The following is a 54,255-nucleotide window of genomic DNA, read 5'->3' as shown; positions in this document are numbered from 1 at the left end:
CGGCCGGCCGCACGACGGGCGTCCCCGAGGCGACGACGGTGCCCGCGCGGCCGTGGTAGCCGACGGGCAGATGCTTCCAGTTCGGCAGCAGCGCAGCGGAATCCGGTCGGAACAGGCGGCCCAGGTTGGTGGCGTGGTGCTCGCTGGCGTAGAAGTCCACGTAGTCGGCCACCTCGAAGGGTAGCTGCAGCGTGACCTCCGCGACGGGGTGCAGGGCGGCGGTGCCCTCGGCCGCGCGGGACGGATCGGTGAGCAGCGCGACGATCTCGGCGCGCACCCGGCGCCAGTCCGCTCGGCCGCGGGCCAGGAAGCCGTTCAGCGACGGTGCCGCGAAGACCGGATCGCGGAGCGCCGCGGCGAGGTCGAGCACGTGATCGCCGATGCGCACGCCCACGCGGGGTGCGTCGTCGGCGGGACGGAAGACGCCGTAGGGCAGGTTCTCGACGCCGAAGCCGGAGCCGGCGGGCACGGGCGCCCAGGTGGTGGTCACGTTCGCTGTCCTTCGGTCAGGGGTGCGGGGGCGAGGCCGAGTGCGGCGGCCTCGGCGGTCGGGGTCGCGGTGCTGCAGGAGCCGTAGGCGCGCAGGAGCCGCCGGGTCGCCGCGGCACCGTCGGGCGGGAGGTTCAGGGCCTCGGCGGCGAGGGCGGGGCCGTCGGTGCTCGCCATCGCGGCGGCCACGGCTCCGGGCGCGGCGCCGGCCGCGGTACGCGCGGCGGCCAGCACCAGGTTGAGGAAGCCGTGGTGGGTGAACCCGGTGATCGGATCCCGGTGCCGCACGGCGTGATGCAGTCCGGCCGTCGCCTTGACCGGGACGCCCGCCGCGGCGGCCGCGACGAGCGCGCCCGCGACTTCGTCGGGACGGGGGAACAGGGCGGCGCGGACGCCGCCGCACCGGATCTTCAGTCCCGCACCGCGTCCGGCGAGCGCGGCGGCGAGGCGCGGCGTGTCCGCCCGGTCGGGCGCCTCGACGAAGACCGGCGCCGCGAGCGCGGTCGCGGCAGGGAGTGCCGCGTCCAGATCGTCGGGAGCGCAGGCGAACTCCACGACCGCGAGCCGCAGGCGGGGGTCGGCGTCCACGGTCGCCGCAGCGGACGTGAGCGCACCGCCGGGTGTGCCCGCGGGTGCGACGAGGACCAGCGCGATCCGGTCGGTGTCGGCGAGCCCGGCGCGCAGCTCGTCGATCCGCCCGACCGGGCAGAGGAACCGGTGCGTGAGCATCGGATCGCCTCCGGCGAGGTCGCGCCGGTGCCGCGCGAGCGCCTCGCCCATCGGCAGCGCCGTCGGTGGGAACAGGCCGGCGTCGTCGACGAATGCCGCGAGGAGCCGGCTCATCGGGACCAACTGCGGTAGTAGACACCGTCGTCCACGGCCCGGGCGCCTTCGCCCAGCTGCAGGGGGGCGAAGGTGTCGACCATGACGGCGAGCTCGTCGAACCGCTCCATGCCGATGCTGCCCTCCATCGCGCCCGGCTGCGGGCCGTGCGCGTGGCCGCCCGGATGCAGCGAGATCGAACCCGGACCGATCCCGGTGCCCTTGCGCGCCTCGTAGTCACCGGCGACGTAGAACATGACCTCGTCGGAGTCGACGTTCGAGTGGTAGTACGGCACCGGGATGGACAGCGGGTGGTAGTCGACCTTGCGCGGCACGAAGTTGCAGACCACGAAGCCCGACCCCTCGAAGACCTGGTGCACCGGCGGCGGCTGGTGCACCCGCCCCGTGATCGGCTCGAAGTCCGCGACGTTGAACGTGTAGGGGTACAGGCACCCGTCCCACCCGACGACGTCGAACGGGTGCGTGGGCAGCACGTAGCGCGTGCCCGTCGCGCCCGCGGCGCCGCGATGTTTGACCAGCAGCTCCACGTCGGTGGCCTCGCGCAGCAAAGGCTCCGACGGGCCGTGCAGGTCCCGCTCGCAGTACGGCGCCTGCTCGAGCAGCTGGCCGTACCGCGACAGGTACCGCTTCGGCGGCGCGATGTGCCCGCCGCCCCCGCCGCACGCCTCGATCACATAGGCGCGCACCGTGGTTCCCGCCGTGGGAACCCAGCGGTGGGTGGTGGCGCGGGGCAGGAGGACGTAGTCGCCGGCGCGGAAGTCGAGGGCGCCGAACACCGTCTCGACGACGCCGGAACCGTCCTCGACGAACACGCACTCGTCGCCGATCGCGTTGCGGTACAGCGGCGACGGATTCGAGGCCACCACGTAGGAGATCCGCACGTCCGCGTTGCCCAGCACCAGGCGCCGCCCGGTGACCGGGTCCGTGGCGGGGGCGTCGTCGTCGAACAGCTCGTGCAGGCGCAGGTGCCGGGGCAGGAGCGGCGCGTTGGGCGTCAGGCTCAGGTCGCCCGGCTCCCACGGCTCGGCGGAGGTGATCGCCGACGGGATGCCGCGGTGGTAGAGCAGGGACGAGTCGGACGAGAAGCCCTCCTCGCCGACCAGCTCCTCGTAGTGGAGCTCCCCACTGTCGCGCCGGAACTGGGTGTGGCGCTTTGGCGGGATCGCTCCGACGCTGCGGTAGTAGGCCATGGGATTCCTCCTCGTTCCGGTGGCGCGTCAGAGGTTGCCGCGGCGGTCCTGCTCGCGCTCGGTGGCCTCGAACAGGGCCTTGAAGTTCCCCTTGCCGAAGCCGAGCGAGCCGTGGCGCTCGATGATCTCGAAGAACACGGTGGGCCGGTCGCCCAGCGGCTTGGTGAAGATCTGCAGCAGGTAGCCGTCCTCGTCGCGGTCGACCAGGATCCCGCGCGAGCGCAGCTCCTCGACGGGGACGCGGACCTGCCCGATCCGCGCCCGCAGCTCCGGATCGTCGTAGTAGGCGTCGGGGGTGTTCAGGAACTCCACGCCCTCGGCGCGCAGGGCGTCGACCGCGGCGAGGATGTCGTTCGTGGCGACGGCGAGGTGCTGCGCGCCGGGGCCGCCGTAGAACTCGAGGTACTCGTCGATCTGCGAGCGCTTCGCGGCGATCGCCGGCTCGTTGAGCGGGAACTTCACCCGGTGGTTGCCGTTCGCGACCACCTTCGACATGAGCGCGGAGTAGTCGGTGGCGATGTCGTCGCCGATGAACTCGGCCATGTTCGTGAAGCCCATGACGCGGTTGTAGAAGCCGACCCACTCGTCCATCCGGCCGAGCTCGACGTTGCCGACGATGTGGTCGAGGGCCTGGAAGATGCGCTTCGGTGCGCCGTCCCGCTTGCGGAAGGTGCTGGTGGCGGGCACGTAGCCGGGCAGGTAGGGCCCGTCGTACCGCTCCCCGCCGACCACCCGCTGCACCAGGGTGTGGCGCGTCTCGCCGTACGTCGCGATCGCGCCGATGCGCACGGTGCCGTGCTCGTCGGTCACGTCGTGGGGCTCCTCGAGCACCGTCGCGCCGGAGGCCCGGGCGTGCGCGATGCACCGGTCGACGTCGGGGACCTCGAGCGCGATGTCGACGACGCCGTCGCCGTGCCGGGCGTGGTGCTGGACGAGGGGGCTGTCGGGGCTGACGGCGCCCTGGACGACGAACCGGATGGAGCCGGACCGCAGGACGTACGCCTTGTGGTCGCGCGCGCCCTGCTCCGGGCCGCGGTACGCCACGAGCTCCATGCCCCACACGGACTGGTAGTAGTGCGCGGTCTGCGTGGCGTTGCCCACGACGAAGACGATCGCGTCCCAGCCGTTGACCGGGAAAGCGTCGCGCGTGGCGTCGTAGGAGACGAGCCCGACGAGCTGCTGCAGCTGGTCGGCGCCGAGGCCGGCGAGCTTCTCCTCGTCGGTCAGGGTCTGCTCGAGGGAGGTCTGCTCGGGCGCGGTCTTCGTCGTCATGGTCGTTCACCTTCCGGGCCGGATGTAACGTGCATCACGAATATGGCTCCGGGGTGGGTCGGTGACAACAGAGACAGGTCCGGCTGCCCACACTGTCCCGAACGACCGCCTGTACGGCGGATGATGTAGTCAGATCGACTAGAAAGACCGCGCATGCTGGATCCCGTGACACTGGACGACGTCGACTTCGCGCTCCTCGACTCGCTCCATCGCGACCCGCAGATCGGGGTGCTCGAGACGTCTCGCCGCGTCGGGGTCGCGCGCGCGACGGTGCAGGCCCGGCTGAAGAAGCTGGAAGGGGCGGGCGTCATCGCGGGCTATCAGCCGCACCTCGACGTCGCGGCCGCCGGCTTCGGGGTGCAGTGCTTCGTCCAACTCGAGACGGCGCAGGGCGAGCTCAGCGCCGTCGCCGAGGAACTGGCCGCCATCCCGAACGTCCTGGAGGCCTTCGCCACCACCGGCGGGAGCGACGTGCTGTGCCGCGTGGCTGCCGCTTCGCACCAGGGCCTGCAGGAGACCCTGCTCCGCATCGGGCGGTCCCCGCTGGTCGCGCGGTCGATCAGCATCGTCGTGCTCTCCGAGATCGTGCCCTTCCGGGCGATGCCGCTGCTGCGGACGCTGGACGCGCGGCCCGTGTCCCGCTCGCCGCGTTACCGCGGCTGAGCAGATTGCACAGGTCCCCGCCCCGGGGCTGTGCAACCGGTGGGCATTCTGTGCGATCGCCCGGCGGATCGTTGCCCGCGACGGGCGACGGGTTCCACAGTGATGCCGTTCACATCGGCACCCCGCAGTCCTCAGGAGCGACATGAAGCAGCTGCTCACCCGGTTCGAAGCGAAGGCGCCCGAGGTGGTCTTCGAATGGCACGACCCCGAGACCTCCGCGCGCGGCTGGACCGTCATCAACTCCCTGCGCGGCGGCGCTGCCGGCGGCGGCACGCGCATGCGCCGGGGCCTGGACCGCCGCGAGGTCGAATCGCTCGCCAAGACCATGGAGGTCAAGTTCACCGTCGCCGGGCCGGCGATCGGCGGCGCGAAGTCGGGTATCGACTTCGATCCGACCGACCCGCGCAAGGACGAGGTGCTGCGGCGCTGGTTCAAGGCGGTCACGCCGCTGCTCAAGGCCTACTACGGCACCGGCGGCGATCTCAACGTCGACGAGAAGTCGGAGGTCGTGCCGATCACCGAGAGCTACGGCCTGTGGCATCCGCAGGAGGGCGTCGTGAACGGCCACTTCGCCGCCGGCGGGCGCGATCACGTGCAGCGCGTCGGGCAGCTGCGGCTCGGCGTCGCGAAGATCGTCGAGGACCCGCGGTTCACGCCCGATCACGGGCGTCGCTACAGCGTCTCCGATCTCATCACGGGCTGGGGCGTCGCGGAATCGGTGCGGCACTTCTACCGCGTCTACGGGGGATCGCTCGCGGGCAAGCGGGTGATCGTGCAGGGCTGGGGCAACGTCGGTGCGGCCGCGGCCTTCTACGCGGCGCACGCGGGGGCGCGCATCGTCGGGATCCTGGACCGCGACGGCGGCCTGATCCGGCCGGAGGGGATCAGCGCCGACGAGGTGACCGACCTGTTCCTCGCGAAGCGCGGCAACCAGCTGTGCGCGGATGATCTGCTGCCCTTCGACGAGGCCGCGGAACGGATCTGGTCGGTCGGCGCGGAGGTCTTCCTGCCCTGCGCCGCCTCGCGTCTCGTCACGCGCGAGCAGGTCGACGCGATGATCGGCGCCGGCCTCGAGGTGGTCGCGTCGGGCGCCAACGTGCCCTTCGCCGACCCCGAGATCTTCTACGGGCCGGTGTACGAGCACGCCGACCTGCGGGTCGCCGTGATCCCCGACTTCATCGCGAACTGCGGCATGGCCCGCGCCTTCGCGATGCTCATGGAGGGCGAGGTCGAGGTCTCCGACGAGGCGATCTTCGGTGACGTCTCGCGGACGATCGGCGCCGCGCTCGAGCGTTGCCACGGGCGGTCTGCGAGCTCGACGTCGGTGGCGGCCACCGCATTCGAGATCGCGCTGGACCAGCTCGTCTGACGGTGCCGGGCGGGCCGACTGGGCCGACCCGCCCGCCGGCTCACATGCGCCGTAGCTCCGGCCACAGTGACGACCACGGCGCCCGCGGGTGGCAGAGCCGGATGTCCACGCCGGTCGACGCGGTGGGGAAGCCGATCGGGTAGTCGAACCGCCGTAGCGTGCGGGCGCGGTCGCACATGTCGTCCTGCAGCTCGGCGTCGGAGTTGATGACGCGGAGTACCGTCGTCGCCGAATCCGCGGGTTCGCCGAAGAAGCCGTAGCCGCGGCTCGGGCTGAACACCGGGGGCAGGCCGTGTCCGTAGTACTCCAGGGCGGAGGCCTGCCAGTAGGAACTGGCGACGATCGCCTGCGGCCGCTCGCCCTCCGGTAGATCCGCGATCGACTGCTCGACGGCGCGGGTCAGCTCGGGCCAGCCGAACTGGCCGTAGACGGAGATCTGCATACCGGCGTCCATCACGGACTTCGCCGGCTCGATCTCGGATTCCGGGGTGAGCGGCAGGCTCACGACGATGGACCCGGCCGCCAGGATCGACAGCGGCGCGGTGAAGGCCATCTTCAGCGTCGGCCTGGGGAGCGCCTCGAACGCGACGGCTCCGGCCGCGATGATCACGGGCAGCATGCCGCCGGGGTAGTACGGCCGGCCGGCGGTGACGATGAAGACGATCACCAGGAGCACGAACGCGGGCGCCAGGAACCGGTACGGCCGGAGGCGATCCGACCGCATGAGGGCGTAGAGGCCGAAGAGGAGCAGGAGCGCGCCGAGTACGCCCGCGGTGAGCAGCATGATCGGGACGAAGCCGATGCGCCCGCCCGCGTACTGGCTCTCCTCGGCGACCTGATCGGTGAGCTGGAGGTACGGCCAGCCGCGGTCCGCCTGCCACAGCAGCGCGGGGATCATGGTGACCACGGTGAACGCCCCGCCCAGCCACAGCGCGGGTCGGCGCACGAGATCCCTTGGGCCCCAGACCAGCGAGGCGGCGATCGCGCACACCCAGAACACGGGGATCAGCCACTTGACCTGCATGTCGATCGCGGTCACCACGCCCGCCGCGAACAACAGCCAGTCCTGCCGCGTGCGGACCCAGCGCACCACCAGCCACGTGATCGCCACCCACAGCGGGGTGTCGATGGCGTTGGTGGCGAGCAGCGAGGACTGCAGCAGCAGGAAGGTGGACGTCGCGTACGCGCCCGCGGTCAGGGCCTGCGCGAAGCGGCCGCCGCCGAGCTCGCGGGCGATCAAGGCCGACAGGAGGATCCCCGCGAGCGTGATGAGGATCGAGGGGAGCCGGAACAGCACGAGCGAGTCGCCCGGTAGGGCGTCGCCGAGGAGCGCCAGCAGCGGCAGGATCGGTCCCTGGTCGGCGTAGCTGACCGACAGGTGGTGGCCGGCGGCGATGAAGTACAGCTCGTCGCCGAACAGGTGGTACCTGCTCGCGCCGAAGGCGGCGGCGATCCCGCTCAGCAGCAGGATCGGTACGAGGGCGACCCACGCGACGGGCGCGGGCTCGGCGGTGTCGAGGCGGTCGGCGGGGGCGGACGTGGTCTCAGTCATCGGTGTCCTCCGACGGTGCGAGGGGAGAGGACTCGTACGGCGAGGGCTGCACCGCAGCGAGGAAGACGCGGACCATCTGCTCCGCGTGGGTATCGAGGTCGAGGTCGGGATCGCGGGCGGCGCGGCCGGCGGCCCCGTCGATCGCGTCGCGGATCAGGCGGGCCATGATCGTCGCGTCGAAATCGGAGGAGAACTCGCCGGATTCCTGGCCACCGCGCAGGATCTCGGCGAGCGGAGCGAGCATCTCCTTCTCGCCGTCACTCGGGCTGAAGGCGGGGGTGCCGTCCGGATCACGCAGGTTGAGGACCACTTCGACCATGGCGCCGAGGAATCGGCGCTCCGCCTTGATGTACTCGAGGTTGGTGGCGATGTAGGTGCGCAGGATGTCGGTGGCCGTGTGCTGCTCGGCGAGCCGGGGCCCCATGAATTCCGCCCCGGCCACGAACAGGTGGATCACGACCTGGCGCATCAGGTCGTCCTTGCCGTCGAAGTGGTAGGAGATCACGCCTTTCGAGATGCCGGCCTGCCGCGCGATGCGGGCCAGGGTGGCGCGGCCGTACCCCTCGTCGGCGAGGACCTCCGCCGCCGCCGCGATGATCTGCCGGCGCCGGGCCTCCTCGATGAACGACCTCTGGCCGCTCGGTTCGTTTTCTGGCCGCATGGTCAAAAATTAGCACGAGCGGCCACGGAAAGAAAGGGGTGCGAACGAAAAACGGGGCCCTCCGTGATGGAGGGCCCCGTTTCCCGGGCTGCAATAGGTGGCTTGATCAGGCCTCGGTGGTGCGCGTCGGGCGCGAACCCAGCTCCTCGTCGAGGCGCAGGAGGCCGGGGCCGTCACCGTCGATGAGCTTGAGGCGACCGACGATCTCGCTGACGGTGGCCTCCTCCTCGACCTGCTCGTTGACGAACCACTGGATGAGGCTCTTGGAGTCGATGTCGTCGTTCGCGGCCCGGTACAGGTCGCGGATCGAGTCCGACACGCGGCGCTCGTGCTCCAGCGCGACGTTGAAGACGTCGAGGACGGTCTTCACGTCCACCTTCGGGGCGGCGGAGGCGCCGATCTTCGGGTGGTTGTCGCGGTCCGAGAGGTGATCGATCCACTTGTTGGCGTGGACGATCTCCTCGTCGGCCTGATGGCGCAGCCACGCAGCGATGCCCGGCAGGTCCCGGATCTCCATCTCGATGGCCAACTGGCGGTAGACCAGCGAGGCCTCGAACTCGAGCGTGATCTGATCGTTGAACTTCTCTTCGAGTGCATCCGTGAGCTTCATGGACCCGACTCTAGAACCGTTCCAGCGATCGCGCAACGCAGGCAAGGCGACCCTTTGCGCAGGTCAGGGGCTATTTCTTAGGTTAGCCCTACCCCTCTTAGCCACGCCTATCGCAAGATCGAGAACCACGAACGCCAGCAGGGACACGCCGAACACCGGCAGGAACCAGCCGAGGAAGGCGATGCCCAGAATCGCCGGAATCGCGTGCGACGGTTCGACCTTCCGGATCGCTCCCCGCGCCGGCGGCGTCGGGAGCCCGCCGCGTTTCGGTCGCCGCTGCCACCACATCAGGTAGCCGCGCACGATCACCGTCGCGAGAAGCGCTGCGAACGCAACCAATACGATCTGGTTGAGCAGACCGAACTGCCAGCCCATGTGGGTGTTGATGAGCAGCTCCGTCGCCTTCGCCAGCAGCGGCCACGACGCGAAGGCGAGCACCGTGATGACCTGACCGGTGGCCGGATCGACGGTGGCGGAATCGATCCCCATCCGCCACGGCTGCCGGGTCTGCGCCACGGTGATCGCGACGTTCGGATCCGTCGGGATCGAGACCTGGACGGCACCGTCGACGCCGCGGGACGCGGCCTCCGTGACGGCCCGGTCCAGCACCGCGATGTTCCGCGCCCGGGTCTGCTCCGCGACCTCGGGCGCGATCGCCGGTGCGGCGGCGGGCATCTGGTGATCGGCGTGCTCGCCGCCCCCGCCGTGCTCGCCGCCCGGTGTGAGCGACGTCGAGAGCGCGGGCTTGGTCCACCCCAGCTCCGTGCGCAGCTGGCCGATGTTCTCGCCCGCGTACTTCGACCAGGTCAGGCCGGTGGCGGAGAAGAACAGCAGGCCGAGCAGCAGCCACGTGCCGATGGCGGCGTGCCGGCTCATCCGGCCGCCCCGGCCCTTGGCCCTGCGGTCGTAGGCCAGCATGCGCCGCGGATTCCCGCGGCGGTGCCGCCACCACAGGTAGAAGCCGCCGAGCGCGACGACCCAGAGCCACGACGCGGCGAGCTCGCTGTAGAAGCGGCCCACGTCGCCGAGGTGCAGGTCGACGTGCAGCCGGTCGATCCAGAACCGGATCGGCAGAGCTTCGACGGAGCCGTACACCGGCAGCGCGCCCTGCACCTGCGCCGACGCGGGGTCGACGTAGACGGCGAGCTGGCGGCCGTCGGCGGCGAGCGACGGGTCGTCGAACAGCACGCGGGTGGTGAGCCCGGGGCCGTCGCCGGTCCGCACCGCCGTCACCGGGAGGCCGGGCCGGGCCGCCTGCGCCGCGGCGACCTGCTCGGCCAGCGGCCGGGCGGGACCGTCGGTGCGTGCCTCGATCTGATCGGCGTAGACGAACTTCTCGACGGTCGGTGCGGCGGCGTAGAGGCCGCCGCTGATCGCCGCGATGAGCAGGAACGGGCCCACGAGCAGGCCCGCGTAGAAGTGCAGCCGCAGGATCGCGGCGCGCCACCCGGCCCGCGCCCGGACGGGCGCGGCGGGCGGAGAGGGTTCGGTCGGCGGCGCGTTCTCGGCCGCCGAATCGGTCACTGACATGAGGACACCTCACGAGGTTGTGCGCGTACGCGCGGGGAGCCCGGGCGGCGACGGCCGATCCGGGCGGATGACGAAGGGGGTGTGGGGTGTCAGGCGGGCGGTGCGCGCAGCGCTCCGTGCCGCGCGAGCACGGGGAGCGGGACGGCGCGGAAGGTCCAGACCGGGGCGACGACGGTGCGTGCACGGTCCCGCCAGGTCGGGGTCAGGGGAGTGAGCGTCGCCAGCGCGACGCGCAGCGCGTGCTCCGCCCCGGCGATGACGGCGCCCGCGAGGACCGCGGCCACGAGGTGCGCGGCGGCCATCGTCGGGCTCAGGGCGAGGTGCCCCATCGTCAGGCCGAGGGCGAGGTGGCCCGCGCCCTGGCCGAGCAGTAGCAGCGCGGCGACCGCCCGCGGCCCGGCCGTCCGGGGGCGCGCCGCGACCACGCCCAGGGCGACACAGGCGGCGGCGAGCAGCAGCACCGCGGTCACCGGGATCGACGGTGCCGGAGCGGCTGCCGACATGTCCATCGCCGACATGTCCATCCCGGGCATCGAATGCATCGCGTGCCCGCCCATGGCGTGCGCGGGCGCGGCGTGCCCCGTCATGGCGGACATGTCGTGCCCGGGCATCGAATGGCCGGGCGTCGTGGAACCGCTGCCGCGCATGGCGAACGCATGCGCGGTCAGGCTCGCCGCGAAGGAGACCGCGCCCACCGCCGCGCCACGGACCGTGGCTTCGGGGCTGGCGGGGCGGCGGAACACACGCGGAATACTACTCCCCGTAGGGGAGGCCTTCGGCGCGGGAACCGCAGGTCAGGCCCGGGCGGCGGCGAGGAACGCGCGGATCAGCGCGGGGTCCTTCACGCCGGGCGCCGACTCGACGCCGCTGGAGACGTCCACGCCCGACGGCCCGAAGGCGGCGATCAGCCCGGCCACGTTGTCCGGGCGCAGGCCGCCGGCGAGCAGCCAGTCGACGGTGGGCGGAACCGGCAGGTCCGCGGGGGAGAACGTCGTGCCGGAACCGGGCACCGTCGCGTCGATGAGCAGGCGCTCGTCGCCCGCGTGGCCCGCGGCGGTGAAGCGGGCGGCGGAGATCGCGCGGATGGTGCGGAAGCCGGCCTCGGCGGCGCGCGCGAAGTGGTCCTCGGGCTCGTCGCCGTGCAACTGGATCGTGCCGACGCCGGCCTCGCGGGCCAGCAGCAGAACCTCGTCGATCGGCTGGCGGCGGAAGACCCCGACGGTCTCGACGCCGTCCGGCACGCGCGCGACGAGGGGAGCGGCACCGTCGGCGGAGATCAGCCGGACGCTGCCGGGGGCGAAGACGAAGCCCACAGCGTCGGCGCCCGCCTCCACCGCGGCGTCCACGGTCTCGGGCGTCCGCAGCCCACACACCTTGACGAACACGGGCCGATACTAGGTCACGGCATGCCGGGGATGGCTCCCGGAGCCGCGGGCGCCGTCGGCACGGCCGCGGGGGGAGCGGTCGGGATCGGCATGGTGCACGGCGGGAACGTCGGGTTGTAGGGCGGCGTGCACAGCTGCATGGCGCAGTTCTTGCCGTTCCAGAACGGTGTCTGCCCCTGGGGGCACGGCTCGAGCGCGTTCGCGGTGCCGACCGAGATCGGGGCGACGAAGGTCGCCGAGACCAGGCCGAACGCGGCGAGGCCGGTGGCCAGCGCGCGGCTGCCGCGCGTGCGTCGGTGTGCCATGAGAAACCCCTTCTTCGCGAATATGAGTTTCAGACTAGCAATGCGGGCTGCGATCGCACAGCCGGATCAGGGGAGATCGCCGCCCGCGCCGCGGAGGAAGGCGCCGCTCACGGCCACGGCGGGGGCGGAGCTTTCGCCGGAGACCACGAGGGTCGCGAAGGCGAGGTCGCCGACGATGCCGGCGAACCAGCCGTGCGCGTGGGTGTTGTCGCCGAACTCCGCGGTACCGGTCTTGCCGCCGAGGCCCTCGATGTCGCGCAGGGCGGTCGCCGTCCCGGAGGTCACGGTCTCCCGCATCGCGGCGCGCAGCGCGTCCGCGACGCCCGGGTCGATCGGCTGGGGCTGCGTGTTCGCGGGGGCGGGCTCACCGTCGAACAGCGAGGGCCGGACCGTGTTGCGGGCGGCGAGGGAGGCCTCGACGACCGCGAGCCCGAAGGGTGAGGCGGTGACCCGGCCCTGGCCGATGGACTCCTCCACGCGCTCCGCGGGCGTGCGGGCGGCGGGGACGGAGCCGGTCACCGTCGTGATCCCGGGGAGCGTGAAGTCGACGCCCAGCCCGAACCGCTTCGCCGTATCCGTGAGGGCGGTGTCGCCGAGCTTGGTGCCGAGCCCCGCCATCGTGGTGTTGCAGGACTTCGCGAACGCGGTGTGCAGCGGCACGGTCCCGAGCGCGAACTCGTTCTCGTTGGGGATCGTGCGGTCGCCGAAGGTCGCGCGGCCGGGGCAGGCGAGCTGTGCGTCGGGCGTGGTGATCTTCGCGTCCAGCGCGGCGGCGGTGGTGATGGTCTTGAAGGTCGAGCCCGGCGCGTAGAGGCCCGTCAGCGCGACGGGGCCCTGCTTGTCGGCCGCGGCGTTCTGCGCCACCGCGAGGATCCCGCCGGTGGACGGGCGGATCGCGACGAGCATCGTCGCGCGCTTCTCCCCGGCGACGGCGGCGTTGGCTGCGCGCTGCAGCCCGGCGTCGAGCGTCGTGCGGACCGGCTGCACCGGCGCGGCGGGGAACGAGTCGACGAGCCGCAGTGGCTTCCCCTCTCCGTCGACGACGGTGACCGAGGCGCCGGCCGCGGCGTCGACGGCGCTGCGCCACCGCTCTTCGAGCCCGGAGACGACGGGCGCGCGCAGCACCGGCGCCGCGGTCAGCAGGCGGCCCTCCTCCCGGACGGTCACCCCGTCGATCCCGGTGAGCCTCCCGACCTTCTTCGCGTCCGCGGCGCGCAGCGAGATCACCGCGGTGGGGGAGTCCTTGCCCTCCACGGCCTTCCGTAGACCGGCGGCGGTCACCGACGGGTCGGCGGCGGCGAGCCGGGTGGCGAGGGCGTCGGCCGCGGAGGCGGCCTTCGCCGGGTCCAGGTTCACGACGGTGACCGTCTGCCAGGTCATGAACGGCGCGTTCTTCCGGTCCACGACCGGTGTGGTGTAGGGCTTCTCGTCGGCGTAGAGCAGGCGCGCGCCCTCGGCCGTCGCGTCGGGATGCACGACGGTCGGCGCCCAGGTCACCTTCCCGCCGCCCGCCGCGACCTTGGTGGTGAACCGCACGCCGTGCTTGCGCGGGAGTGCCCACGACCAGGTGAGCGTCCGGTCCTCACCGTCCTTGCCGGCGGAGACGGTCGGCGTGGCGTCGCCCATGCCGTCGAAGGTGGCCTGCAGCGCCGTCGAGGCGGACTCGGGATCGGAGGTGAGGTTGGCGGCGTGGGCGGCGTCGCGGCCCGAGAGTGCGGTCGCGAACTTGGTCACCACGTCGTCCTCCGAGCAGGCGACGAGGGACCCCGCGAGGGCGGCGGTCGCGAGGAGCGCCGCGCCGCTGCGGGCGGGCCGGGTCAGGACGGAACGCATGGACCCAGTCAACCCGCGCGCCGCGATACCCGCCAAAGAGCGAAACCGGCGTCGACGATAGCGATCCGCTATCACTGCTGGTCGAGAGGCACGCGAAGCGCGTCGACCGCGATCGCCGCGACCGTTCCGATGGCGGCGTCGACCCGCGGCAGGCTGGGATCGTTCCGCGCCGCGTGGGTGAACACCGCCACCGCGACGGGGTACTCGCCGGGGTAGGCGACCACCGCCACCTCGTTGCGGAGTGCGCCCAGCGTCCCCGTCTTCCCGGCGATCGACGGGGCGGAGCCGAAGCCCGAGGCGACGCGGTGCCGGAAGACCTGGCCCGCGAGCGCCGAGCGGGCGAACGCGCACTGCTCGGCCGACGCCGCCGCGTCGGACCAGACCGCGGCGAGCAGGGCGGTCATGTCCGCCGCCGTGGTCGCGCTGCCGAAGGTGGGGTCGTAGGCGCGGACGGGGCGCGCGAGGTCGTCGTCGGCGAGCGCCGCGAAGGCCTCGGCGACGGTGTGCGTATCGGTCTCCGCCATCATCGCCGCGTGGATCTCCGCGTCGCCGCCCACGATCCGGGTGCCGCGCAGGCCCAGATCGCGGGCGGTCGCCTGCACGGCCTCCAGGCCCACGAGACGCATCAGCACACCCGCCGCCGCGTTGTCGGAGACCGCGACCATCGAGCGCAGCAGGTCGCGCACGCTCATCGCGACGGGGTCGGACAGCGTCGCGATACCCGTCGGGCCGGGCGTCGCGGTCGCGGGGTCGACGAGCACTCGCGCGCGGGGATCGAGCCGTCCGTCGTCGACGGCGCGCGCCGCCGCGACCAGGAGCACCACCTTGTAGACCGACGCGGGCACGACGGGCTGCTCGCCGCCGACGGACAGCGCGGCGACGGGGTTCGACGGGTGCCCCACGACGCGCGCGTGCAGCCAGCCGTTGCACCCGGCATCGGCGAAGACGGCGTCGATCCGGTCGGCGGCGCTCACCGGCCCAGCCGCCACAGCACCGACTCGAGCCGCGCGGCGTCCGGGTGGTCGCGGCGGCCGAGGACTTTGACCCGCAGCGGGAAGTCCGTCGCCGGGCGCCGTGCGGTCCCGGCGGGGGCGTCCTCGCCGGCGGCGACGGGCGTGAACGCCAGGCCCGCGGCCACGGCGGCGTGCGCGGCGGCCTCGGTCTCGGTGATGAGCACCGTGGACGTGATGCCCCGCGCCGTGAGCCGGTCCAGCAGCAGGTCGGCCGCGGGCGGGTTCGCCGCGCGGGGCGGCAGCGCCACCGCCAGCGCGGACAGGTCGCGCAGGCGCGGCGACCGGAATCCCTCGGGCACCAGGAAGTCCCGCGGCAGCGCGATCACGGGACCCGACGGTGCGCCGTCCCCCAGGACGGGGTGCTCGACCACCGCGACGTCGAGCAGGTCCTCGGCGACCGCGCGGGCCAGCTGCGGCGAGGCGCCGGCCGAGAGGGTGAGCGGCGCACCGTCGATCCCGGGGGACAACGCGGCCGCGCACGCGGCGGCCACCTCGGAACCGAGCGCGTCGCAGAGCGCGACCCGGCGCTCCCCGGTCCCCGCGCCGAGCCGCGCCGCCTCCGCCACGAACCGGTCCGCGTCGCGGACCATGACGCGGGCCCGGGGGAGCAGCTCGCGCCCGGCGGGGGTGAGGTCGGCGCCCCGTCGGCTGCGGTCGATGAGCGTGACGCCCAGGGTCTCCTCGAGCCGGCGCAGGCCCGCCGAGACCGGCGGCTGGGTGATGCCGAGCCGGTCGGCGGCGCGGCCGAAGTGCTGCTCCTCGGCGACCGCGACGAAGAAGCGCAGGTGCCGGATGAGATCCATGCGCCGGAGTCTAGCCAGCCGAAACGCGCACGCGCGGCGGCGGGAAGCAGCACAATCGACAGGCGTGAGTGATGCCGTGGACGCCGAGATCGCGCTGATCCGCGACGCCCTGACCGCGCGGATGGGCGAGATCACCCGGTCGGTCGTCGCGTCGATCCGGCAGCAGATCCCCTTCTACGCGGACGCCGGCGCGGTCTCCGAGGAGATGGTGACCGCCGCGGTGCACGACAACCTCAGCTACATGGTGCGGGCGTTGACGGACACCACCTTCGACACCGCGCCCGCCGCCGCCACGGGCCGCACGCGCGCCGAGATCGGGGTGCCGCTCGCCGCGGTGATGCACGCCTACCGGATCGGCGTGCACCGCGTCTGGCAGGAGGTGCACGCCATCGCCGAGGCGCGGCCCGAGCTGAGCCGGCAGGCGCTGCTCTCGGCGACGCAGCACATGTGGGAGGCGCAGGACCAGTTCGTCGACGCGATGGCTGGCGCGCACCGCGACCGCACCACCGAGCAGGCGCTCGACGACGCCGCCGAACGCGCGGCGCTCGCGGAATACCTTCTGCAGGGGCGTATTCCGAGCGATCAGAGCCTGTGGGAGATCGCGACGATCCTGCGCATCCCCACGACCGGCCCGTACCTCGCGGTCGCGGCGGCCACCGTCGAGGTCGGGCGGGCCCCGCTGCCGGGCATCGCCGACCGGCTCCGCGCGATCGACGCCTACTCCGCCTGGCGGCTGCTGCCGGACCAGCAGATCGGCATCGTCCACGCGCCGACGCCGGCGGTGCGCACCGCCGTCATCGACCTGCTGCGCCGCGTCGCCGTGGCGCGGGTCGGCGTGAGCGCGCCGTTCGGCGACCTGCGCGACACCCCGCAGGGGCTCACCTTCGCGCGACGCGAGCTGGTCGGGCCGGGCACCGGCGTCTCGGTGTTCGACGGTTCCGTGCTCCGCACGGCCGCGATCGCCGCGCCCGAGACCACCGTCGACCTGGCGCGGGGCGTGCTGCACGGCCTGTACGAGCTGCCCGACGACGACCGCGAGCCGCTGTTCGCGACCTTCCGCGCGTGGGTCGCGCACGACGGCAACGTCAAGGACGCCGCGGCCGAACTGTTCGTGCACCCCAACACCGTCCGGCACCGCCTGCGCCGCGTCGAACAATTGACGGGCCGCTCGGTGGGCTCGCCGCGCGAGGTCGCGGAGCTGTGCCTGGCCTTCGAGGTCGACGCCCGCGTCCGGTTCCAGGTGGGCGCCTCGCGCGACGCGACGGCCTGAGGCGTCACCGGCGTCCACCTGCGCGGTCGCCGCTCGGCGGCACTGTCGCCGCGGGATGAAGGCTGGCAAAGCCCCGGAGTTGTGGAGCTGCAATTTCAAGCTGTGGTGATTGTGTTTCGTGACACCTCAGCGGGCGGAACAGTGTTTGCGTCACCATCGACGCCACAGGGTGTGCAGGGTCACTCTGTAAAGGACGAATCCGACACCCGCCCACGAAGGACCTCCGATGACGAACCTCGCCGAGAACCTCACCGACGCCGCCGCCTCGCACGCGGACACCATCGCCCTGAAGTGCGACGATCTCCAGTTCACCTACGCGGAGTTCGACGACGCCGCCGCGCGGTTCGCGACCTACCTCGCGGAGCAGGGCATCGCGCCGGGCGACCGGGTCGGCATCATGCTCCCCAACACCCCGGCCTTCGCCATCGTCTTCTACGGCATCATGCGGCGCGGCGCGGTCGCGGTGCCGATGAACCCGCTCCTCAAGGCGGCCGAGGTCGAGTACTACCTGGCGAACACCTCCGCCAAGGCGCTGTTCGCCACCCCGGTCTTCGCGGACGACGCCGAGGCCGGGGCGAAGGCAGCCGGCGCCGCCTGCCACTTCGGCGACGACGCGGCCCTCGCCACGCTCCTCGCGAAGTACGAGCCGACCGCGGCGGTCGAGCCCCGGGAACCGTCGGACACGGCGGTCATCCTGCACACCTCCGGCACCACCGGAAAGCCCAAGGGCGCCGAGCTGACGCACCAGGGGCTCGGCATGAACTGCGAGATCTCCGGCCGCACGCTGCTGCACCTGGGAACCGAGGACGTGGTGATGGGCTGCCTGCCGCTGTTCCACGTCTTCGGCCTCACGTGCGGCCTCAACGCCGCGGTGCGGTTCGCCTCGACGCTCACCCTGATCCCGCGGTTCGACCCGCGCAAGGCCATCGAGGTCATCCAGCGCGACCGCGTGACCGTCTTCCTGGGCGTGCCCACCATGTACGCCGCGCTGGTCGCCGCGCTGCAGCCCGGCGACGACGTCTCCTCGCTGCGGGCCTGCGGTTCGGGCGGCGCCGCCCTGCCGCTGCAGGTGATCGCCGACTTCGAGAAGGCCTTCAACGCGATCATCATGGAGGGCTACGGCCTCTCCGAGACCTCGCCCGTCGCCTGCTTCAACCACCCCGACAAGCCGCGCAAGCCCGGCACCATCGGCACCCCGATCGAGGGCGTCTTCATGCGCGTCGTCGACGACGCCGGCAAGGAGGTCCCGCAGGGCGAGCGCGGCGAGGTGCAGGTCCGCGGCCACAACATCATGAAGGGCTACTGGAATCTGCCCGAGGCCACCGCCGCCGCGATCGACGCCGACGGCTGGTTCTCGACCGGCGACATCGGCATCGTCGACGAGGAGGGCTACTTCTCGATCGTCGACCGCAAGAAGGAGATGATCATCCGCGGCGGCCTCAACGTGTACCCGCGCGAGCTCGAAGAGGTGCTGTACAGCCACCCCGAGATCGCCGAGGCCGCCGTCGTGGGCATCCCGCATGCCTCGCTCGGCGAGGAGGTCGGCGCCGCCGTCGCGCTCAAGGCCGGCAGCACGCTGACCGCCGAGGCGGTCCGCGACTTCGTGAAGGAGCGCGTCGCCTCCTACAAGTACCCGCGCCACGTCTGGCTGCTGGCCGAGCTGCCCAAGGGCGCCACCGGCAAGGTCCAGAAGCGCGACATCAGCATCCCGTCCGAGTACTCCGCCTGAAACCCGAACCTCCAGAGAGTCGAGGCACCGCCATGACCACCACGAACACCGACAACACTCCTGAGGACGAGTTCGGCGCCCCGCTCGACATGCTGCTCGTCAACTCGACGAAGTCCTTCGCCTCCCGCATGATGCCCAACGCCGCGTGGGCCCGGATGGCGCAGTCGCTCGCCGGCAAGCCCGTCACCGTCGCCGAGCGCGGCGCGGGACTGGTCAAGGAGCTCGGCCTCATCGCCGCCGGCAAGAGCCAGCGCGCCCCGAAGAAGGGCGACTTCCGCTTCTCCGACCCGGCGTGGAAGGAGAACCCGCTGCTGCGCCGCGTCGAGCAGGCCTACCTCGCCGCGTCGGACACCGCCGACCAGCTCTACGAGGACGCGGACCTCGACTGGAAGGACGCCGAGAAGATGCGGTTCGTCCTCGACAACGCGATCGAGGGCCTTTCGCCGACCAACAGCCCGCTGCTCAACCCGCTGGGCTGGAAGGCGCTCATCGACACGGGCGGCCTCTCCGCGCTCCGCGGCGCGAAGAACTTCGCGCGCGACATGTCCAGCACGCCCCGCATCCCGTCGATGATCGACCCCGACGCGTACACGGTGGGCGAGACGCTGGCGACGACGAAGGGCACCGTCGTCCTGCGGACCCGCATGTTCGAGCTGATCCACTACGCCCCGCAGACCAAGCAGGTGCGCGAGGTGCCGATCCTGCTGGTGCCGCCGGTGATCAACAAGTTCTACATCATGGACATCGCGCCGGGCCGCAGTCTCATCGAGTACTACGTCAAGGGCGGCCAGCAGGTCTTCGCGATCTCGTGGCGCAATCCGTCGGCGCGGCATCGGGACTGGGGCTTCGACGAGTACGGCGAGTCGATCGTCAAGGCCCTCGACGCCCTCGAGGTGATCACCGGCGCCGACAAGGCGAACATCTTCGCCACCTGCTCGGGCGGCATTCTCACCTCGATGATGATCTCCCACCTGTTCGCGACCGGCCACGGCGACCGGGTCGCCGGCCTCACCCTGGGCGTCACCGTCCTCGACCAGAGCCACGCCGGCCTCGGCTCGGCCCTGGCCAGCGAGCGTGGCGCCGAGGCCGCGATCCGCAGCTCGGCGAGCAAGGGCTACCTCGACGGTGCCGCCATGGCCGAGATGTTCGCCTGGCTCCGCCCGACGGACCTCGTCTGGCGGTACTGGGTGAACAACTACATCCAGGGCAAGTCGCCCGCGCCCTTCGACGTGCTGTTCTGGAACGCCGACACCACCCGGATGGCGGCGAACCTGCACAAGGACATGGTCACGATGGGCCTGAACAACACCCTGGTGACGCCGGGGGAGCAGATGATGATGGGCACCCCCGTCGACCTGTCGAAGGTCGAGTGCGACGCCTACGTGCTGGGCGGCATCTCCGACCACATCTGCCCGTGGCAGGCCACCGAGCGCAGCGCCGCGCTGCTGGGCAGCAAGGACAACACCTACGTGCTGTCGACGGCGGGCCACATCGCCGCGCTGGTCAACCCGCCCGGCAACCCGAAGTCGTCGTTCCGCACCGGCCCGGTGCTGCAGGACCAGACCCCCGAGGAGTGGTTCGAGGCCGCGGAGAAGCAGGCCGGCTCGTGGTGGCCGCACCACCTGGCCTGGCTGAACGAGCGCAGCGGCGCCGAGGTCGACGCGCCCGCCCAGCTCGGCGCCCCCGGTTACGAGCCGCTGGCCCCCGCGCCCGGCACCTTCGTGCACGAGAAGTGAGGACGTCCATGACCACCACGATCTCCACCCCCCAGGACCTGCTCGGCCTCGTCGGGCAGCCGCTCGGCACCACCGAGTGGATGACGATCGACCAGGAGCGCGTCAACCTCTTCGCCGACGCCACCGGTGACCACCAGTGGATCCACGTCGACCCGGAGAAGGCCGCCGCCGGGCCGTACGGGCGCACCATCGCCCACGGCTACCTCACGCTCTCGCTGGCCCCGCTGTTCATCGCCGAGGCGCTGGTGATCGAGAAGGTCCAGGCCGGCGTCAACTACGGCCTCAACAAGGTGCGCTTCCCGGCGCCCGTCCCCGTCGGAGCGCGGGTGCGTGCCGCCGTGGAACTCGCCGGGGCACAGGAGAAGCCGGCCGGGATCGAGGCCGTCATCCGCCTGACCTACGAGGTCGACGGTGCCGACCGTCCGGCGTGCATCGCCGAGACGGTGGTGTTGTACCGATGAGCGACGAGACGACGACGGGCGAGACGACGACCGAGGTCGAGCTGCCCGACGAGCTGATCGCCACCGGTGGGCAGCGGATCCGAGTGCGGTACCGGCCCGGCGTCGGCGTGCCCCTGGTGCTGTGCAACGGGATCGGCGCGAGCCTCGAGGTGCTGGACCCGTTCGTGGACGCCCTCGACCCGCAGCGCCCCGTGCTCCGGTTCGACGTGCCGGGCGTGGGCGAGTCGCCGACGTCGATCCTGCCGTACGGGTTCCCCTATCTCGCGTGGGTGCTGGGCCGGGTGCTCGACAAGCTGGACATCGGCGTCGTCGACATCCTCGGCCTCTCCTGGGGTGGGGCGCTGGCCCAGCAGTTCGCCTTCCAGAACCCGATGCGCTGCCGGCGCCTGATCCTGGTGTCCACCGGCACCGGCGCGATCATGGTGCCCGGCGACCCGCGGGTGCTCCGGAAGATGGTCACGCCGCGGCGGTTCCGCGATCCCGAGTACGCGGCGCAGGTCGCGGGCGAGCTGTACGGCGGCGGGGTCCGTGACGATGGGATGGCCGTCGGCGAGACGTTCTCGCGGCAGATGCACGCCGGCTCGAAGATGGGCTACCTGCACCAGCTGCTGGCCGGCTCGGTGTGGACGTCGATCTTCGCGCTGCCGGTGATCCGGCAGAAGACGCTGCTCGTCTTCGGCGAGGACGACCCGATCATCCCCATGATCAACGGGCGGATCTTCGAGACGCTGCTGCCGCGGGCCACGCTGTACCGGCACGACGGCGGCCACGTGGACCTCGTGACCCGCTCCGACGTGCTGGCCCCGGTGATCGACGACTTCCTGGGGACGCCCCACCTGGGGAAGCGGCAGTGGCGCGGGCGGGTGGCCGGTCTGCTCACACCTGGCGACTGACCCTGGAATCATTCCAAAGTCGGGCGTACTCTATTTCGCATGAGTGAGGTGTACACGGCCGAGGACCGGCTGCGGGGCGTGGGTCTGCGGATCACCGCGCCCCGCGTCGCCGCCCTCGGCTACCTCGACGGACACCCGCACGCCACGGCCGACGACGTGGCCGAGTACCTGCGCGGCAGGCTCGGCACCGTCGCCACCCAGACCGTCTACGACGTGCTGCGCGTGTGCGCCGAGAAGGGCCTGCTCCGGCGCATCGAGCCCGCGGGCTCCGCGGTCCGGTACGAGGCGCGCGTCGCCGACAACCACCACCACCTGGTGTGCCGGTCGTGCGCGAAGATCGTCGACATCGACTGCGCCGTCGGCGCCGCGCCCTGCCTCACGGCCGACGACGACCACGGCTTCGTCATCGACGAGGCTGAGGTCACCTTCTGGGGCTACTGCCCCGACTGCGCCCCCTGATCCGCCGCCCGGCGCTGGATCGGAGCATCGCCCGGAGCCGGGTTGTGATCGGGACTACTGTCGTAGGGGAACGCCGCCCGGACCGGGCGGGCACCTACGCGAAGGAGCGCCGGATATGAGCTTGGACGTCGTCTACACCATCTCCTCGACCGCCACCGGTGGCGGCCGCGACGGGCACGTGAAGTCGGCCACCGGCCGCATCGACCTGGACACCCGGCCCCCGAAGGAGATGGGCGGCAACGGCGAGGGCACCAACCCGGAGGAGCTGTTCTCCGCCGGCTACGCGGCGTGCTTCCTGGGCGCGATCCGCGCCGTGGGCCGCAACGAGAAGGTCGCCGTCCCGGACGACACCACCGTCGACGTCACCGTCGGCTTCGGCAAGACCGAGTCCGGCTTCGGCATCAACGCCGCGATCAAGGCCACCCTCCCGGGCCTCGCCCAGGCGGATGCCGAGGCCCTCGTCGCCAAGGCGCACCAGCTGTGCCCGTACTCGAACGCGACGCGCGGCAACATCGACGTCGACCTGACCACCGCGGTCTGATCGGCACCTGAGCTCGCTACTGCGGCCCGCCGCCCTGGGATTCGTCTTCCTGGGCGGCGCGGTCGGCACCTTAGTGCGCGCCGAGGTGGGGCACTGGCTGCCGCACAGCCCCTTCGCCTGGTCCACCTTCACGGTCAACCTGCTCGGCGCGTTCCTCCTCGGCGGCATCGTCGAGGCTCTGTCCCAGCGGCCCGACGACGAGCGGCACCGCCGCGTCCGGCTGCTGCTCGGCACCGGCTTCTGCGGGGGCCTCACGACCTACAGCGCGTTCGCGCTGGACATCCACGATGCGGCCCCGGCCGTCGGCGCCCTGTACGCCGGTGCGACGGTGCTGCTCGGCCTTGTCGCGGCCCTCGCCGGTGCGGCGGTGGTGCGCCGATGACGACGCTCCTCATCGCGCTCGGCGGGGGATTCGGGGCCGTCCTGCGTTACCTGGTCGACGGTGCGCTGCGCGCCCGCCTGTCCTTCTGGGCGACCGCGGCGATCAACGTGTCCGGCTCGTTCGTGCTCGGCCTGCTCGCCGGGGCCGTCGCCGGCGGTGGGCTCGGCGGGACGGCGCTGGCGGTGCTCGGCACCGGTGTGTGCGGCGGCTACACGACCTTCAGCACCGCCACCGTCGAGACCCTGACCTTGTTTCGGGACAAGAACTACCGCGATGGTGCGCTGTACGGGCTGTCCACGCTGGTCGCGAGCGTCGTCGCGGTGTGGGGCGGCTACGCCCTCGGCGCCCTCTGACCTTCGGTGCGACTCTGCGCTTCGCGTGCGGCGTGTCGTCGCCGACACGCACCGAGGATCATCAGCTCCCGCTGCGCTCGACCGCGTACCGGTACACCGGGCGGGTGAGGGCCAGCGAGAACAGCATCAGGAACATCACGATGAGGGCGCCCCACATGGGGAGGCCCGCCAGCGGCGCGCCGTTGTGGTCGACGCCGAAACGGCTCACCGGATCGGTGTAGTCGCGGGCGTTGCCGAGCAGCACCGACGCGGCGGCGAGCAGGAAGCTCACGAACGCGGCGAGGCCGTAGAGCATCGTCGCCCAGCGTTGCCCGAACAGGGCGAAGAGTCCCGTGAAGGCCATCGCCGCGACGGCGACGAGCCCGGCGATCGCGATGATCAGGATCGTGATCGTGCGTACGCCCAGGGGCGACGCGGGGAAGTTCCCCGGGTAGCCGGTGGTGCCGAGCAGCGCCGAGCACTGGATGATCGCGGTCACGTACAGGGCGATGGCCCCCGCGCCCGCGGCGAGCGAGACGAGGACCCACAGCCACATCGCGCCGGGGCGGCGCACGCTCGCCACTACGCGAGCTTCGCCTTGACGGCGGACGAGAGGCGCTTGCCGTCCGCGGCGCCCGCCGCCTTCGCGTTGGCGACCTTCATGACCTGGCCCATCTGGCGCACCGTCGGGGCCTCGCCGAGCTCGGCGGTCACCTCCGCGATCGCGGCGTCGACGAGGGCGTTCAGCTCGTCGTCGCCGAGCTGCTTCGGCAGGTAGCGGGACATGACCTCGGCCTCGGCGCGCTCCTTGGCGGCCAGCTCGTCGCGGCCGTTGGCCTCGAAGATCTCGGCGGCCTCGCCGCGCTTCTTCACCTCGCGCGCGACGACCTTCAGGAACTCCTCGTCGGTCAGCGCGTGCGCCGTGCCGGAGGTCTCCTCGTTCTGGATCGCCGAGAGCAGCATGCGCAGCGTGCCGGTGACCAGGGTGTCCTTGGCCTTCATCGCGGTCTTGAGGTCGTCGCGGATAGCTGCCTTCACTTCTGACATGACGTCCAAGTTACGCGGTGTGCGCGGGTGCGGCTGCTGAGTATCCTGGGGGAATGGCAGTTCATCCTCTTCTCCGTGCCGGAGCCGGCCTCGCGGGCGCGGGCGTCGCGTCCATCGCGTACGCCACCGTCTTCGAGCGCAACGCCTTCACGCTGCGCGAGCACACGCTGCCGATCCTGCCGCCGGGCACGCCGACGCTGCGGATCCTGCACATCTCGGACCTGCACATGACGCCCGGTCAGCGGCTCAAGCAGGGCTGGGTGCGTGAGCTGGCGGCGCTGGAGCCGGACCTGGTGGTGAACACGGGCGACAACCTGTCGCACCCGCGGGCGGTCCCGTCGGTGGTGCAGACCCTCGATCCGCTGCTCGCCCGGCCGGGCCTGTTCGTCTTCGGCTCCAACGACTACTTCGGGCCGACGCCGAAGAACCCGGCCAAGTACTTCGACAAGGACCACGAGCGCAAGCACGGCGACCCGCTGCCCTGGCAGGACCTGCGGGCGGCGTTCTCCGAGCGCGGCTGGCTGGACGCCACGCACGCGGTGCGGCGCCTCGAGGCGGGCGGCGTCACCATCTCCGTCGCGGGCGTCGACGATCCGCACATCGAGCGGGACCGGTACGAGACGATCGCCGGTCGCGCCGACGAGTCCGTCGACCTGCGGCTCGCCCTGACCCACTCGCCGGAGCCGCGCGTGCTCGACCGGTTCGCCGCCGACGGCTACGACCTCGCCCTCGCCGGCCACACGCACGGCGGGCAGCTGTGCCTGCCGGTGTACGGCGCTCTCATCACCAACTGCGGCCTGGACCGGTCGCGGGTGAAGGGCGCCTCGGCGTGGGGCGCGCACATGAAGCTGCACGTGAGCGCCGGCCTCGGCACGTCGCCGTGGGCGCCGTTCCGCACCTTCTGCCGCCCGGAGGCCTCGCTGCTCACCCTCGTCGGCGCCCCGGTGCGCGACCGGGAGGTCGAGCTGGGGCCCGTCGTCGCGCCGGAGGCGGTACAGGCCTGACCTGCCGATTTCCTGCCCGACGGTGGCTGTAGTAATCTATTGCAGGTTGTCACCACGGGGTGTGGCGCAGCTTGGTAGCGCGCTTCGTTCGGGACGAAGAGGTCGTGGGTTCGAATCCCGCCACCCCGACTCGTTGGTTGAGACGACAGCAGGGCCCCTGATCAGTGGAAACACTGGCCAGGGGCCTTACTTGTTGGTTGGGACCTTGGGCGTCGGGGCGGATCGAGGAGTGGGATGGACATGGCTCCTGAACCAGAGCCCTTTCTGCGGATCAAGCTCACGGCAGACGCGGACGCACCCTTCACGGTCATGTTCGAACCGAGCGGGATGACGTACGACTTCAGCGGTGGGCAGTTCATGGTGGCCGATGTCGTGGAGCCCCGTGGCAACGAACTCGAAATAGCTCATTGGCAGGGCGGGGTCTCCGTCTGGGCGCCGGGCGGAGTGATCACACGCGACGCTGATGGACAGGAACTGCACCGGCTCGACTAGCGGCTGTTGCGAGGTCGTTGGGCGGCGGTTCTCCCCTTCACCCCGGAAGTCCTGGGGTGGTCGAGACGACAGCAGTGGCGTGGATCTGATCGCCCCGACCTATTCGGATTGATCCCAGGCGACATGTGGCAGTGAGAGATACACGCCAGCTGTGCACGAAGGTGCAATCGATTCGACGGCTGCGAGTATGGCTGCCGCGCGCGATGCGCGGTTGGCGGCGCGGTCCTCGAACCATTTCGAGTGCACTTCAACGAGGATGTCCAGGTCGAAACGGTCGAAGGGCGAGGGGTCGTGGAAGCGGATGATCACGTCCCCCGGTTGCAAGTCGCCGTCGTACGGCTCATCGCTGCATTCGACGGCGACCGACACCTGATGCGGCAGCTCTGACGACAACCTGCGTTTCTGCGGGTCGGTGACATTCGGTGAGCACGTGATGTCGACGAGAGGCATGGACCAAGTATGACTGCGAAACCTCCTCGACCAGGTGCGACGACCGTGACACCATCGCAGCATGGCTGATGACCGGGTACAGCTGAGGTCGATCTCGCAGGGGAACCCGCGGGGCGCCGGGCAGGACGATCTGCCGGCGCTGCTGCGCAGGTTCGCCGAGACGGTCGAAGCGCTGGGCACGATCGAGGTGGAGGACCTCGTCATGCACGACGAGATCACCGAGGACGGGAGCTGGCTCAGCTTCACGCTCTATTACTCCAAGCCGCGCCTCGCGGCCGTGCCCAACGACTGACGCCGGGCGGATCCACCGCCGGCGGACGAACTCATCGGTGTGTCTGTTTCGTGAAGACGGTTGACGCAGATACCCCCAGGGGGTATAAATCAAAGTACCCTCAGGGGGTACCAGCACGGTCGATCCGCCGCGCACGCAGACCGAAGGAGCACGTCATGGACCACAGTGCACACACCGCCGCACCGTTCCCGCAGGGGCTGCAGACCGCGGAGCAGGGCTACCGCATCACCCCGTCGCTGACGATCCTCGACGCCGGGCGCACCCGCGTCGAGTTCGCGATCTTCGGTCCCGATGACGCTCCCGTCACCGCCTTCGACGTGCAGCACGACCGGAAGCTGCACTTCATCGCCGTCCAGCGCGACACCAGCGGCTTCCAGCACGTGCACCCCGTCATGGACGCGACCGGCACGTGGTCGGTCGAGCTGGACCTCACCCCGGGCGTCTGGCGCTTCTTCGCCGACATCGTGCCGACGGCGCTCGGCACCGGCATCGTGCTCGGCGCGGACGTCGCCGTCCCCGGCGACTACCGCCCCCGCGACCTGCTCGAGCGCCGCACAGTCTCGACGGTCGACGATTACGTCGTCACGCTCGACGGTGCGCTCCTGCCGGGCGAGGCCGGCGAGCTCCGCGCCCGCATCACCCGCGGCGGCATCCCGGTCACGGACCTGCAGCCCTACCTCGCGGCCTACGGCCACCTCGTCGCGCTGCGCGCCGGCGACCTCGCCTTCCTGCACGTCCACCCCGAGGGCGGCCCGACGGATCCGGCGACTCCCGCCGGTCCCGACATCCGTTTCCATGCCATGGCCCCGTCGGCGGGCACGTACCGGCTGTTCCTCGACTTCCAGCACGCCGGCACCGTGCGGACCGCGGACTTCACCCTGGTGGCCGGCGAGCCCGCCTCCGCCGCCCAGGAGCCCGCCGCCGACGCCGCCGACGCCGTCGACGCCGTCGACGCCGGGCGCGACGAGCCCGTCGCGCACGCCGGCCCGCACAGCGCCCACCACGGTGCGCACCACCACTGACCAACCTTCGACACCACCAGGAGACACCGTGGGTCCCTTCGCGCACCGCGATTTCCGGCTGCTGTTCAGCGCGCAGATCGTCGCGCTCGTCGGCACCGGCCTGACGACCGTCGCGCTGGGCCTCCTCGCCTACGAGATCGCGGGCTCCGCGGCCGCCGTCGTGCTCGGCACCGCCCTGACGATCAAGATGGTGCTGTACGTCGTCATCGCGCCGCTGGCCGCGGCGTACGTCGACCGGCTCCCGCGCCGGGCCTTCCTGGTGGCGCTCGACGTCGTGCGCGCGGCCATCGTCCTCGCCCTGCCCTTCGTCACCGAGGTCTGGCAGATCTACGTGCTCATCGGCGCCCTGCAGGCGGCGTCGGCGGCCTTCACCCCCACCTTCCAGGCCGTCATCCCGGACATCATCACCGACGAGCGCGAGTACACCACAGCGCTGTCCGCATCCCAGGTCGCCTACACGATGGAGAGTCTCGTCAGCCCGGTCGTCGCCGCCCTCGCGCTGCTCCTCATCGACTTCGACGTCCTGTTCGTCGGCACCGCAGTCGGTTTCGTGGTCTCCGCGTTCCTCGTCCTCCGCGCGACGGTGCCCGACGCGCGCCAGGCGCCGACGGGCAGCCCAGCCGACCGGATCCTCTCCGGCGTAAGGCTCTTCGCCCGCACCCCGAGCCTGCGGGGCGTCTTCGCCGTGAACTTCGCGGTGGCCGCAGCGGGTTCGATCGTGGTGGTCAACACCGTCAACTACGTCCGCGACCGGCTGGGCGGCAGCGAATCCCAGGTCGCGTGGATGCTCGCCGCGTCCGGCGGCGGCACCCTGCTCGTGGCGCTGGCCGTCCCGCGCCTGCTGGACCGGTTCACCGAGCGGTCCGTGATGCTCAAGGGCGCAACGCTGCTCACCGCGGCGGCCGCGGGCGCCGTCGCGATGGCCGCCGCCGACACCCCGTCGTGGGCGCTGACCGCGGTGGTCTGGTTCGCCAGCGGCGCCGGCTCGGCGATGGCCATCACGCCCACCGGCAAGGTGCTGCGCGCCGCCGCGGCTCCGAGCGACGTGGCCGCAGTCTTCGCCGCGCAGTTCTCCCTCTCGCACCTCGCGTGGCTCGTCGCCTACCCGATCGCGGGCTGGGGCGCGAACCGTTTCGGGCTCGTCCCCGCGTGGGCGCTCCTCGCCGGAATCGCCGCCGCCGGAGCGATCCTCGCACCCGCCCTGTGGCGCCGAGCGCCGGCGACACTCCCAGCGCCAGCCACCGCGGAGGCGACCGTGACGGCACCGTCGGACACGGCGGACGACACCTCGGAGCGCGAGCCGGCGCTGGTGCCCGGTAGCGCCGCGTGGCGGCACACCGCCGCCGCAGGCGGCACGCTCACCGAATGCCAGTGCACCTGCGCCCAGGCCGCCTGACCGCCGCCCATCCGGCAGCGGTCACCAGGCCGCGACGAACCCCGCGAGAAGTACTGCGAACGCGCCGATCTCGGCGACGATGAGCGCCACCATGAAGCCCCGCACCCCGGGCGCGGGCGAGGCGAGCTGGTTCTCGGTGTCGCGGCGCGCGCCGTGCCAGCAGTAGCTGCCGATCGCCGCGACGAAGAAGAACACCAGGACCGCGGCCGCCGTCAGGTCCACCCACTGCGGCCACGCGCTGAGCTCCACGAACACCGCCGCCAGCGCGATGGCGAAGGAGTACAGCAGCGCGGCGCGGTGGGCGATGTCCACGTAGACGTGCGCGTGATGCTCCGGGGAGGTCATGATCCCGTGGTACTTCCACACCCCGAGCGCCAGCGCCCACAGGAACACGAGCCCGGAGGCGAGCAGGGTCAGCCGGGTGTCGAGGCCCAGCGCGGCGGCGTCGATCGTCATGCGTGCGCGCGACCGAGGACCAGCGGCGACGTCGGGATCGGTACCCAGGCGGGCGCCAGCATCCGGTCCTCGACGGTCGTCACGGCGAAGCCGGCGCCGCTGATCAGGCCGACGGCGTCGCGGTGCGCGTGGCAGTTCCCGAACAGCCGCGGCCAGACGGTGGCGTCCGCCGCCTTCTGCAGGCCCTCCAGCATCCCGCCGCGCGCGGCGACGTGCTCGAGGAAACGGAGCTCGCCGTCGGGCCGCAGGACGCCGCGGACCTGCCGGACCGCGCCCTCGGGGTCGGGCAGCGAGCACAGCACCAGGCTGAACACGACGGCGTCGAAGGGCTCGTCGGCGACGTACTCGTCGAGCCGCTCGGGGCGCACCTCGACGCGCGCGTCCGCCACGGCCGACGCCTCGGCGCGCAGGGCGTCCTCCGGCTCCAGCGCGACGACGGCGGTGACCTCGGGCGGGTACAGCGCGAAGTTCGTTCCGGTGCCCGCGCCCACCTCCAGCACGCGACCCGACAGGCCGGCCAGGTTGCGCCGCCGCAGCTCGGTGACCAGCGGCGGCTCGTTGCGCACCAGCCGCGGCCACATCCTCACGAAGAACGAATCGCCCATGCTCCATGAGTACCGCATGGCGGCCTCCGCGGCGGCGTTCCGGCGGATGCGACTACCGGCCGCCCCGCTCAGCCTGGTAAACCCTTGGGAATGACCACCCTGGAGGTACCCGCGCAGTTCGCCCGCAGCGGCGGCGGGTTCGATTCGCTGCCCGCCGCGGAGGGCCGCTGGGCGCCCGGCACCCTGTCGGGCCCCGCGATCGCGGGCCTGCTGGCGCAGGTCCTCGACACCGAGTTCGGCGAGGGCCTCGTGGGGACCCGCTGGCACTGCGACATGTTCCGCATGGTCCGCTCCGGCCACCTGGACGTCCGCACGCGCCTCGTCCGCTCGGGCCGCCGCATCCGCGTCGCGGAGGCGGAGATCATCCAGAACGACAAGACCGTCGTCCGCGCCGCCGTCACGTTCTACCACCGGGCCCCGCAGCCCGACGGTGTCGTCTGGTCCGATCCGCACGTGCCCGCCCCGCCGCCACCCGAGGCGCCGCGCCTCGCGATGGCCGGCGGCAGCGGCGACTACGTCTCGTCCGACACCCCGGAGCACTGGGCCACCGCCGAGCGCAAGCGCGTCTGGACCCGCGGCTGGCGCGTCCTCGACGGCGAGGAGACCACGCCCTTCGCCCGCGCCGCGATGGTCTCCGACTGCACCAACCTGGTGACCGGCATGGGCACCGGCGGCGTCGAGACCATCAACGGCGACGTCTCCATGGCCATCGCCCGCGCACCCCGCGGCGACGAGATCGGCTTGGAGGCCGACCAGTTCGTCATCGTCGACGGCATCAGCATCTCCTCGGCGAGCATGTTCGACCGCGACGGCCGGTTCGGCGTCTGCACCGTCACCGGGGTCGCCACCGGCTCCGCCGTCCACGGGCCCACGTCGTCATGAGCGTCCTCGTCAGCCGGCAGGGACCGGTCACCGTCGTCGAGATCGACCGGCCCGGCGTGCGCAACGCCGTCGACCGCGCCACCGCCGAGGCCCTCGCCGACGCCTTCCGCGCCTTCGACGCCGACCCGGATGCCGCCGTCGCCGTGCTGCACGGGCGCGGCGGGACCTTCTGCGCGGGAGCCGATCTCAAGGCCGTCGCCGCCGGCACCCCGAACCGCGTCGAGCCCGACGGGGACGCGCCGATGGGAATCTCGCGGATGCGCCTGAGCAAGCCCGTCATCGCCGCGATCGAGGGGCACGCCGTGGCCGGCGGCCTCGAGCTGGCCATCTGGGCGGACCTGCGCGTCGCCGCCACCGATGCGGTCCTCGGCGTCTTCTGCCGCCGCTGGGGCGTGCCGCTCATCGACGGCGGCACCGTGCGGCTGCCCCGGCTCATCGGGGCGAGTCGCGCGATGGACCTCATCCTCACCGGGCGTCCCGTCGACGCGGCGGAGGCCGAGCGGATCGGCCTGGTCAACCGCACCGTCGAACCCGGAACGGCACTGGAGGCCGCCGTCGAACTCGGACGGCAGCTCGCCGGATTCCCGCAGACCTGCCTGCGCAACGACCGGCTCTCGATGCTCGAGGCCGAGACGAAACCGGAGGCTGAGGCGCTCGGGATCGAGTACCGGTACGGCCTCAAGTCGCTCCTCGACGGGGCCGTGGAAGGCGCCACCCGGTTCTCCGACGGTGCCGGCCGGCACGGCGCGTTCCACGACGAATGACCGCTGCGCGGCGGCGACGAATCGTCGAGTAACGGACACGCAACAGTCACCTGTAATTCGTCACACCGGTCACAGCCGCCACCTACTGTGCAGGTGAACGGTCCACCTAGGGTCAAGCGGGTGGACCGTCGAGAGCCGCACCGCGGCGCATTGCCGCACACCCGATTGCGGCGGAAAGTAGGGAAACATCATGGGGCTCGCCGGCGTCCGCAGCGAACTCGACGATCTCACCGCCCAGCTCACGATCATCGCCGCGTCCATCGGCCGCACCGGCGACGATCTCCAGATCGACGCCCGCAGCCTGCACGAGACCGGCTCGTGCGACGCGGTCAACTCCATCGCCCGCCGCCTCGACGACCAGGGGCTGCAGCTGCGCCGCCTGCAGGCGCGCATCACCCGGGTCGTCGACTCGCTGGCCTGATCAGCCCCGACCGATCCGCATCGCGGCGAGCCACGCGCGGAAGTCCGCGTACGCCGCGGTGAGGTCGTCCGCCGGCCAATCCTCCGGCCGCAGCTCCGGCGGCAGCAGCGGGTCGCGGTACAGGTGCCGCACCACCGACACCATCGTCAGGAAGCGCGCCTGCCCGTCGTCGCCGGCGTCGGCGATCGCGCCCAGCAGCGCGTGCCCGTGCCGGGACCACTCCGGCAGGTCCCACAGCGTGCTCGCCAGGTCGACGGGGTCGTCGTCCGGCCGCGCGGTGAAGCGCGTGGTCACCTGCCGCACCGAGGCGGGCAGCGGCCGGTCGAGGTTCGCGGGCCGCATCCACACGCCCTCGCGCAGTTCCGCGAGCCGCAGGCGGGTCATCTCGGTGCGCAGCTCGGCGCGATCGCCGGCGCTGCGCCCACTGGTCGTGACGATCGCCGTCTCCCACGTCCCGTCCCAGGGCAGCATCGTGGGGGAGTCCGTGCGCGCCTGGCGCCGGGCGAGGCGATCCGACAGCGCGTAGAGCCCGCCGTCGCGCACCAGGTCGCCCGCGGACACCATGCGCGACATCGCCGCCCGCGTCGTGGATTCTGAGACCCCGAACAGTCGCATCGCCGCGACGATCTCGCGCCCTTCCAGCTCCGGCGGGTGCGCGCCCAGCAGCAGGCTCAGCACGGCCGAGCGCGCGGAGACCGTCGTGGTGAGGGGCGTGGACATCGGCTCGACGCTACACCGCGGTGGTGTGGTCGCCCGGGTGAGCGGCGGGGGCGGGGCGGGCGCGGGTGATGGCATCGCGGAACTGCACGGGGACGAGCTCGCGGATCTGCCCGGGGGAGAGGGGGCTGACGGTGCCGCGTCGTCGTGACTCTCGGATTCTGTCCGGTTCGGACAGGGCGCCGCGCGGGACGGCGCTGCGCCCGGCCTCGCGCGCGACGGCTCCGCGGACTCCCGGTGAGCGAGCGGCGGCTGTCGATCGGTAGGCGGCCTGGGCAGGTGGGGTTGCTCACGGCTCGGGTTGCCGTGTCCCGTCGACCAGTCTCCGTCGTCCCCCGCGCGGCACCGAAAGGAGGCTCCGGCGTTCGCTCCCCCACGGAACGCCGTGCGTGCGGTGGGGGCACAGTCGTCCCCCGCGCGGCGCCGATTCCCCCACGAGACGCCAGGTCTCCCATGCCTAACGCCGGTTCCCCCACAAGACGCCGGGTCTCCCACACCCGACGCCGATCGCGGGCGGCGTCATCTCCGTGCGGCACCGCTCTGCTCGTCCGAATGCTCAGGCGCGAAGACGGCGCAGTGTCCGAACCGGACAGAATCCGAGAGTGGTGTGAACGCGAGAGGCAAGGGCTCAGCCCTGAGCCCCCTCGTCCCTCGCGACCTGTCGGGCGGTCGAGTGGGCGGGTGGGCCGCCCAACTCGAGGTCATTGCAGATCTGGTGCGACTGTCGCTGATATGCAACACTGAGGAGAACGGCCCGAGCGGGCCGCGCACCGTCGAACGAAGGAGCAGGCGTGCCCACCCACGAAGTGACCAACCAGGTGCCGCCGCTGCTCGGCTTCAACACCGCCGAGACCCCGATGATCGACGACGCGCTGCGGCGCGCCCACGTCGACGCGACGCAACTGGACGCGATCCACGCCCTCGGTGCCCTCGGCGGCACGGCCGAGGCGCTGGAGTGGGGCGACCTCGCCGAGGCGCACCCGCCCGTCCTGAAGACCCACGACCGGTACGGCAACCGCATCGACGAGGTGGTCTACGACCCCGCGTACCACCGCCTGATGACGGTCGCCGTCGAGCACGGCCTGCACGCCGCGCCGTGGGCCGAGGCCGACCCGAACGCGCACCTGGTGCGCGCTGCGAAGTTCAGCGTGTGGGGCCACGTCGACGCCGGGCACGGTTGCCCGATCTCCATGACCTACGCCGTCGTGCCCGCGCTGCGCGCCAACGCCGAGCTCGCCGCGCAGTACGAGCCGCTGCTCACCGCGAAGGAGTACGACTTCGGCCTGCGGGCGCCGCTGGGCAAGCGCGGCCTCATCGCCGGCATGTCGATGACGGAGAAGCAGGGCGGCTCGGACGTCCGGGCCAACACCACCCGTGCGATCCCGCAATCCGATGGCACGTACCGGATCACGGGCCACAAGTGGTTCACCTCCGCGCCGATGTCGGACCTGTTCCTCACCCTCGCGCAGACCGAATCGGGCGTCTCCTGCTTCTTCATCCCGCGCGTGCTGCCCGACGGGACGCGCAACGTCTTCGCCCTGCAGCGCCTCAAGGACAAGCTGGGCAACCACTCCAACGCCAGCAGCGAGGTCGAGTACGACGACACCGTCGGCTGGCTCGTCGGCGAGGAGGGGCGCGGCGTCCGCACCATCGTCGAGATGGTGAACATGACCCGCCTCGACTGCGTGCTCGGCACCGCCACCGGCATGCGCGCCGGGCTCGCGCAGGCCGCGCATCACGCCGCGCACCGCAAGGCCTTCGGCGCGGACCTCATCGACCAGCCGCTCATGCGCAACGTGCTCGCCGACCTCGCCGTCGAGGCCGAGGGCGCCACCACCGCCGGGCTCTGGCTCGCGGGCCTCACCGACCGCTCGGTCGCGGGCGACGAGGACGCGTCCCTGCTGCGCCGGATCGCCTTGGCGGTCACCAAGTACCACGTGTGCAAGCGCGGCCCGATCCATGCCGCCGAGGCCCTGGAGTGCCTGGGCGGCAACGGCTACATCGAGGACTCGCGGATGCCCCGCCTGTACCGCGAGGCGCCGCTGCTCTCCGTGTGGGAGGGCTCCGGCAACGTGGCGGCCCTCGACGTGCTGCGCGCGATGGCCCGCGAGCCGCAGTCCGTCGCCGCCTTCTTCGCGGAGCTCGACGCCGCCGCGGGCGCCGACTCGTTCTACGACGAGGCCGTCGCGAAGCTCAAGGGCGCGTTCGGCGCTCTCGACCTCACGGACCAGGCCGCGCTGCAGTTCGGCGCCCGCCGCCTCGTCGGCGACATGGCGTCCGCGCTGCAGGGCTCGCTGCTCGTGCGCTACGGGCACCCCGCCGTCGCGGACGCCTACACCCGCACCCGCCTCACGGGCGACCGCGGCGACGTCTTCGGCACCCTCCCGCAGGGCGTCGACACCGCCGCGATCCTGGACCGCGCCACGCCGAAGATCGGCTGATCGGGCGACCGGCGGATCCGCCGGTCAGGAGGCGAGAACCGCCGTCGCCGAGGTGGACGGCGCGTCCCGGCTCGTCAGTTGCCCGGGGGCTCCGGCGCCGGGGTCTCGACCGGGCCGCCGCCCTGCCCACCCGCGCCGGGGATGGTGAACTGGCCGAAGCCGGGGATCGTGATGGTGGTGCCGCCCGGCCCCGTCTGCACACCCGGCGCCGACGGGTTCGACGGTGCCGGCGCGATCCCGTTCGACAGGTTCAGCGTGATCGTCGAGCCCGGCTGGCTGAAGCCCGACGGCGACGTGGAGACGACGGTGCCGTTGGCCGCGGAGTTGTTGACCCACGCCACGGTGGTCTTGAAGCCCGCCGCCTCGACGCGGGACCTCGCCGCCGCCTGGGAGAGTCCGATGACGTTGGGGATCTTGCCCGGGCCGAAGCCGTCCTTGTACTTCGGGTCCACGGGCGGGAGCGAGATCGGGCCGTAGATCGTCGAGATCGGCTTGAGCGCGGTGTACCAGGCCGTCGCCGGCTCGTTGCCGCCGTAGACGTTGCCGTCGCCGCACGGGCGCAGCGGGCTGGTGCAGATGGGCCCGGGGGAGTTGCCGTCGTTGTAGACGTAGCTGGCACCCGCGTACTGGTTCGTGTACGCGAGGAACGCCGAGGAGCGGAACGTCTCGGTGGTGCCCGTCTTACCGGACAGCGGCAGCGTCCAGCCCGCGCGCGACGCCGCGCCGGCCGACGTACCCGCGCCGCGGTCGTCGGCGCTGAGCGCGTTCGCGAGGGTGTTCGCGAGGCCCTTCTCGATGACCTGCTCGCACTTCTCCGACTTGTAGGGCACCGGCGTGGTCTCCGGCTTCCCGTCGGCCCCGACGGTCTGGATGCCGTCGCTGTTGCGCTTGGGCTGCGTGATCGACTGGATCGGATTCGCCGGGCACCAGACGCCCCCGGAGGCCAGGGTGGCGGACACGTTCGTCAGCTCCAGTGCGCTCACGGCGGTCGGGCCGAGCGTGAACGACGCCAGGTTCTGCTTCTTGAACATGTCGGCGAGGCTGTCGTTGCCGAAGCCCGAGCTGCCCGGCTGGGTGTAGGAGCGCAGGCCCAGCTTGACCGCCATGTCGACGACCGGGGTCACGCCCACCTGCTCGATGAGCTTGATGAACGGGGTGTTCGGCGACGTGGCGAGCGCCTGCGTCAGCGACATCGAATAGGGATACGGGCCGGCGTTCTTCACACAGTACGAGTCCGACGGACAACCGGCGTAGCCACCGTGGCCCATGCCCTTGACCTGCACCGTCGACGGGACCGTCACGTTGGTGTCGAGGCCCATGCCCTTCTCCATCGCCGCGGCGACGGTGAAGATCTTGAAGGTCGAGCCGGCGCCGTCGCCGACCTGGGCGAAGGGTTCCGGCTGGACGGTCTGCCGCTTGCCCACGTCCAGGCCGTAGACGCGGGAGGAGTTCATCGCGACGATGTCGTGCGAGGTCTCGCCCGGTTTGATCACGTTCATGACCTGCGCGACGTTCGAGAGCGTGGGGCTCGCGGTGGTGTTGAGCGCGGCCTGCACCGAGTCCTGCACCCGCGGGTCCAGCGTGGTGCGGATCGTGTAGCCGCCGCGCATCACCGTCTCCTTGGGGATGCCCGCCTCGGAGAGGTACTGCAGCACGTAGTCGCAGAAGTAGCCGCGGTTCGCGACCGCGGAGATGCAGCCGCCCGGGAGGGTGTTGGGCCGCGGCAGCACGCCGAGCGGGGTCCGCTTGGCGGCCTCGTACTCGGCCGCCTTGTCCGGGAAGTTCGCCACGAGGGTGTCGAGGACGGTGTTGCGGCGGTCGATCACGCCCTGCGGATTGGCGTAGGGGTTGAGCGACGAGCTCGACTGCACCATGCCGGCGAGCATCGCCGACTCCTGGATGTTCAGCTGCGCGGCGCGCTTGCCGAAGTAGGTCTGCGCGGCCACCTCGATGCCGTACGCGCCGTTGCCGAAGGGCACGAGGTTGAGGTACCGCGCCAGGATCTGCTCCTTGGCGATCACCTTCGCGCGCGCGTCGTCGACGCCGTGCTCCTCCTTCGCGCGCTCGGTGAGCGTGCGCTCGAGGGTCAGCGCCATCCGCACCTCGCGGAGCTTGCGCGCCGGGGTGGTGGCGACGGCCGCGCGCCGGTCCGCGTCGGATTTCGCGAGAACGAGCAGCTGGTAGTTCTTGATGTACTGCTGATCCAGCGTGGACGCGCCCTGCTGCACCTCGCCCGCGGACTGGTTCTTGAGGAAGGCGCGCACGGTGCCCTGGTAGTCGACGCCGTCGTGCTCCATGAACCGCTTGTCCTCGATCGAGATGATCGAGCGCACCATGTCGGGCGAGATCTGATCGAAGGGGACCTGCACGCGGCGCTGGTCGTAGAGGTAGGCCATGGGCGCACCGGTCGCGTCGGAGACGGTGGTGACCTCGGGGACCTGGCCCTCGAGCAGTTCGGAACTGATGTTGTCGACGGTGTCCGCGGCGCGGTTGGAGATCAACCCCAGCCCGCCGACGTAGGGGAACAGGACGCCGGCGACCAGCAGTCCGGCCAGCAGGACACAGCCGGCCAGCTTCGCGATCACTCCGGGTTTCGACACGGTCACCAGGATACGTGCCGACCCGCCGTGAACCCCGGTCCCGACGCGCCGACCAGGCGATCGGTACGGGCGTGCTGGATTTCTTGGACCACTGTTCGAATTCCCTCGGCCCTCGACTTGTTTCCGTCGTGTGATTCAGGTAACACTATTGCAGACGATGTGGCGAGCACCTCGATCGGCCCCCCGCACACCACCGGGAAGGGCCGTCACCGGGTCCGGGCCGCACCACGCGAAAGGGGAGTCACATGACAAGTGCACGCGTTCTGGTCGACGACGAAGATCGTCTGGTTTGGGTCTCCAAGGCCAAGTGTCGCGACGTGGACCCCGACGAGTTGTTCGTCCGCGGCGCCGCCCAGCGCAAGGTCGCCACCATTTGCCGTCACTGCCCCGTCCAGCTCGAGTGCGGCGCCGACGCGCTCGACAGCCGCGTCGAGTTCGGCGTCTGGGGCGGCATGACCGAACGTCAGCGTCGTGCACTCCTCCGCCAGCACCCCGAGGTCACCAGCTGGCGCGCCTTCTTCGAGGCCCAGCGCGACCGCAAGCGCGTCGCCGCGGGCTGATCCCCGGCTCCCGTCCGGGAGTGACCAGGGCCTCGTACCGTTCGACGGTGCGGGGCCCTTTCGTTTGTCCAGCTACCTATTTGGTGCGGGTGTGGCGCCGCCGGCCCGGAGGAGCTACGAACCGACGATCTGCTCGGCCACGGCCTGCAGCGCCTCGAGGTTGGCCACCTCGAAGGGGAGCGAGGGCACGCCGACCACCGGCACCGTCGGGCATCGGCCGACGAACTCCCCGAGCACCTGCACCTCGCGCGCCGCCATCTCCGCGCGCCACGCGTGCACCCGCAGCAGCCCCTCCGCGGTGCGCGCGGCACCGTCGGACCCGAGCCGACTCGCGGCCTCCCGGGCCTGGTCCACGCCGATCGTCGCGAGGCCCGGGTGGGTGCGGTTGACGATGAGACCGGCCAGCGGCATCGACTCGCCGGCGAGCCGCTCCACGAAGTACGTCGCTTCGCGGAGCGTGTCCTCCTCGGGCGAGGCGACCACCACGAAGCGGGTGCTGGGGCGTGCCAGCAGCGCGTAGGTCTGGTCGGCGCGCTCCTGGAAACCGCCGATCAGCGTGTCCATCTGCGCGACGAAACCGGAAGCGTCGGAGAGCATCTGACTGCCCACGATGGTGGAGACCAGCTTCAGGGCCAACCCCATGCCGCCGGAGACCATGCGACCGAAGCCGCGGGTCGGGCCGGCGATGAGGCGCATCAGCCGCGAGTCCAGCATGGAGCCGAAGCGCTTCGGTGCGTCGAGGAAGTCCAGGGCGTTGCGCGACGGCGGCGTGTCCACCACCACGAGGTCCCAGCGGTCGTCGGCGGTGAGTTGGCCCAGCTTCTCCATCGCCATGTACTCCTGCGTGCCGGAGAACGACGAGGCCACCGTCTGGTAGAACGGGTTCGCCAGGATCTCCTGCGCGCGAGCGGGATCCGCGTTGGACGTGACCATCTCGTCGAAGGTCCGCTTCATGTCGAGCATCATCGCGTGCAGGGTGCCGTCGCCCGGGACGGACACCTCCTGCGGCTCGTTGGTCAGGTCCGCCACGCCCAGCGCCTGCGCCAGCCGGCGCGCGGGGTCGATCGTCAGCACCACGACGCGCCGCCCGTGCTCCGCCGCCCACAGCGCCATCGCCGCGGCCGTCGTCGTCTTGCCCACGCCGCCGCTGCCGCAGCAGACGACCACCCGCGTACCCGGGTCCAGCAGCTGCGGGCCCAGCTTCAAGTCGATCATCGGACCCCCGCCTCGATCAGCGCGCCGGACAGTTCGTACACGCCGCGCAGGTCGACGCCGCCCGTCAGCAACGGCAGCTCCAGCCGACCGGGGGCGTCGATCTCGGCCAGGTCCTCCCGCGCCTCGTCCTGCCCGCGCACCGTCCGCGCGAACTGGATCGTCTCCGTGAGCAGTCCGGCGAGGTCGGCGTCGGACAGCGGCAGCCCGGCACCGTCGAGCGCGGCCCGCACGGCGGGCCCGTCCACGGTCCCGTCGGCGGCCGCGGCGAGCTCGTCGTCGGAGAGCAGCTGCGGCAGCGTGCGGTTCACGATGACGGCGCCGACCTTGAGGTCCAGCGCGTGCAACTCGGCGGCCGCCTCGGCGGTCTCCTGGATCGGGAGCGATTCGAGCAGCGTCACCAGGTGCACGACGGTGTCGGGGGAGTGCAGCAGGCGCACCACGCGGTCGGCCTGGCCGGCGATCGGCCCGGCCTTCGCGATCTCCTTCATCGCCCGCGTGACGTCGAGGAACTTCCCGATCCGGCCGGTGGGCGGGGCGTCCACGACGATGGCGTCGTAGGTGTAGCGGCCGTCGCTCGCGCGGCGCTGCGTGCACTCCATGATCTTGCCGGTGATCAGGATGTCCTTGAGGCCGGGCGCCAGCGTCGTCGCGAACTCGATCGCGCCGATCGACTTGAGCGCCCGCGCCGCCAGGCCCATGCCGTAGTTGGTCTTGAGGTAGTCGAGGAACGTCGCCTCCACGTCCATCGGCAGCGCGTGGACCTCGCCGCCGCCGTCGGCCGTCGCGATCCTCGTCTCGGTCGGCGGCAGCTCGCCCACCTCGAACGTCGGCGCGATGCCGCTGCGGCCCTCCACCTCGACGAGCAGCACCTTCTTGCCGCCGGAGGCGAGTGCCAGCGCGAGCGCCGCGGCCACCGTCGACTTGCCGGTGCCGCCCTTGCCCGAGACGAAGTGCAGCCGCGACTCCCGGAGCCCCTCGGGCCAGGTCGTCGCCGCATCCCGCGCGACCCCGCCGGGGTCCGCCTCACTCACCACCACGTTCGGAGCATATCCATACGCCCGTACACGACCGGGCCGTTAACGGGAACCTTCCCCGCCAATGCGACCGAGAACACGTTCTGCGCCGCCGTAGGGAACGCGCCTGTCGCGGCGGGCCCACGGTGGATAGGGTGATGCCATGAGCGACAAGACCACCTGGGAGTACTCCACCATTCCGCTGCTGACGCACGCGACCAAGCAGATCCTCGACACATGGGGGTCCGACGGCTGGGAGCTCGTCACCGTGCTCCCCGGCCCGACCGGTGAGCAGCACGTCGCGTACATGAAGCGGCCGACGTCGTGACCGCCTCCGAGCGCCTCGCCGAGCTGGGCATCGTCCTCCCCGAGGTCGTGCCCCCGCTCGCCGCGTACGTCCCGGCCACGCAGGTGGGCGACTTCGTCTACACGTCCGGCCAGCTGCCGATGCGCGACGGGGAGCTCGTCGCGCAGGGCAAGGTCAGCGAGAACCGCGAGGGCATCGTCCACCTCGACGATGCGCAGTTCGCGGCCCGGCAGTGCGCCCTGAACGCGCTCGCGGCGATCCACGCGCTCGTCGGCATCGATTCGGTCAAGCGCGTCGTCAAGGTCACCGGCTACGTGGCCTCGGCGCCCGGCTTCTCCAACCAGGCGCAGGTGCTCAACGGTGCGTCGCTGCTGCTCGGCGAGGTCTTCGGCGACGCGGGCGTGCACGTCCGGTCGGCTGTCGGCGTCGCGGAGCTGCCGCTCGGCGCGCCCGTCGAGGTCGAGCTCACGGTCCAGGTATGACGCTCGAGCATCCGGCGCCGGGGAAGCTGCGGCAGGTCACGCCCTACGCCGCGGTGCTGCTCTGCGACAACCCGTCGGTGATGACGCTCGAGGGCACCAACACCTGGATCCTGCGCGCTCCGGGCCGCGAGGAGGCCGTGGTCGTCGACCCCGGGCCCAAGGGCGAGAAGAAGCATCTCAAGCGCGTCGCGAAGGCCGCGGGCACCGTCGCCCTGACTCTGGTGACGCACCGGCACGCCGACCACACCGGCGGCCTGAAGCGGTGGGAGGAGCTCACCCGCAGCCCCATCCGGGCCTTCTCCCCGACGTACTGCATCAACACCGCGACGCCGCTCGCCGGCGGCGAGGTCATCGAGGTCGCGGGCCTGCGGATCACCGTGCTGCACACCCCCGGCCACACCGCCGACTCGCTGAGCTTCCTGGTCGACGGTGCCGAGGACGAGCCCGGCGCGCTGGTCTCGGGCGACACCATCCTCGGCCGCGGCACCACCGTGCTCGACGCGAGCGACGGCACCCTCGCTGACTACCTCGGCTCGCTCGATGCGCTGTCGGCCGTCGCGGCCGGCCGCGTGCTGCTGCCCGGCCACGGCCCCGACCTCCCCGACGCCGGGCCGGTCGTCGCGGCGTACGCCGCGCACCGTCAGGACCGGCTGCAGCAGGTCCGCGACGCGCTGGACGAACTGGGCGTCAGCGCGGCGGACGCCAAGCCGATGAAGATCGTCAAGCACGTCTACCGCGACGTCGACAAGAAGGCCTGGCCCGCGGCGCGCCAGTCCGTCAAGGTCCAGCTGCAGTACCTCGCTGAGCACGGCTGACGAGGGCCGGCGTGGCGCTGCGGTGGGTCGACGCGACCTTCATGCGGGGAGGCACCAGCAAGGGGCTGTTCTTCCGGGAGAGCGACCTGCCGCCGGAAGGGCCCGAGCGCGACGGGCTGTTCCTGCGCGCGCTCGGTTCGCCCGACGAGTTCGGGCGTCAGCTCGACGGCATGGGTGGCGGGCTGTCGTCGCTGTCGAAGATCGTCGTCGTGCGAGCGTCGGCCCGGCCCGGCGTCGACCTGGAGTACACCTTCGGGCAGGCCGCGATCCGCGAGCCGGTGATCGACTACTCCGGCAACTGCGGGAACCTCTCCGCGGCCGTGGTCCCGTTCGCGCTCGGTGCCGGACTGATCGCGCTCGACGACGGTGACCGCACCGTCGTCGTGCACAACACCAACACCGACAAGCCGATCCGCGTGCGACTGATCGTGGAGGGCGGGGTCGCCTCGACCGAGGGCGGGCTCGCCATCCCCGGCGTCGCCGGGACCGGTGCACCGATCGAACTCGAGTACCTCGAGCCCGGTGGCGCCCGGACCGGGGCCCTGTTGCCCGCCGGCGCCGCGCGGACGACGCTGCGCCATGACGGCCGCGACTACGCGGCATCGCTCGTCGACGCCGCGACGCCGATGGTCCTCGTCGCGGCCGGCGACCTGGGCATGAGCGCCACCGAGAGCCCCGACGAGCTCGACGCCGACCCGAGAGTTCAGTCTCTACTGGACGGGTTGCGCCGCGCCGGGGCCGTCGCGATGGGCCTGGCGGACCGCCCCGAGGAGGCGCCGCTCGCGGTGCCCAAGATCGCCGTCGTGGCCGGGCCGCGGGCGGCGCGCACGATCGACGAGGCGGAGCTGCCGGCGGACGCGGCGGACGTGGTGGTGCGCGTGATCTCGATGGGGCAGACGCATCGGGCCATCCCCGGCACCGCGGCACTGGCGGTCGCCGTTGCGGCACGGCTGGCGGGCTCCGTGGTTGCGGAGGCGGCGTCGAGCGCCGAGGGGGACGTGCTGCGCATCGCCACCCCGTCGGGCGTGGTCACGGCCCGGGCGGTGGTGGCCCTACGGCCCGATGGACCGCACGCCGACAGCGCCTCGCTCCTGCGGACGGCCCGGCCCCTCATGCGCGGTCAGGTCGCCGTTCCCGAAGCGTGATCCCGCGGTCACCGGCCCCACGGACGACAACGTCCGGTCATTCGTCTGGGCGATCGTGAGAACGAATGACCGGACATCCTCGAGTCCAGTGCCGCGCGGCGGCTAGCGCGCGCGGCGCGCCAGGCGCTCGCTGTCCGTGATCACCACGGACTTGCCTTCGAGGCGGAGCCAGCCGCGGTGCGCGAAGTCGGCCAGGGCCTTGTTCACGGTCTCGCGGGAGGCGCCGACGAGCTGCGCGATCTCCTCCTGCGTGAGGTCGTGGGTCACCCGCAGCGCGCCGTTCTCGTGCGTGCCGAAGCGCTGCGCGAGCTGCAGGAGCTGCTTGGCGACGCGACCGGGGACGTCGGTGAAGATGAGGTCGGCCAGGTTGTTGTTGGTGCGCCGGAGGCGGCGGGCCAGCACGCGCAGCAGCTGCTCCGCGATCTCGGGCCGGTCGCGGATCCACGCGCGCAGGGCCTCGCGGTCCATCGTCATCGCGCGGACCTCGGTGATGCAGGTGGCGCTCGACGTGCGGGGGCCGGGGTCGAAGATCGACATCTCACCGAACATGTCCGACGGGCCCATGACCGACAGCAGGTTCTCGCGGCCGTCTGGAGAGCGGCGGCCGAGCTTCACCTTGCCGGAGAGGATGATGTACAGCCGGTCGCCGGGCTCGCCCTCGTTGAAGATGACGTGGCCACGGGGGTAGTCGACCTCGTGCAGATCCTTGGTGAGCGCATCGACCGCGCCCGGCTCGACACCCTGAAAAATGCCGGCCCGCGCCAGGACCTCGTCCACGGGGTACCTCGTTCCTTGATCGACGATCCGTCGCAGGCGGCGATCGCCGCGACCTGAAGTGTGAGTTTATGCAGCGTTCCGTGCTGATGTGGGAAATCGCACAGACGACTACTGGAAAGGTTACCCGTTCACATGTCGAAGGGCACGACGGCGTTCCGCATTCGGGCCGCTCGGACCCGGTCGGCGATCCTCCGGGTCAGCTGGCGCGGCGCTCGGCGCCGCCGTCCAGGTCCAGGCTGTCCACGGCCTTGGGGAGGCCGATCCGCGCCAGCGTCTCGACGTCGGGCGCCTCGTCGTCGCCGGTGGCGGGGGGCGCGACGGGCTCGGCCGTCACGCGCGTCTCGATTCGTTCCATGGCCAACGCGAAGAGCATCAGCACCACCGGGAACAGCAACCCGAGCAATCCTTGCATGCCGGACAGTAAACACAGCCAAGGTCTCGATACGGCAACGAACGAGCCACGGCACCGTCGTTAGAATCGGTTCCCATGCCCCCGGAGCCGGAGACCCACCTCGGACTGGTGCGCCGTGCCCGGCGGATGAATCGGACACTCGCCACCGCTTTCCCCCACGTGTACTGCGAACTCGACTTCACCGATCCGCTGGAGCTGTCGGTCGCCACGATCCTGTCCGCGCAGTGCACCGACGTGCGCGTGAATCAAGTCACACCGGCGTTGTTCGCCCGGTACCGCACCGCCGCCGACTACGCCGGAGCCAACCGCGCGGAGCTCGAGGAGTACATCCGCTCGACGGGTTTCTACCGCAACAAGGCCACGTCGATCATGGGGCTGGGGCAGGCCCTCGTGGACCGGTTCGACGGCGAGGTGCCGCGCACGATGAAGGAGCTGGTGACGCTGCCCGGCTTCGGCCGCAAGACCGCCAATGTGATCCTCGGGAACGCCTTCGACGTCCCCGGCATCACCGTCGACACGCACTTCTCACGGCTCGTGCACCGCTGGGAGTGGACCGAGGAGAGCGACCCGGTGAAGATCGAGCACGCGGTCGGCGAACTGATCCCGCGTAAGGAGTGGACGCTGCTGAGCCACCGCGTGATCTTCCACGGCCGCCGCGTCTGTCACGCGCGCAAGCCCGCGTGCGGCGTCTGCGTGCTCGCCAAGGACTGCCCCTCGTTCGGGACCGGGCCGATCGACCCCGCCGAGGCCGCGGACCTGGTCAAGGGGCCCGAGCGCGACCACCTGCTCGAGATCGCGCCGCCCCCGCCGCGACGGCGCCGGGTCCAGGCCGGGGGCGGCCGGTGACCGAGCCCTCGAAGCCCGATTCCGACCGCGAGCCCGCGCCCCTGCTGCCCGGCGAGCGCAGCCGGGTCCCGGCCGGCGTGCGCTGGCTCATCGTCTGCGCGATCGTCGCCGTCGCCCTGGCCGTCGCCATCTGGCCCCGCGGGGACGACGGTGCCGCGAACCCGACGACGCCGGCGGCGGCACCGTCGACCAGCGCGAGCCCCGGCCAACTGGCCGCCGCTCGCACGAAGGCGGCCCTGCCGCCCTGCCCCGCGGGCATCGGCGCGACGGCCCTCGCCGGCACGCCCCTGACCTGCCTCGGCGACGGCGCGCCCGTCGACCTGGCGGCCGCGGGGAACAAGCCCGTCCTGCTCAACATCTGGGCCTGGTGGTGCGGCCCGTGCCGCGTCGAGCTGCCTGTGCTCGCCGACGTCGCGGCGCGCGCCGGCGACCGCCTGTCGGTGCTCGGCGTGCACGCCGATCCCAACGCCGTCGCCGGCCTCGACCTCCTGGCCGAGCTCAAGGTCGCGCTGCCGACCGTGCAGGACCCGCAGAGCGTGATCGCGACGGCCCTCGGCGCGCCGCGGGCCTACCCCGTGACCGTTCTGTTGCGTTCCGATGGCACTGTGGCCGGTGTGCACGCACAACCCTTCACGTCCGTCGACGAGGTGGCCGCCCTCCTGCGGACCGAGCTCGGGGTGACCCTGTGAGCGCGCCGCGGTGGCTGGACCCGCTGCTCGGCAACCTCGGCGACGTGGCGAGCGAGATCGAGCAGCGCGGCGGCGCCGTCGCCGCCCTGCAGCGCGTGCGGAACCCGCGCCGCGCCTCGGTCCTCATCCTGTTCGACGGTGACCCCACGGCGTCCGGCGCGACGCCGCCCGAGGACGCCACGGTCCTGCTCACCCAACGCGCCTCGGCCATGCGGCAGCACGCGGGGCAGGTCGCCTTCCCTGGCGGCGCCCGCGACCCGGAGGACGCCGACGACGTCGCGGTCGCCCTCCGCGAGGCGTGGGAGGAGACGGGCCTCGACCCCGACTCCGTCGAGGTGGTCGCGGAGTTGGACCCCATCGAGGTGCCCGTCTCCGGCTTCCGCGTGGTCCCCGTGATCGGCTTCGCGGCCCGGCCGTCCGAAGTCCGCGCCGTCGACCCCGCCGAGACCGCGCTGGTCCGGCGCGTGCCGCTGGCCGAGCTGATCGACCCCGCGCACCGGTTCATGGTGCGCAAGTCCTTCTACCGCGGCCCGGCCTTCGCGGTCGGCCCGATGCTGGTGTGGGGCTTCACGGGAGGGCTGGTGAACGCGCTCATCGGTGCCGCGGGCTGGGAACGGCCCTGGGACACCGACGACGTGCGGCCGCTCACCGACGAGGTGCGGGCCGCTGCCGCGCGCGCCCAGACCTGGCAGGAGAGCGCTCGATGACCGGTTCGACCTGGGTCGACGTGATCGTCGTCGTCCTCATGATCCTCGCCGCGCTCTCCGGCTACCGGCAGGGCGCCGCGGCCTCCGTGCTCGCGTTCGTCGGCGTCGTGCTCGGCGCCGCCGCGGGCGTGCTGCTCGCTCCGCACGTCCTGGGCTCGGTCGACGGCGCCAAGAGCCGTGTCCTCCTCGGTGTCGGCCTGCTGGCCGGCCTGGTGATCATCGGCGAGCTCTCCGGCATGGTGCTCGGGCGCGCGGTACGCAGTTCCATCCGCAGCACCGGCCTGCGCACCGTCGACTCCGGCGTGGGCGCCGTGGTGCAGGTCGGCGCCCTGCTCGTGGCCGCCTGGCTGGTCGCTATCCCGCTGACCTCGGCGGCCGCGCCGCAGGTCTCGCGGTCGGTCAACGGGTCCGCGGTGCTCGGCGCGGTCAACGACTTCGCCAAGGGCGTCGGCGCCGACGGCCTGCCGCAGAAGTTCTCGGCGATCATCGACGACTCCGGGCTGCCGCAGGCGCTGGGCCCGTTCGTGAACACCCCGGTGGTCAGCGTGGAGACGCCCGACCGGGTCGACTTCAGCGACCCGGCGGTGCAGCGGGTCCGCTCCTCCGTCGTCCGCGTCGACGGGCAGGCCCCGTCGTGCAGCCGCGCGCTCGAGGGCTCCGGCTTCGTCGCGACGCCGGGCCGCGTGGTCACCAACGCGCACGTCGTCGCCGGCACCCGCAGCGTGCAGGTCACCGTCGACGGCACCAAGAAGTACAGCGCGCAGGTCGTCTACTTCGACTCGCAGACCGACGTCGCCGTGCTCAACGTGCCCGGCCTGCAGGTCAAGCCGCTGCGGATCGTCTTCAACGGCGCCAAGCCCGGCGACCCCGGTTTCGTGCTCGGGTACCCCGGCGGAGGCCCGCTGACGCTCTCCTCGTCGCGGGTGCGCAGCCAGCAGACCCTCGAGGGCCGCAACATCTACCGCGATGCGCAGGTCCGCCGCGACGTCTACCTGCTCCGCGGGCAGGTCCGCCCCGGCAACTCGGGCGGGCCGGTCTTCGACCGCGAGGGCAACGTCGTCGGCGTGATCTTCGGCGTCGCCGTCGACGACGCCGACACCGCCTTCGCCCTCACCGCCAAGCAGGTCGAGCCGGCGCTGCAGGCCGGCACCAACGCCACCGCGGGCGTCTCGACGGGGGCCTGCGTCAACAGGTAGGCCGCGCGGCGCGACGGGTGTCGGACGGCACCGTCGGCGCTCAGGGCAGGAGGCGCGGCCCGGGCAGGCCCGCGAGGAAGTCCACGAGCTGCGGCCCGACGGTGCCGGGCGCCTCCTCGTGCGCGAAGTGCCCGGCGTTCTCGACGGCCCGCACGCGGTAGTCCGTGGCCCAGTCGTGGCTGGAGTAGACGGGCTGCGGCAGCACGTACGGGTCGACTTCGCCGCGGAAGGCGAGCACCGGGATGTGCAGCCGCTGGTTCATGCTGCTGAGGAACCGCGCACCGTCGGGACGGAACTGGCTGCGCCAGGCCCAGCGCGCGTACTCGAGCGCGCTGTGCGCGGTGCCGGGGATCTGGATGGCGCTGCGGTACTGCGTGAGGGCGTCGGCGTAATCCGCGGTGCGCCGCCACGTCGCGCCGCTGCGGGCGGCGTACACGGCCCCGATCTCGGCACCGTCGTCGCGCGTGAGGCGGTCCTCCGCGACACGGGGGAGCTGCGCGAAGGTGATGGGACCGAGCATCGCCGAGCGCTGGTCCTTGTTGCGCAGCGCGGAGCGTTTGAGCGCGATCGGGTGCGGGGAGGAGACGACCGCGATCGCGGAGACCACCCGCGGGTGCAGCGTGGCCGTGGCCCAGCAGCCCAGGCCGCCCTCGCCGTGCCCGACGAGCGCCGCCGACGTGTGGCCGAGCGCGCGCACCAGCCCCGCGACGTCGCCGGAGAGGGTCCAGCCGTCGTAGCCGCGCGGCGGCTTGTCGCTGTCGCCGTAGCCGCGCAGGTCGAAGGCGACGGCCCGGTAGCCGGCCTCGTGCAGCTGCGGCAGCAGGTGCCGCCAGCTCCACCAGAAGCCGCCGAAGCCGTGCAGGAGCACCACGAGCGGCCGGTCCGCGTCGGGCTCGGTGCCCTCGGGCCGGTACTCGACGGCGTGCAGCCGGATGCCGTTGGCGCGGACGTCGAGATGCTCCCAGGGGCCGGGGAACCGGACGCTCGACGGATCGGGACTGGTCACCGGTGGTGCCTCAGGGTCGGGCCGTCAGCGACGCGCGACGGTCGACGGTGCGTCCGCCGGCTGCTTGAGGGCGGCCGGGGTGGCCTCGGTCTTGAGCATCGACTGCGACTCCTTGAGCGAGGCGATGGTCTTCTGCGGGCCCTTGATGCGCTTGACCTTGAGGTAACCGAAGAACGCCGCGACGCCCGCCACGACCAGCATGAGGACGAAGACGATGAGCGAGGCCGCCCACATCGGCAGCCACACGTTGAGCAGCCAGGTGAGGAAGAAGAAGAAGAAGAACGACGAGTACAGGGCCACGACGCCGGCCACGGCGAAGAAGGCCGAGCCGGTGGCCGCCTTCTTCACGTCGCGCATGGTCTCGGCCTTCGCGAGCTCGACCTCGGCGCGGACCAGGGAGGAGACCTGCGTCGATGCGTCCCGCACCAGGCTGCCGATCGTGGGATCGCCCGAGGCGGTCACGTTGGGATCGGTCAGTGGGATCGCCGAGAGCGTCCGCGGGGTCCCGCCGGTAGGTGTGCTGTCCAAGCTCACTGTTGGTCCTCCTCTATTTGTTAGTCATCGTGCCAGAGGTCACCCCGGCGTGTCCGCGCGACCACGACGTGTCGACCTCTGAGCCGTCCGCGGCCCGTCACCCGGCCTCGTGCACCCGCCCGCGCCGCAGCAACAGCAGGGCGCCGATCACGGACGCCGCGACGGAGGTGAGCAGGACCGCGGCCTTGGCGAGATCGGCCTCGCCCTCGGGCAGAGCGAGCTCCGCGACCAGCAGGCTCACCGTGAAGCCGATGGCGCCGAGCACGCTCAGCGCCAGGATGTCCCGGTTGTCGAGACCCTCGGGCCGTTCCGCCAGCCGTAGTTTCACCGCGAGCACGCTGGCCCCCGTGATGCCGATGATCTTGCCGAAGAACAGGCCGATCATGATGCCCAGGGCCAGCTCGTCGGTGAACAGCTCGCGGAAGACGTCGCCGTTCACTGCGACGCCGGAGGCGAAGAACGCGAAGATCGGCACGCAGATCAGGGCCGAGACCGGCTGGATCTTGTGCTCGAGCCGCTCCCCGGGGGATTCGAGTTCGCCCGGGTCCTGCTTCACCCGGGTGAGCAGGCCGAGCGCGACGCCGGCGATGGTGGCGTGCACGCCGGACTGCAGCATCGCGACCCAGACCACGATCGCGATGGGCACGTAGTAGAGGGGCGTGGTGATCCGACGGTGCTGCCCGAACCAGTACAGGGCGCAGCCCACGGCGGCGACGGCGAGCCAGCCGATCTTGAGGTCGCCGGCGAAGAGGACCGCGATCACCGCGATCGCGATGAGGTCGTCGACCACGGCGAGCCCGAGGAGGAAGACCCGCGCCCCCGACGGCAGGCGCGAGCCGATGAGGGAGAGGATGCCCAGCGCGAAGGCGATGTCGGTGGCGATGGGGACGGCCCACGCGCTGCCGATGTAGGGGTTGTCGCGCGCGATGCCGAAGGCGATGATCGCCGGCACCACCACGCCGCCGACCGCGCACAGCACCGGCAGGGCGGCGCCGCGCAGCGTGGACAGCTCGCCGACCACCAGCTCGCGTTTGAGTTCCACACCGGCGACGAAGAAGAAGATCGCGAGCAGCCCGTCCTTGGCCCAGTCGGCCAACGAGAGCTGCAGGTGGAGGCTGTGGCCGAAGATCGTCCAGTCGTCGCTGCCGAGCGTGATCTCGGCGAGGTGGAGATAGCTCTCGGACCAGGGGGAGTTGGCCCACAGGAGTGCGATCGCCGCCGCGATGAGAAGGGCTGTGCCGCCGACGGTCTCGGTGCGCAGGAAGCGGATCAACGCCCGTGAGGCCCGGAACCGGGGCGGTGCGTCGTTCATTGGTCGACCGTACCGCAGGTGGCGTGGGTGATTCGGGTCACCGCTTCCGGCCTGCGCCGCCCCGCGTAATCTCCTGCCAATGAATCGCAGGCGAATCGTCGTCGCCTCCATGGTGGGCACCACCATCGAGTTCTTCGACTTCTACATCTACGCGACCGCAGCAGTGCTGGTCTTCCCCACCCTGTTCTTCCCGAAGGGGGACGACACCGCGGCGCTCCTCGCCTCGTTCGCGACCTTCGGCCTCGCGTTCGCCGCGCGGCCCCTGGGGTCGATCCTCTTCGGCCACTTCGGCGACCGCGTGGGCCGCAAGGCGACCCTGGTGGGCTCGCTGCTCACCATGGGCGTCGCGACCTTCCTCATCGGCGTGCTCCCCACCTTCGATCAGGTGGGGTACTGGGCGCCGGCGCTGCTCGCGCTGATGCGCTTCGCGCAGGGCCTCGGCCTGGGCGGCGAGTGGTCGGGTGCGGCGCTGCTGGCGACGGAGACCGCCGCCCCGGGCAAGCGCGCCTGGGCGGCGATGTGGCCGCAGCTGGGCGCACCGTTCGGCTTCTTCCTCGCCAACGGCACCTTCCTCGTGATCATGCAGCTCATGGACTTCGACTCGAAGACCTCGACGTCGAACCACGCGTTCATGACGTGGGGCTGGCGCATCCCGTTCCTCGCCTCGGCGGTCATGGTGATCGTCGGCCTGTACGTCCGTCTCAAGCTCACCGAGACGCCGGTCTTCGCGAAGGCCGTCCAGGACGGCAAGAAGGTCAAGGCGCCGCTGGGCGAGGTGCTGCGCACCGCGTGGCGGCCGCTCATCATCGGCACGTTCGTCATGGTCGCCACCTACACCCTGTTCTACCTGGTGACCACGTGGATCGTGTCCTACGGCACCGGCAAGGTGGTCGACAGGTCGGGGATCAAACTCGGCATCTCCTACATCGACTTCCTCGAGATGCAGCTCATCGCGGTGCTGTTCTTCGCCGCCTTCGTCGCGGTGTCCGGGTACTTCGCCGACCGGATGGGCCGCCGCAAGCTGCTCATCGTCGTGACGCTCGCGATCATCGCCTACGGCCTGTCCTTCCAGTGGATCCTCGACCCCGCGACCACCACGCAGGGCACGATGCTCGCCGTCCTCATCGCGGGCCTCACTCTGATGGGCCTCACGTTCGGCCCCATGAGCGCCGTGCTCCCGGAGCTCTTCGCCACCAACGTCCGGTACACGGGCAGCGGCATCTCCTACAACTTCGCCTCGATCCTCGGCGCCGCGATCGCGCCGTTCATCGCCACGTGGCTGGTCAGCTCCTACGGCGTCGGCTGGGTGGGCGTGTACCTCGCGCTCGCCGGCGGCGCCACCCTGATCGCACTCCTCGTGATGCACGAGACGCGCGACGTGGAACTCGACGAGGTGTAGCCGTGCGGATCCTCATCGTGGGTGCGGGCGCGACCGGCGGGGCCTTCGGCTCCCGTCTGATCGAGGCCGGGCGGGACGTCACGTTCCTGGTCCGCCCGGGCCGGGCGGCGGCGCTCCGGCGCGACGGACTGCGGTTCACCGACCCCTCGGGCACCCGCACCCACGAGGCCGCCGTGCTCACTGCCGGCGAGCTCGCGGCCGCGCCGCAGACCTTCGATCTGGTGGTCCTCACCGTCAAGGCGCCCGCGCTCGAGGCGGCGATCGCGGACCTGCGCCCCGCGGTGGGCGAGGGCACCGTCGTCCTGCCGATCCTCAACGGCATGGCGCACCTGAACCGGCTCGAGGCCGAGTTCGGGCCGGGCGTGCTCGGAGCGCTCGCGATGATCGTCGCCACCCTCGACGACGGTGCCGTGGTCCAGATGACTGACTGGTCCGCGATCACGATCGGAGACGGTGCGCCCGACGTCGCGCGGGCCCTCGACGTGCCCGGCATCCGGCTCACCGTGAGCGACGACGTCGCCGGGGCACTGTGGGCGAAGTGGGCGTTCATCGCGGCCACCGGCATCCTCTGCTGCCTGTTCCGCAGCCCCGTCGGGCCCGTGATCGCGGCCGGCGGCGAGCCGCAGGTGCGGGCGATCATCGCGGAGACCGAGGCCGTCGCGGCCGCCGCCGGGCATCCGGTGCCCGCGGAATCGCACGAGCGGACCGCCACGACGCTGCTCGATCCGGCGTCGGCGATGACCTCGTCGCTCTACCGCGACCTGGTGGCGGGCCTGCCGACCGAGGCCGAGCACATCCTCGGCGACCTCGCCGCCCGTGCCCGGGACCTGGGCGTCGCGACGCCGCTGCTGGACCTCACACTGGTGCAGGTCCGGGCGGACGCGTTCCAGCGGGCCGCAGGCTGATCCCCGCCGCCTCGGCGGCCCGACGGTAGGCCGCCGCGAGCGTGTCGACCGTCTCGTGGGCGTTGAGTCCGCTCGGGTTGGGCAGCACCCACACCCGCGTCTCGCCGATGGTGCGCTCCTGCGGGCCCGGCACCGCCTTCGGCTCGTGGAAGGCCGTGCGGTAGGCGGTGATCCCGAGTACCGCGAGGATCCGCGGCGCCACCTGGAGCACCCGCTCGACCAGTGCCTCGCCGCCCTCGCGGAGTTCCTCCGCGGTCAGCTCGCTCGCCTTCGCCGTGGCCCGCGGCGCGACGTTGGTGATGCCGATCCCCGCGTCCACCAGCGCGTTCCGGTCGGCGAAGCTCATGCCGTCGGTGGCGTCGATGACGTGGTCGACGATGCCCGCCCCGTACAGGGCGGGGTAGAAGCGGTTGCCGGGCCGCGCGAAGTGCGCGCCCGTGGCCGCCGTCCACAGACCCGGGTTGATCCCGGAGAACAGGAGCCGGCAATCCGGGCCGAGGAGGTCCGGCACCGTGGTGTCCGAGTAGGCGAGCAGCTGCTCGCGGGTGAAACCCATGGATACTGCCTACCGGTTCGCGCCCGCGTGGTCCACCTCCCGTGGTCCACTGGCGCCATGACCGTCGACGAACTCCTGGCCCGGCGCGAGATCCACGATGTCGTGCTGCGGTACTGCCGTGGCATCGACCGCCTCGACCCGGAGGCGGTGCGCGCCTGCTACCACCCCGGCGCCGTCGACCACCACACGGGCTTCGACGGTCCCGTCGAGGAGTACGTGCCCTGGGTGCGGGGGCAGCTGGAGTCGCTCGGCGGCACGCACCACCAGGTCGGCAACCACCTGTGCGAGTTGGCAGGTGACGTCGCGGTGGTCGAGACCTATTGCACCGCAACGCATTGGTCCGCGCCGGGCGCGGAGCTGCAGGCGTATCTCACGCTGGGGCTGCGGTACGTGGACCGGTTCGAGCGGCGGGACGGGCGGTGGGCGATCGCCGAGCGCTGGGCCGTCACCGACTGGACGCGCTGGGAGA

At 71.9% G+C, this 54,255-nt stretch carries 61 protein-coding genes and 1 tRNA gene (2 of these 62 only partly in view); 33 read left to right on the top strand and 29 right to left on the bottom strand.

The window, feature by feature from the left end:
* The 4 genes in view from fahA to hppD are tightly spaced (at most 27 nt apart) and all read right to left on the bottom strand, a layout consistent with a single transcriptional unit that may run on beyond the window.
* Positions 1-490 carry the beginning of a fumarylacetoacetase gene (gene fahA, locus BLW32_RS25860; protein WP_068742396.1) on the bottom strand. 707 nt of this gene lie to the left of the window's left edge, so the window shows 490 of its 1,197 coding nt (coding positions 1-490); the start codon lies at positions 488-490; its stop codon lies beyond the left edge, outside the window.
* Entirely contained in the window at positions 487-1,332 is an 846-nt protein-coding gene (locus tag BLW32_RS25855) for a hypothetical protein (protein WP_068742395.1), read from the bottom strand. The genes fahA and BLW32_RS25855 overlap by 4 nt, the downstream gene beginning before the upstream one ends.
* Positions 1,329-2,522: a homogentisate 1,2-dioxygenase gene (locus BLW32_RS25850; RefSeq protein WP_068742394.1), complete on the bottom strand. Its 1,194-nt coding sequence runs from the start codon at positions 2,520-2,522 to the stop codon at positions 1,329-1,331. Before BLW32_RS25850 ends, BLW32_RS25855 begins: the two co-directional genes overlap by 4 nt.
* Positions 2,523-2,549: 27 nt before the next feature.
* On the bottom strand, positions 2,550-3,794 hold the full coding sequence (hppD, locus tag BLW32_RS25845; protein ID WP_068742393.1) for a 4-hydroxyphenylpyruvate dioxygenase: 1,245 nt from the start codon (positions 3,792-3,794) through the stop codon (positions 2,550-2,552).
* Positions 3,795-3,947: 153 nt separating this feature from the next.
* Here hppD and BLW32_RS25840 point away from each other — a divergent pair, with 153 nt between their 5' ends.
* Complete coding sequence (locus BLW32_RS25840; protein ID WP_068525971.1) at positions 3,948-4,457, top strand: Lrp/AsnC family transcriptional regulator; 510 nt, start codon at positions 3,948-3,950, stop codon at positions 4,455-4,457.
* A gap of 142 nt (positions 4,458-4,599) precedes the next feature.
* Entirely contained in the window at positions 4,600-5,826 is a 1,227-nt protein-coding gene (locus BLW32_RS25835) for a Glu/Leu/Phe/Val dehydrogenase dimerization domain-containing protein (RefSeq protein ID WP_068742392.1), read from the top strand.
* 40 nt (positions 5,827-5,866) lie between these two features.
* Here the strand turns inward: BLW32_RS25835 and BLW32_RS25830 are convergent, their stop codons facing one another.
* The 10 genes from BLW32_RS25830 to BLW32_RS25785 form a co-directional block, all read right to left on the bottom strand.
* Positions 5,867-7,378: an ArnT family glycosyltransferase gene (locus BLW32_RS25830; protein ID WP_068525969.1), complete on the bottom strand. Its 1,512-nt coding sequence runs from the start codon at positions 7,376-7,378 to the stop codon at positions 5,867-5,869.
* Positions 7,371-8,039, bottom strand: a complete 669-nt coding sequence (locus tag BLW32_RS25825) for a TetR/AcrR family transcriptional regulator (protein WP_068742391.1) — start codon at positions 8,037-8,039, stop codon at positions 7,371-7,373. The genes BLW32_RS25830 and BLW32_RS25825 overlap by 8 nt, the downstream gene beginning before the upstream one ends.
* 106 nt (positions 8,040-8,145) lie before the next feature.
* Positions 8,146-8,649 carry a ferritin gene (locus BLW32_RS25820; RefSeq protein WP_068525967.1) on the bottom strand — a complete coding sequence of 168 codons (504 nt, stop codon included), beginning with the start codon at positions 8,647-8,649 and terminating at the stop codon, positions 8,146-8,148.
* Positions 8,650-8,712: 63 nt separating this feature from the next.
* Positions 8,713-10,179 carry a PepSY-associated TM helix domain-containing protein gene (locus tag BLW32_RS25815; protein ID WP_068627297.1) on the bottom strand — a complete coding sequence of 489 codons (1,467 nt, stop codon included), beginning with the start codon at positions 10,177-10,179 and terminating at the stop codon, positions 8,713-8,715.
* Between the two features lie 89 nt (positions 10,180-10,268).
* Positions 10,269-10,922 (bottom strand): hypothetical protein, encoded by a 654-nt coding sequence (locus BLW32_RS25810; protein ID WP_068742390.1) that lies wholly within the window; start codon positions 10,920-10,922, stop codon positions 10,269-10,271.
* 51 nt (positions 10,923-10,973) lie between these two features.
* Positions 10,974-11,564, bottom strand: a complete 591-nt coding sequence (locus BLW32_RS25805) for a phosphoribosylanthranilate isomerase (RefSeq protein WP_068742389.1) — start codon at positions 11,562-11,564, stop codon at positions 10,974-10,976.
* Positions 11,565-11,578: 14 nt separating this feature from the next.
* Positions 11,579-11,869, bottom strand: a complete 291-nt coding sequence (locus tag BLW32_RS25800; RefSeq protein WP_068742388.1) for a hypothetical protein — start codon at positions 11,867-11,869, stop codon at positions 11,579-11,581.
* 66 nt (positions 11,870-11,935) lie between these two features.
* The gene (locus tag BLW32_RS25795) at positions 11,936-13,702 is read right to left on the bottom strand and encodes a penicillin-binding transpeptidase domain-containing protein (protein WP_068742387.1); all 1,767 of its coding nucleotides are present in this window, start codon (positions 13,700-13,702) and stop codon (positions 11,936-11,938) included.
* A gap of 71 nt (positions 13,703-13,773) precedes the next feature.
* Positions 13,774-14,676 (bottom strand): serine hydrolase, encoded by a 903-nt coding sequence (locus BLW32_RS25790; protein WP_068742502.1) that lies wholly within the window; start codon positions 14,674-14,676, stop codon positions 13,774-13,776.
* Positions 14,673-15,518 carry a LysR family transcriptional regulator gene (locus BLW32_RS25785; RefSeq protein ID WP_068742386.1) on the bottom strand — a complete coding sequence of 282 codons (846 nt, stop codon included), beginning with the start codon at positions 15,516-15,518 and terminating at the stop codon, positions 14,673-14,675. The genes BLW32_RS25790 and BLW32_RS25785 overlap by 4 nt, the downstream gene beginning before the upstream one ends.
* Positions 15,519-15,582: 64 nt before the next feature.
* Between BLW32_RS25785 and BLW32_RS25780 the strand changes: the two genes are divergently transcribed.
* From BLW32_RS25780 to BLW32_RS25740, 9 genes are all read left to right on the top strand, one after another.
* Positions 15,583-16,788 carry a PucR family transcriptional regulator gene (locus BLW32_RS25780; protein ID WP_231857417.1) on the top strand — a complete coding sequence of 402 codons (1,206 nt, stop codon included), beginning with the start codon at positions 15,583-15,585 and terminating at the stop codon, positions 16,786-16,788.
* A 226-nt stretch (positions 16,789-17,014) separates the two neighbouring features.
* Positions 17,015-18,517, top strand: coding sequence for a long-chain-fatty-acid--CoA ligase (locus BLW32_RS25775; protein WP_068742384.1), 1,503 nt, complete (start codon positions 17,015-17,017; stop codon positions 18,515-18,517).
* 32 nt (positions 18,518-18,549) lie between these two features.
* Positions 18,550-20,253 (top strand): PHA/PHB synthase family protein, encoded by a 1,704-nt coding sequence (locus tag BLW32_RS25770; RefSeq protein ID WP_068525957.1) that lies wholly within the window; start codon positions 18,550-18,552, stop codon positions 20,251-20,253.
* An 8-nt stretch (positions 20,254-20,261) separates the two neighbouring features.
* Entirely contained in the window at positions 20,262-20,714 is a 453-nt protein-coding gene (locus BLW32_RS25765) for a MaoC family dehydratase (RefSeq protein WP_068525956.1), read from the top strand.
* Positions 20,711-21,607 (top strand): poly(3-hydroxyalkanoate) depolymerase, encoded by an 897-nt coding sequence (phaZ, locus tag BLW32_RS25760; RefSeq protein ID WP_068525955.1) that lies wholly within the window; start codon positions 20,711-20,713, stop codon positions 21,605-21,607. The genes BLW32_RS25765 and phaZ overlap by 4 nt, the downstream gene beginning before the upstream one ends.
* A 39-nt stretch (positions 21,608-21,646) precedes the next feature.
* A complete protein-coding gene (locus BLW32_RS25755; protein ID WP_068525954.1) occupies positions 21,647-22,066 on the top strand; it encodes a Fur family transcriptional regulator in 420 nt (139 codons plus the stop codon).
* A 115-nt stretch (positions 22,067-22,181) separates the two neighbouring features.
* Positions 22,182-22,607, top strand: a complete 426-nt coding sequence (locus BLW32_RS25750; protein ID WP_068525953.1) for an organic hydroperoxide resistance protein — start codon at positions 22,182-22,184, stop codon at positions 22,605-22,607.
* Between the two features lie 73 nt (positions 22,608-22,680).
* On the top strand, positions 22,681-22,989 hold the full coding sequence (locus tag BLW32_RS25745) for a fluoride efflux transporter FluC (RefSeq protein ID WP_231857416.1): 309 nt from the start codon (positions 22,681-22,683) through the stop codon (positions 22,987-22,989).
* Positions 22,986-23,342 carry a fluoride efflux transporter FluC gene (locus BLW32_RS25740; RefSeq protein WP_068742382.1) on the top strand — a complete coding sequence of 119 codons (357 nt, stop codon included), beginning with the start codon at positions 22,986-22,988 and terminating at the stop codon, positions 23,340-23,342. The genes BLW32_RS25745 and BLW32_RS25740 overlap by 4 nt, the downstream gene beginning before the upstream one ends.
* Positions 23,343-23,403: 61 nt before the next feature.
* Here BLW32_RS25740 and BLW32_RS25735 read toward each other — a convergent pair whose 3' ends face one another.
* Both BLW32_RS25735 and BLW32_RS25730 read right to left on the bottom strand, forming a co-directional pair.
* On the bottom strand, positions 23,404-23,904 hold the full coding sequence (locus BLW32_RS25735; protein ID WP_068525950.1) for a hypothetical protein: 501 nt from the start codon (positions 23,902-23,904) through the stop codon (positions 23,404-23,406).
* Complete coding sequence (locus tag BLW32_RS25730; protein ID WP_068742381.1) at positions 23,904-24,368, bottom strand: GatB/YqeY domain-containing protein; 465 nt, start codon at positions 24,366-24,368, stop codon at positions 23,904-23,906. Before BLW32_RS25730 ends, BLW32_RS25735 begins: the two co-directional genes overlap by 1 nt.
* Positions 24,369-24,421: 53 nt before the next feature.
* On the opposite strand from BLW32_RS25730, the gene BLW32_RS25725 reads away from it, so the two are divergent.
* The 3 genes from BLW32_RS25725 to BLW32_RS25715 all read left to right on the top strand — a co-directional run bounded on the left by BLW32_RS25725 (position 24,422) and on the right by BLW32_RS25715 (position 25,864).
* Positions 24,422-25,372, top strand: a complete 951-nt coding sequence (locus BLW32_RS25725) for a metallophosphoesterase (RefSeq protein ID WP_068525948.1) — start codon at positions 24,422-24,424, stop codon at positions 25,370-25,372.
* A 55-nt stretch (positions 25,373-25,427) separates the two neighbouring features.
* A tRNA-Pro gene (locus BLW32_RS25720) sits at positions 25,428-25,501 on the top strand.
* Positions 25,502-25,612: 111 nt separating this feature from the next.
* Positions 25,613-25,864 (top strand): hypothetical protein, encoded by a 252-nt coding sequence (locus BLW32_RS25715; protein WP_139286319.1) that lies wholly within the window; start codon positions 25,613-25,615, stop codon positions 25,862-25,864.
* Positions 25,865-25,963: 99 nt separating this feature from the next.
* Here BLW32_RS25715 and BLW32_RS25710 read toward each other — a convergent pair whose 3' ends face one another.
* A complete protein-coding gene (locus tag BLW32_RS25710; RefSeq protein WP_074850849.1) occupies positions 25,964-26,314 on the bottom strand; it encodes a hypothetical protein in 351 nt (116 codons plus the stop codon).
* A gap of 61 nt (positions 26,315-26,375) precedes the next feature.
* Between BLW32_RS25710 and BLW32_RS25705 the strand changes: the two genes are divergently transcribed.
* The 3 genes from BLW32_RS25705 to BLW32_RS25695 all read left to right on the top strand — a co-directional run bounded on the left by BLW32_RS25705 (position 26,376) and on the right by BLW32_RS25695 (position 29,024).
* On the top strand, positions 26,376-26,606 hold the full coding sequence (locus tag BLW32_RS25705) for a hypothetical protein (protein ID WP_068742379.1): 231 nt from the start codon (positions 26,376-26,378) through the stop codon (positions 26,604-26,606).
* A 155-nt stretch (positions 26,607-26,761) separates the two neighbouring features.
* Complete coding sequence (locus BLW32_RS28240) at positions 26,762-27,628, top strand: DUF8832 domain-containing protein (protein ID WP_074850847.1); 867 nt, start codon at positions 26,762-26,764, stop codon at positions 27,626-27,628.
* A gap of 28 nt (positions 27,629-27,656) precedes the next feature.
* The gene (locus tag BLW32_RS25695; protein WP_074850845.1) at positions 27,657-29,024 is read left to right on the top strand and encodes an MFS transporter; all 1,368 of its coding nucleotides are present in this window, start codon (positions 27,657-27,659) and stop codon (positions 29,022-29,024) included.
* A gap of 21 nt (positions 29,025-29,045) precedes the next feature.
* Here BLW32_RS25695 and BLW32_RS25690 read toward each other — a convergent pair whose 3' ends face one another.
* Entirely contained in the window at positions 29,046-29,480 is a 435-nt protein-coding gene (locus BLW32_RS25690; protein ID WP_068742378.1) for a hypothetical protein, read from the bottom strand.
* Positions 29,477-30,085 (bottom strand): class I SAM-dependent methyltransferase, encoded by a 609-nt coding sequence (locus BLW32_RS25685; RefSeq protein WP_231857415.1) that lies wholly within the window; start codon positions 30,083-30,085, stop codon positions 29,477-29,479. The genes BLW32_RS25690 and BLW32_RS25685 overlap by 4 nt, the downstream gene beginning before the upstream one ends.
* Positions 30,086-30,175: 90 nt before the next feature.
* On the opposite strand from BLW32_RS25685, the gene BLW32_RS25680 reads away from it, so the two are divergent.
* The 3 genes from BLW32_RS25680 (at position 30,176) to BLW32_RS25670 (ending at position 32,152) form a co-directional block, all read left to right on the top strand.
* Positions 30,176-30,967 (top strand): acyl-CoA thioesterase domain-containing protein, encoded by a 792-nt coding sequence (locus BLW32_RS25680; protein WP_068742376.1) that lies wholly within the window; start codon positions 30,176-30,178, stop codon positions 30,965-30,967.
* Entirely contained in the window at positions 30,964-31,731 is a 768-nt protein-coding gene (locus tag BLW32_RS25675) for a crotonase/enoyl-CoA hydratase family protein (RefSeq protein WP_068742375.1), read from the top strand. The genes BLW32_RS25680 and BLW32_RS25675 overlap by 4 nt, the downstream gene beginning before the upstream one ends.
* Positions 31,732-31,921: 190 nt before the next feature.
* Positions 31,922-32,152: a hypothetical protein gene (locus BLW32_RS25670; protein ID WP_068523128.1), complete on the top strand. Its 231-nt coding sequence runs from the start codon at positions 31,922-31,924 to the stop codon at positions 32,150-32,152.
* On the opposite strand, the gene BLW32_RS25665 is transcribed toward BLW32_RS25670, so the two are convergent.
* Positions 32,153-32,872 carry a PaaX family transcriptional regulator gene (locus BLW32_RS25665; RefSeq protein ID WP_068742374.1) on the bottom strand — a complete coding sequence of 240 codons (720 nt, stop codon included), beginning with the start codon at positions 32,870-32,872 and terminating at the stop codon, positions 32,153-32,155.
* 788 nt (positions 32,873-33,660) lie between these two features.
* Between BLW32_RS25665 and BLW32_RS25660 the strand changes: the two genes are divergently transcribed.
* Positions 33,661-35,310 (top strand): acyl-CoA dehydrogenase family protein, encoded by a 1,650-nt coding sequence (locus tag BLW32_RS25660; protein WP_068742373.1) that lies wholly within the window; start codon positions 33,661-33,663, stop codon positions 35,308-35,310.
* A 74-nt stretch (positions 35,311-35,384) separates the two neighbouring features.
* Here the strand turns inward: BLW32_RS25660 and BLW32_RS25655 are convergent, their stop codons facing one another.
* Complete coding sequence (locus BLW32_RS25655) at positions 35,385-37,910, bottom strand: penicillin-binding protein (protein WP_068742501.1); 2,526 nt, start codon at positions 37,908-37,910, stop codon at positions 35,385-35,387.
* Between the two features lie 245 nt (positions 37,911-38,155).
* Between BLW32_RS25655 and BLW32_RS25650 the strand changes: the two genes are divergently transcribed.
* Positions 38,156-38,470, top strand: coding sequence for a WhiB family transcriptional regulator (locus tag BLW32_RS25650; RefSeq protein ID WP_068523125.1), 315 nt, complete (start codon positions 38,156-38,158; stop codon positions 38,468-38,470).
* A 114-nt stretch (positions 38,471-38,584) separates the two neighbouring features.
* On the opposite strand, the gene bagB is transcribed toward BLW32_RS25650, so the two are convergent.
* A complete protein-coding gene (gene bagB, locus BLW32_RS25645) occupies positions 38,585-39,685 on the bottom strand; it encodes an ArsA family ATPase (RefSeq protein ID WP_068523124.1) in 1,101 nt (366 codons plus the stop codon).
* On the bottom strand, positions 39,682-40,722 hold the full coding sequence (bagA, locus tag BLW32_RS25640) for an ATPase BagA (RefSeq protein ID WP_225535708.1): 1,041 nt from the start codon (positions 40,720-40,722) through the stop codon (positions 39,682-39,684). Before bagA ends, bagB begins: the two co-directional genes overlap by 4 nt.
* A gap of 139 nt (positions 40,723-40,861) precedes the next feature.
* On the opposite strand from bagA, the gene sp36 reads away from it, so the two are divergent.
* The 4 genes from sp36 to BLW32_RS25625 are packed head-to-tail and all read left to right on the top strand — an operon-like array spanning position 40,862 to position 43,447.
* Positions 40,862-41,026, top strand: coding sequence for a Sp36 family protein (gene sp36, locus BLW32_RS27290; protein WP_102102990.1), 165 nt, complete (start codon positions 40,862-40,864; stop codon positions 41,024-41,026).
* A complete protein-coding gene (locus tag BLW32_RS25635) occupies positions 41,023-41,487 on the top strand; it encodes a RidA family protein (protein WP_068523123.1) in 465 nt (154 codons plus the stop codon). Before sp36 ends, BLW32_RS25635 begins: the two co-directional genes overlap by 4 nt.
* Positions 41,484-42,302: an MBL fold metallo-hydrolase gene (locus tag BLW32_RS25630; protein WP_068523122.1), complete on the top strand. Its 819-nt coding sequence runs from the start codon at positions 41,484-41,486 to the stop codon at positions 42,300-42,302. The genes BLW32_RS25635 and BLW32_RS25630 overlap by 4 nt, the downstream gene beginning before the upstream one ends.
* Before the next feature lie 11 nt (positions 42,303-42,313).
* Entirely contained in the window at positions 42,314-43,447 is a 1,134-nt protein-coding gene (locus BLW32_RS25625; protein WP_074850842.1) for a PrpF domain-containing protein, read from the top strand.
* Positions 43,448-43,549: 102 nt separating this feature from the next.
* Here BLW32_RS25625 and BLW32_RS25620 read toward each other — a convergent pair whose 3' ends face one another.
* Positions 43,550-44,224 (bottom strand): Crp/Fnr family transcriptional regulator, encoded by a 675-nt coding sequence (locus BLW32_RS25620; RefSeq protein WP_068523121.1) that lies wholly within the window; start codon positions 44,222-44,224, stop codon positions 43,550-43,552.
* Positions 44,225-44,420: 196 nt separating this feature from the next.
* Positions 44,421-44,636 carry a hypothetical protein gene (locus tag BLW32_RS25615; RefSeq protein ID WP_068626517.1) on the bottom strand — a complete coding sequence of 72 codons (216 nt, stop codon included), beginning with the start codon at positions 44,634-44,636 and terminating at the stop codon, positions 44,421-44,423.
* Positions 44,637-44,711: 75 nt separating this feature from the next.
* On the opposite strand from BLW32_RS25615, the gene nth reads away from it, so the two are divergent.
* Genes nth through BLW32_RS25595 form a run of 4 tightly spaced genes read left to right on the top strand, consistent with a single transcriptional unit; the run spans position 44,712 to position 48,074 of the window.
* The gene (nth, locus tag BLW32_RS25610; protein WP_068523119.1) at positions 44,712-45,482 is read left to right on the top strand and encodes an endonuclease III; all 771 of its coding nucleotides are present in this window, start codon (positions 44,712-44,714) and stop codon (positions 45,480-45,482) included.
* Positions 45,479-46,171: a TlpA family protein disulfide reductase gene (locus tag BLW32_RS25605; RefSeq protein WP_326481156.1), complete on the top strand. Its 693-nt coding sequence runs from the start codon at positions 45,479-45,481 to the stop codon at positions 46,169-46,171. The genes nth and BLW32_RS25605 overlap by 4 nt, the downstream gene beginning before the upstream one ends.
* Positions 46,168-46,878 (top strand): NUDIX hydrolase, encoded by a 711-nt coding sequence (locus BLW32_RS25600; RefSeq protein ID WP_068742372.1) that lies wholly within the window; start codon positions 46,168-46,170, stop codon positions 46,876-46,878. Before BLW32_RS25605 ends, BLW32_RS25600 begins: the two co-directional genes overlap by 4 nt.
* The gene (locus BLW32_RS25595) at positions 46,875-48,074 is read left to right on the top strand and encodes a MarP family serine protease (protein ID WP_068742371.1); all 1,200 of its coding nucleotides are present in this window, start codon (positions 46,875-46,877) and stop codon (positions 48,072-48,074) included. The genes BLW32_RS25600 and BLW32_RS25595 overlap by 4 nt, the downstream gene beginning before the upstream one ends.
* A gap of 40 nt (positions 48,075-48,114) precedes the next feature.
* Here the strand turns inward: BLW32_RS25595 and BLW32_RS25590 are convergent, their stop codons facing one another.
* The 3 genes from BLW32_RS25590 to nhaA all read right to left on the bottom strand — a co-directional run bounded on the left by BLW32_RS25590 (position 48,115) and on the right by nhaA (position 50,926).
* Positions 48,115-49,080 carry an alpha/beta fold hydrolase gene (locus BLW32_RS25590; RefSeq protein WP_068523116.1) on the bottom strand — a complete coding sequence of 322 codons (966 nt, stop codon included), beginning with the start codon at positions 49,078-49,080 and terminating at the stop codon, positions 48,115-48,117.
* Between the two features lie 24 nt (positions 49,081-49,104).
* On the bottom strand, positions 49,105-49,614 hold the full coding sequence (locus tag BLW32_RS25585; RefSeq protein WP_082791499.1) for a phage holin family protein: 510 nt from the start codon (positions 49,612-49,614) through the stop codon (positions 49,105-49,107).
* 97 nt (positions 49,615-49,711) lie between these two features.
* On the bottom strand, positions 49,712-50,926 hold the full coding sequence (gene nhaA, locus BLW32_RS25580) for a Na+/H+ antiporter NhaA (RefSeq protein WP_068742370.1): 1,215 nt from the start codon (positions 50,924-50,926) through the stop codon (positions 49,712-49,714).
* A 79-nt stretch (positions 50,927-51,005) separates the two neighbouring features.
* Here nhaA and BLW32_RS25575 point away from each other — a divergent pair, with 79 nt between their 5' ends.
* Together BLW32_RS25575 and BLW32_RS25570 are read left to right on the top strand one after the other, a co-directional pair.
* Positions 51,006-52,325: an MFS transporter gene (locus BLW32_RS25575; protein WP_068742369.1), complete on the top strand. Its 1,320-nt coding sequence runs from the start codon at positions 51,006-51,008 to the stop codon at positions 52,323-52,325.
* A gap of 2 nt (positions 52,326-52,327) precedes the next feature.
* The gene (locus tag BLW32_RS25570; protein ID WP_068742368.1) at positions 52,328-53,230 is read left to right on the top strand and encodes a 2-dehydropantoate 2-reductase; all 903 of its coding nucleotides are present in this window, start codon (positions 52,328-52,330) and stop codon (positions 53,228-53,230) included.
* Here the strand turns inward: BLW32_RS25570 and mug are convergent.
* The gene (gene mug / locus BLW32_RS25565; RefSeq protein ID WP_068742367.1) at positions 53,181-53,786 is read right to left on the bottom strand and encodes a G/U mismatch-specific DNA glycosylase; all 606 of its coding nucleotides are present in this window, start codon (positions 53,784-53,786) and stop codon (positions 53,181-53,183) included. The two genes, BLW32_RS25570 and mug, sit on opposite strands and share 50 nt — an antisense overlap.
* A 57-nt stretch (positions 53,787-53,843) precedes the next feature.
* Between mug and BLW32_RS25560 the strand changes: the two genes are divergently transcribed.
* Positions 53,844-54,255: the 5' portion of a nuclear transport factor 2 family protein gene (locus BLW32_RS25560; RefSeq protein WP_068742498.1), read on the top strand. It continues 113 nt past the right edge of the window; 412 of the gene's 525 nt are visible here — the first part of the coding sequence; it begins with the start codon at positions 53,844-53,846; the stop codon falls past the right edge of the window.

The organism is Tsukamurella tyrosinosolvens, assembly GCF_900104775.1.
Classification (GTDB): Bacteria; Actinomycetota; Actinomycetes; order Mycobacteriales; family Mycobacteriaceae; genus Tsukamurella; species Tsukamurella tyrosinosolvens.
Note: the sequence above shows the minus strand (reverse complement) of the source record. Positions and strands in the feature narration are given on the sequence as shown.

Excerpts from the sequence above, each read along its gene's own strand:
- BLW32_RS25595 (WP_068742371.1), top strand. The coding sequence starts at position 46,875 with ATGACCGGTTCGACCTGGGTCGACGTGATCGTCGTCGTCCTCATGATC.
- nhaA (WP_068742370.1), bottom strand. The coding sequence starts at position 50,926 with ATGAACGACGCACCGCCCCGGTTCCGGGCCTCACGGGCGTTGATCCGC.
- mug (WP_068742367.1), bottom strand. The coding sequence starts at position 53,786 with ATGGGTTTCACCCGCGAGCAGCTGCTCGCCTACTCGGACACCACGGTG.
- hppD (WP_068742393.1), bottom strand. The coding sequence starts at position 3,794 with ATGACGACGAAGACCGCGCCCGAGCAGACCTCCCTCGAGCAGACCCTG.
- BLW32_RS25770 (WP_068525957.1), top strand. The coding sequence starts at position 18,550 with ATGACCACCACGAACACCGACAACACTCCTGAGGACGAGTTCGGCGCC.
- BLW32_RS25690 (WP_068742378.1), bottom strand. The coding sequence starts at position 29,480 with ATGACGATCGACGCCGCCGCGCTGGGCCTCGACACCCGGCTGACCCTG.
- BLW32_RS25705 (WP_068742379.1), top strand. The coding sequence starts at position 26,376 with ATGGCTGATGACCGGGTACAGCTGAGGTCGATCTCGCAGGGGAACCCG.
- BLW32_RS28240 (WP_074850847.1), top strand. The coding sequence starts at position 26,762 with ATGGACCACAGTGCACACACCGCCGCACCGTTCCCGCAGGGGCTGCAG.
- BLW32_RS25710 (WP_074850849.1), bottom strand. The coding sequence starts at position 26,314 with ATGCCTCTCGTCGACATCACGTGCTCACCGAATGTCACCGACCCGCAG.
- BLW32_RS25835 (WP_068742392.1), top strand. The coding sequence starts at position 4,600 with ATGAAGCAGCTGCTCACCCGGTTCGAAGCGAAGGCGCCCGAGGTGGTC.
- BLW32_RS25665 (WP_068742374.1), bottom strand. The coding sequence starts at position 32,872 with ATGTCCACGCCCCTCACCACGACGGTCTCCGCGCGCTCGGCCGTGCTG.
- BLW32_RS25815 (WP_068627297.1), bottom strand. The coding sequence starts at position 10,179 with ATGTCAGTGACCGATTCGGCGGCCGAGAACGCGCCGCCGACCGAACCC.
- BLW32_RS25725 (WP_068525948.1), top strand. The coding sequence starts at position 24,422 with ATGGCAGTTCATCCTCTTCTCCGTGCCGGAGCCGGCCTCGCGGGCGCG.
- BLW32_RS25825 (WP_068742391.1), bottom strand. The coding sequence starts at position 8,039 with ATGCGGCCAGAAAACGAACCGAGCGGCCAGAGGTCGTTCATCGAGGAG.
- BLW32_RS25855 (WP_068742395.1), bottom strand. The coding sequence starts at position 1,332 with ATGAGCCGGCTCCTCGCGGCATTCGTCGACGACGCCGGCCTGTTCCCA.
- BLW32_RS25685 (WP_231857415.1), bottom strand. The coding sequence starts at position 30,085 with ATGGGCGATTCGTTCTTCGTGAGGATGTGGCCGCGGCTGGTGCGCAAC.
- BLW32_RS25670 (WP_068523128.1), top strand. The coding sequence starts at position 31,922 with ATGGGGCTCGCCGGCGTCCGCAGCGAACTCGACGATCTCACCGCCCAG.
- BLW32_RS25795 (WP_068742387.1), bottom strand. The coding sequence starts at position 13,702 with ATGCGTTCCGTCCTGACCCGGCCCGCCCGCAGCGGCGCGGCGCTCCTC.
- BLW32_RS25630 (WP_068523122.1), top strand. The coding sequence starts at position 41,484 with ATGACGCTCGAGCATCCGGCGCCGGGGAAGCTGCGGCAGGTCACGCCC.
- bagB (WP_068523124.1), bottom strand. The coding sequence starts at position 39,685 with ATGATCGACTTGAAGCTGGGCCCGCAGCTGCTGGACCCGGGTACGCGG.
- BLW32_RS25785 (WP_068742386.1), bottom strand. The coding sequence starts at position 15,518 with ATGGATCTCATCCGGCACCTGCGCTTCTTCGTCGCGGTCGCCGAGGAG.
- BLW32_RS25755 (WP_068525954.1), top strand. The coding sequence starts at position 21,647 with ATGAGTGAGGTGTACACGGCCGAGGACCGGCTGCGGGGCGTGGGTCTG.
- BLW32_RS25820 (WP_068525967.1), bottom strand. The coding sequence starts at position 8,649 with ATGAAGCTCACGGATGCACTCGAAGAGAAGTTCAACGATCAGATCACG.
- BLW32_RS25740 (WP_068742382.1), top strand. The coding sequence starts at position 22,986 with ATGACGACGCTCCTCATCGCGCTCGGCGGGGGATTCGGGGCCGTCCTG.
- BLW32_RS25840 (WP_068525971.1), top strand. The coding sequence starts at position 3,948 with ATGCTGGATCCCGTGACACTGGACGACGTCGACTTCGCGCTCCTCGAC.
- BLW32_RS25650 (WP_068523125.1), top strand. The coding sequence starts at position 38,156 with ATGACAAGTGCACGCGTTCTGGTCGACGACGAAGATCGTCTGGTTTGG.
- BLW32_RS25715 (WP_139286319.1), top strand. The coding sequence starts at position 25,613 with ATGGCTCCTGAACCAGAGCCCTTTCTGCGGATCAAGCTCACGGCAGAC.
- nth (WP_068523119.1), top strand. The coding sequence starts at position 44,712 with ATGCCCCCGGAGCCGGAGACCCACCTCGGACTGGTGCGCCGTGCCCGG.
- BLW32_RS25680 (WP_068742376.1), top strand. The coding sequence starts at position 30,176 with ATGACCACCCTGGAGGTACCCGCGCAGTTCGCCCGCAGCGGCGGCGGG.
- BLW32_RS25775 (WP_068742384.1), top strand. The coding sequence starts at position 17,015 with ATGACGAACCTCGCCGAGAACCTCACCGACGCCGCCGCCTCGCACGCG.
- BLW32_RS25730 (WP_068742381.1), bottom strand. The coding sequence starts at position 24,368 with ATGTCAGAAGTGAAGGCAGCTATCCGCGACGACCTCAAGACCGCGATG.
- BLW32_RS25800 (WP_068742388.1), bottom strand. The coding sequence starts at position 11,869 with ATGGCACACCGACGCACGCGCGGCAGCCGCGCGCTGGCCACCGGCCTC.
- sp36 (WP_102102990.1), top strand. The coding sequence starts at position 40,862 with ATGAGCGACAAGACCACCTGGGAGTACTCCACCATTCCGCTGCTGACG.
- BLW32_RS25750 (WP_068525953.1), top strand. The coding sequence starts at position 22,182 with ATGAGCTTGGACGTCGTCTACACCATCTCCTCGACCGCCACCGGTGGC.
- BLW32_RS25850 (WP_068742394.1), bottom strand. The coding sequence starts at position 2,522 with ATGGCCTACTACCGCAGCGTCGGAGCGATCCCGCCAAAGCGCCACACC.
- BLW32_RS25575 (WP_068742369.1), top strand. The coding sequence starts at position 51,006 with ATGAATCGCAGGCGAATCGTCGTCGCCTCCATGGTGGGCACCACCATC.
- phaZ (WP_068525955.1), top strand. The coding sequence starts at position 20,711 with ATGAGCGACGAGACGACGACGGGCGAGACGACGACCGAGGTCGAGCTG.
- BLW32_RS25675 (WP_068742375.1), top strand. The coding sequence starts at position 30,964 with ATGAGCGTCCTCGTCAGCCGGCAGGGACCGGTCACCGTCGTCGAGATC.
- BLW32_RS25765 (WP_068525956.1), top strand. The coding sequence starts at position 20,262 with ATGACCACCACGATCTCCACCCCCCAGGACCTGCTCGGCCTCGTCGGG.
- BLW32_RS25830 (WP_068525969.1), bottom strand. The coding sequence starts at position 7,378 with ATGACTGAGACCACGTCCGCCCCCGCCGACCGCCTCGACACCGCCGAG.
- BLW32_RS25615 (WP_068626517.1), bottom strand. The coding sequence starts at position 44,636 with ATGCAAGGATTGCTCGGGTTGCTGTTCCCGGTGGTGCTGATGCTCTTC.